At 57.1% G+C, this 56,802-nt stretch carries 56 protein-coding genes and 1 pseudogene; 27 read left to right on the forward strand and 30 right to left on the reverse strand.

Features of this window, described 5'->3' with window-relative positions; all coding sequences use genetic code 11:
• The first annotated feature begins 284 nt into the window (after positions 1-284).
• From pnuC to fapF, 8 genes are all read left to right on the forward strand, one after another.
• Positions 285-848 (forward strand): nicotinamide riboside transporter PnuC, encoded by a 564-nt coding sequence (gene pnuC, locus ACODTO_RS16850; RefSeq protein ID WP_139645457.1) that lies wholly within the window; start codon positions 285-287, stop codon positions 846-848.
• Positions 845-1,369: an AAA family ATPase gene (locus ACODTO_RS16855; RefSeq protein ID WP_489106749.1), complete on the forward strand. Its 525-nt coding sequence runs from the start codon at positions 845-847 to the stop codon at positions 1,367-1,369. Before pnuC ends, ACODTO_RS16855 begins: the two co-directional genes overlap by 4 nt.
• 348 nt (positions 1,370-1,717) lie before the next feature.
• Entirely contained in the window at positions 1,718-2,164 is a 447-nt protein-coding gene (gene fapA, locus ACODTO_RS16860) for a fibril amyloid chaperone protein FapA (RefSeq protein ID WP_489106750.1), read from the forward strand.
• A gap of 1 nt (position 2,165) precedes the next feature.
• Positions 2,166-2,744 carry a fibril amyloid subunit FapB gene (gene fapB, locus ACODTO_RS16865; protein ID WP_139645451.1) on the forward strand — a complete coding sequence of 193 codons (579 nt, stop codon included), beginning with the start codon at positions 2,166-2,168 and terminating at the stop codon, positions 2,742-2,744.
• A 65-nt stretch (positions 2,745-2,809) separates the two neighbouring features.
• Positions 2,810-3,793 carry a heme utilization protein gene (locus tag ACODTO_RS16870; protein ID WP_139645449.1) on the forward strand — a complete coding sequence of 328 codons (984 nt, stop codon included), beginning with the start codon at positions 2,810-2,812 and terminating at the stop codon, positions 3,791-3,793.
• A gap of 66 nt (positions 3,794-3,859) precedes the next feature.
• Entirely contained in the window at positions 3,860-4,540 is a 681-nt protein-coding gene (locus tag ACODTO_RS16875; RefSeq protein ID WP_139645447.1) for a C39 family peptidase, read from the forward strand.
• A gap of 58 nt (positions 4,541-4,598) precedes the next feature.
• The gene (gene fapE / locus ACODTO_RS16880; protein WP_139645446.1) at positions 4,599-5,345 is read left to right on the forward strand and encodes a fibril amyloid subunit FapE; all 747 of its coding nucleotides are present in this window, start codon (positions 4,599-4,601) and stop codon (positions 5,343-5,345) included.
• A gap of 45 nt (positions 5,346-5,390) precedes the next feature.
• Entirely contained in the window at positions 5,391-6,674 is a 1,284-nt protein-coding gene (fapF, locus tag ACODTO_RS16885; RefSeq protein ID WP_139645443.1) for a fibril amyloid transporter FapF, read from the forward strand.
• A gap of 130 nt (positions 6,675-6,804) precedes the next feature.
• Here fapF and ACODTO_RS16890 read toward each other — a convergent pair whose 3' ends face one another.
• Positions 6,805-8,130, reverse strand: a complete 1,326-nt coding sequence (locus ACODTO_RS16890; RefSeq protein ID WP_489106751.1) for a sigma-54 dependent transcriptional regulator — start codon at positions 8,128-8,130, stop codon at positions 6,805-6,807.
• A 342-nt stretch (positions 8,131-8,472) separates the two neighbouring features.
• On the opposite strand from ACODTO_RS16890, the gene ACODTO_RS16895 reads away from it, so the two are divergent.
• The 3 genes from ACODTO_RS16895 to nhaB all read left to right on the forward strand — a co-directional run bounded on the left by ACODTO_RS16895 (position 8,473) and on the right by nhaB (position 11,832).
• A complete protein-coding gene (locus tag ACODTO_RS16895; protein WP_139645439.1) occupies positions 8,473-8,739 on the forward strand; it encodes a hypothetical protein in 267 nt (88 codons plus the stop codon).
• Positions 8,740-8,937: 198 nt separating this feature from the next.
• Positions 8,938-10,227: a hypothetical protein gene (locus ACODTO_RS16900; protein ID WP_489106752.1), complete on the forward strand. Its 1,290-nt coding sequence runs from the start codon at positions 8,938-8,940 to the stop codon at positions 10,225-10,227.
• 102 nt (positions 10,228-10,329) lie between these two features.
• Complete coding sequence (gene nhaB, locus ACODTO_RS16905) at positions 10,330-11,832, forward strand: sodium/proton antiporter NhaB (protein WP_489106753.1); 1,503 nt, start codon at positions 10,330-10,332, stop codon at positions 11,830-11,832.
• Positions 11,833-11,966: 134 nt separating this feature from the next.
• Here nhaB and ACODTO_RS16910 read toward each other — a convergent pair whose 3' ends face one another.
• The 3 genes from ACODTO_RS16910 to gnd are packed head-to-tail and all read right to left on the reverse strand — an operon-like array spanning position 11,967 to position 15,306.
• Positions 11,967-12,788, reverse strand: a complete 822-nt coding sequence (locus ACODTO_RS16910; protein WP_175362613.1) for an HAD family hydrolase — start codon at positions 12,786-12,788, stop codon at positions 11,967-11,969.
• Positions 12,785-14,305 (reverse strand): glucose-6-phosphate dehydrogenase, encoded by a 1,521-nt coding sequence (gene zwf, locus ACODTO_RS16915; RefSeq protein ID WP_175362612.1) that lies wholly within the window; start codon positions 14,303-14,305, stop codon positions 12,785-12,787. The genes ACODTO_RS16910 and zwf overlap by 4 nt, the downstream gene beginning before the upstream one ends.
• On the reverse strand, positions 14,302-15,306 hold the full coding sequence (gnd, locus tag ACODTO_RS16920; RefSeq protein ID WP_349629924.1) for a phosphogluconate dehydrogenase (NAD(+)-dependent, decarboxylating): 1,005 nt from the start codon (positions 15,304-15,306) through the stop codon (positions 14,302-14,304). The genes zwf and gnd overlap by 4 nt, the downstream gene beginning before the upstream one ends.
• Before the next feature lie 264 nt (positions 15,307-15,570).
• On the opposite strand from gnd, the gene ACODTO_RS16925 reads away from it, so the two are divergent.
• Both ACODTO_RS16925 and ACODTO_RS16930 read left to right on the forward strand, forming a co-directional pair.
• The gene (locus tag ACODTO_RS16925; RefSeq protein WP_162843604.1) at positions 15,571-15,744 is read left to right on the forward strand and encodes a DUF6026 family protein; all 174 of its coding nucleotides are present in this window, start codon (positions 15,571-15,573) and stop codon (positions 15,742-15,744) included.
• Between the two features lie 310 nt (positions 15,745-16,054).
• The gene (locus tag ACODTO_RS16930; protein ID WP_139645426.1) at positions 16,055-17,794 is read left to right on the forward strand and encodes a phosphoethanolamine transferase CptA; all 1,740 of its coding nucleotides are present in this window, start codon (positions 16,055-16,057) and stop codon (positions 17,792-17,794) included.
• A gap of 135 nt (positions 17,795-17,929) precedes the next feature.
• Here ACODTO_RS16930 and ACODTO_RS16935 read toward each other — a convergent pair whose 3' ends face one another.
• The 4 genes from ACODTO_RS16935 to ACODTO_RS16950 all read right to left on the reverse strand — a co-directional run bounded on the left by ACODTO_RS16935 (position 17,930) and on the right by ACODTO_RS16950 (position 20,848).
• Positions 17,930-18,424: a GNAT family N-acetyltransferase gene (locus tag ACODTO_RS16935; protein ID WP_139645424.1), complete on the reverse strand. Its 495-nt coding sequence runs from the start codon at positions 18,422-18,424 to the stop codon at positions 17,930-17,932.
• A gap of 68 nt (positions 18,425-18,492) precedes the next feature.
• A complete protein-coding gene (zapE, locus tag ACODTO_RS16940; protein WP_139645422.1) occupies positions 18,493-19,614 on the reverse strand; it encodes a cell division protein ZapE in 1,122 nt (373 codons plus the stop codon).
• A 124-nt stretch (positions 19,615-19,738) separates the two neighbouring features.
• Positions 19,739-20,080: a nuclear transport factor 2 family protein gene (locus ACODTO_RS16945; RefSeq protein WP_139645420.1), complete on the reverse strand. Its 342-nt coding sequence runs from the start codon at positions 20,078-20,080 to the stop codon at positions 19,739-19,741.
• Between the two features lie 51 nt (positions 20,081-20,131).
• On the reverse strand, positions 20,132-20,848 hold the full coding sequence (locus ACODTO_RS16950; protein WP_139645419.1) for a helix-turn-helix transcriptional regulator: 717 nt from the start codon (positions 20,846-20,848) through the stop codon (positions 20,132-20,134).
• Positions 20,849-21,046: 198 nt separating this feature from the next.
• On the opposite strand from ACODTO_RS16950, the gene ACODTO_RS16955 reads away from it, so the two are divergent.
• Positions 21,047-21,517, forward strand: coding sequence for an LEA/WHy family protein (locus tag ACODTO_RS16955; protein ID WP_139645417.1), 471 nt, complete (start codon positions 21,047-21,049; stop codon positions 21,515-21,517).
• A 1-nt stretch (position 21,518) separates the two neighbouring features.
• Here ACODTO_RS16955 and ACODTO_RS16960 read toward each other — a convergent pair whose 3' ends face one another.
• On the reverse strand, positions 21,519-22,442 hold the full coding sequence (locus ACODTO_RS16960) for a carbon-nitrogen hydrolase family protein (protein ID WP_489106754.1): 924 nt from the start codon (positions 22,440-22,442) through the stop codon (positions 21,519-21,521).
• An 86-nt stretch (positions 22,443-22,528) separates the two neighbouring features.
• Here ACODTO_RS16960 and ACODTO_RS16965 point away from each other — a divergent pair, with 86 nt between their 5' ends.
• Positions 22,529-23,437, forward strand: a complete 909-nt coding sequence (locus ACODTO_RS16965; protein ID WP_464711812.1) for a LysR substrate-binding domain-containing protein — start codon at positions 22,529-22,531, stop codon at positions 23,435-23,437.
• A gap of 3 nt (positions 23,438-23,440) precedes the next feature.
• Here the strand turns inward: ACODTO_RS16965 and ACODTO_RS16970 are convergent, their stop codons facing one another.
• Entirely contained in the window at positions 23,441-23,695 is a 255-nt protein-coding gene (locus tag ACODTO_RS16970) for a hypothetical protein (protein WP_003181187.1), read from the reverse strand.
• Positions 23,696-23,855: 160 nt separating this feature from the next.
• Here ACODTO_RS16970 and ACODTO_RS16975 point away from each other — a divergent pair, with 160 nt between their 5' ends.
• Complete coding sequence (locus ACODTO_RS16975) at positions 23,856-24,173, forward strand: ElaB/YgaM/YqjD family protein (RefSeq protein WP_139645411.1); 318 nt, start codon at positions 23,856-23,858, stop codon at positions 24,171-24,173.
• A 150-nt stretch (positions 24,174-24,323) separates the two neighbouring features.
• Here the strand turns inward: ACODTO_RS16975 and ACODTO_RS16980 are convergent, their stop codons facing one another.
• Positions 24,324-25,355 (reverse strand): Ldh family oxidoreductase, encoded by a 1,032-nt coding sequence (locus tag ACODTO_RS16980; RefSeq protein WP_139645409.1) that lies wholly within the window; start codon positions 25,353-25,355, stop codon positions 24,324-24,326.
• 243 nt (positions 25,356-25,598) lie between these two features.
• On the opposite strand from ACODTO_RS16980, the gene ACODTO_RS16985 reads away from it, so the two are divergent.
• Positions 25,599-30,413 (forward strand): dermonecrotic toxin domain-containing protein, encoded by a 4,815-nt coding sequence (locus ACODTO_RS16985; protein ID WP_489106755.1) that lies wholly within the window; start codon positions 25,599-25,601, stop codon positions 30,411-30,413.
• A 169-nt stretch (positions 30,414-30,582) separates the two neighbouring features.
• A complete protein-coding gene (locus ACODTO_RS16990; RefSeq protein WP_175362603.1) occupies positions 30,583-30,963 on the forward strand; it encodes a fe2+ zn2+ uptake regulation protein in 381 nt (126 codons plus the stop codon).
• Positions 30,964-30,966: 3 nt separating this feature from the next.
• Here ACODTO_RS16990 and ACODTO_RS16995 read toward each other — a convergent pair whose 3' ends face one another.
• Entirely contained in the window at positions 30,967-31,155 is a 189-nt protein-coding gene (locus ACODTO_RS16995; protein WP_047698563.1) for a hypothetical protein, read from the reverse strand.
• A 538-nt stretch (positions 31,156-31,693) separates the two neighbouring features.
• On the opposite strand from ACODTO_RS16995, the gene ACODTO_RS17000 reads away from it, so the two are divergent.
• From ACODTO_RS17000 to ACODTO_RS17035, 8 genes and pseudogenes are all read left to right on the forward strand, one after another.
• Positions 31,694-32,929 carry an MFS transporter gene (locus tag ACODTO_RS17000; RefSeq protein WP_489106756.1) on the forward strand — a complete coding sequence of 412 codons (1,236 nt, stop codon included), beginning with the start codon at positions 31,694-31,696 and terminating at the stop codon, positions 32,927-32,929.
• Between the two features lie 29 nt (positions 32,930-32,958).
• On the forward strand, positions 32,959-34,086 hold the full coding sequence (locus tag ACODTO_RS17005; protein ID WP_489106757.1) for a LuxE/PaaK family acyltransferase: 1,128 nt from the start codon (positions 32,959-32,961) through the stop codon (positions 34,084-34,086).
• A gap of 1 nt (position 34,087) precedes the next feature.
• Positions 34,088-36,496 carry an acyl-CoA reductase gene (locus ACODTO_RS17010; RefSeq protein WP_489106758.1) on the forward strand — a complete coding sequence of 803 codons (2,409 nt, stop codon included), beginning with the start codon at positions 34,088-34,090 and terminating at the stop codon, positions 36,494-36,496.
• 54 nt (positions 36,497-36,550) lie between these two features.
• Entirely contained in the window at positions 36,551-37,825 is a 1,275-nt protein-coding gene (locus tag ACODTO_RS17015; protein WP_139645399.1) for a phenylacetate--CoA ligase family protein, read from the forward strand.
• Complete coding sequence (locus ACODTO_RS17020) at positions 37,822-38,766, forward strand: GNAT family N-acetyltransferase (RefSeq protein ID WP_489106759.1); 945 nt, start codon at positions 37,822-37,824, stop codon at positions 38,764-38,766. The genes ACODTO_RS17015 and ACODTO_RS17020 overlap by 4 nt, the downstream gene beginning before the upstream one ends.
• A gap of 120 nt (positions 38,767-38,886) precedes the next feature.
• The gene (locus ACODTO_RS17025; protein ID WP_139645395.1) at positions 38,887-40,881 is read left to right on the forward strand and encodes a methyl-accepting chemotaxis protein; all 1,995 of its coding nucleotides are present in this window, start codon (positions 38,887-38,889) and stop codon (positions 40,879-40,881) included.
• A gap of 408 nt (positions 40,882-41,289) precedes the next feature.
• Positions 41,290-41,736, forward strand: a complete 447-nt coding sequence (locus tag ACODTO_RS17030; protein ID WP_139645392.1) for a DUF411 domain-containing protein — start codon at positions 41,290-41,292, stop codon at positions 41,734-41,736.
• Between the two features lie 135 nt (positions 41,737-41,871).
• Positions 41,872-42,636, forward strand: a pseudogene (locus tag ACODTO_RS17035) (alpha/beta fold hydrolase); the annotation flags it as partial.
• 95 nt (positions 42,637-42,731) lie between these two features.
• Here ACODTO_RS17035 and ACODTO_RS17040 read toward each other — a convergent pair.
• The 4 genes from ACODTO_RS17040 to ACODTO_RS17055 form a co-directional block, all read right to left on the reverse strand.
• Positions 42,732-43,028: a hypothetical protein gene (locus ACODTO_RS17040; protein ID WP_489106760.1), complete on the reverse strand. Its 297-nt coding sequence runs from the start codon at positions 43,026-43,028 to the stop codon at positions 42,732-42,734.
• 393 nt (positions 43,029-43,421) lie between these two features.
• Entirely contained in the window at positions 43,422-43,802 is a 381-nt protein-coding gene (locus ACODTO_RS17045; protein WP_489106761.1) for a hypothetical protein, read from the reverse strand.
• 124 nt (positions 43,803-43,926) lie between these two features.
• Positions 43,927-44,883, reverse strand: a complete 957-nt coding sequence (locus ACODTO_RS17050) for a DUF2971 domain-containing protein (RefSeq protein ID WP_489106762.1) — start codon at positions 44,881-44,883, stop codon at positions 43,927-43,929.
• 348 nt (positions 44,884-45,231) lie between these two features.
• Entirely contained in the window at positions 45,232-45,933 is a 702-nt protein-coding gene (locus tag ACODTO_RS17055) for a recombinase family protein (RefSeq protein ID WP_489106763.1), read from the reverse strand.
• 1,460 nt (positions 45,934-47,393) lie between these two features.
• Between ACODTO_RS17055 and ACODTO_RS17060 the strand changes: the two genes are divergently transcribed.
• The gene (locus ACODTO_RS17060) at positions 47,394-48,344 is read left to right on the forward strand and encodes an FRG domain-containing protein (RefSeq protein WP_489106764.1); all 951 of its coding nucleotides are present in this window, start codon (positions 47,394-47,396) and stop codon (positions 48,342-48,344) included.
• A gap of 65 nt (positions 48,345-48,409) precedes the next feature.
• Here ACODTO_RS17060 and ACODTO_RS17065 read toward each other — a convergent pair whose 3' ends face one another.
• From ACODTO_RS17065 to ACODTO_RS17130, 14 genes are all read right to left on the reverse strand, one after another.
• Complete coding sequence (locus ACODTO_RS17065; RefSeq protein ID WP_489106765.1) at positions 48,410-49,150, reverse strand: Gp138 family membrane-puncturing spike protein; 741 nt, start codon at positions 49,148-49,150, stop codon at positions 48,410-48,412.
• A 13-nt stretch (positions 49,151-49,163) separates the two neighbouring features.
• A complete protein-coding gene (locus ACODTO_RS17070) occupies positions 49,164-49,475 on the reverse strand; it encodes a hypothetical protein (RefSeq protein WP_489106766.1) in 312 nt (103 codons plus the stop codon).
• A gap of 3 nt (positions 49,476-49,478) precedes the next feature.
• The gene (locus ACODTO_RS17075; protein WP_489106767.1) at positions 49,479-49,709 is read right to left on the reverse strand and encodes a hypothetical protein; all 231 of its coding nucleotides are present in this window, start codon (positions 49,707-49,709) and stop codon (positions 49,479-49,481) included.
• Between the two features lie 17 nt (positions 49,710-49,726).
• Complete coding sequence (locus tag ACODTO_RS17080; protein ID WP_489106768.1) at positions 49,727-50,083, reverse strand: hypothetical protein; 357 nt, start codon at positions 50,081-50,083, stop codon at positions 49,727-49,729.
• Positions 50,083-52,401 (reverse strand): hypothetical protein, encoded by a 2,319-nt coding sequence (locus tag ACODTO_RS17085; protein ID WP_489106769.1) that lies wholly within the window; start codon positions 52,399-52,401, stop codon positions 50,083-50,085. Before ACODTO_RS17085 ends, ACODTO_RS17080 begins: the two co-directional genes overlap by 1 nt.
• On the reverse strand, positions 52,401-52,817 hold the full coding sequence (locus ACODTO_RS17090) for a hypothetical protein (protein ID WP_489106770.1): 417 nt from the start codon (positions 52,815-52,817) through the stop codon (positions 52,401-52,403). The genes ACODTO_RS17085 and ACODTO_RS17090 overlap by 1 nt, the downstream gene beginning before the upstream one ends.
• A gap of 84 nt (positions 52,818-52,901) precedes the next feature.
• Entirely contained in the window at positions 52,902-53,240 is a 339-nt protein-coding gene (locus ACODTO_RS17095; protein ID WP_489106771.1) for a hypothetical protein, read from the reverse strand.
• Between the two features lie 23 nt (positions 53,241-53,263).
• Positions 53,264-53,638 carry a hypothetical protein gene (locus ACODTO_RS17100; protein WP_489106772.1) on the reverse strand — a complete coding sequence of 125 codons (375 nt, stop codon included), beginning with the start codon at positions 53,636-53,638 and terminating at the stop codon, positions 53,264-53,266.
• Between the two features lie 133 nt (positions 53,639-53,771).
• Positions 53,772-54,077: a hypothetical protein gene (locus ACODTO_RS17105; RefSeq protein ID WP_489106773.1), complete on the reverse strand. Its 306-nt coding sequence runs from the start codon at positions 54,075-54,077 to the stop codon at positions 53,772-53,774.
• Positions 54,077-54,457: a hypothetical protein gene (locus ACODTO_RS17110; RefSeq protein WP_489106774.1), complete on the reverse strand. Its 381-nt coding sequence runs from the start codon at positions 54,455-54,457 to the stop codon at positions 54,077-54,079. The genes ACODTO_RS17105 and ACODTO_RS17110 overlap by 1 nt, the downstream gene beginning before the upstream one ends.
• 25 nt (positions 54,458-54,482) lie before the next feature.
• A complete protein-coding gene (locus ACODTO_RS17115; protein ID WP_489106775.1) occupies positions 54,483-55,010 on the reverse strand; it encodes a hypothetical protein in 528 nt (175 codons plus the stop codon).
• Positions 55,011-55,037: 27 nt separating this feature from the next.
• Positions 55,038-55,307: a hypothetical protein gene (locus ACODTO_RS17120; RefSeq protein ID WP_489106776.1), complete on the reverse strand. Its 270-nt coding sequence runs from the start codon at positions 55,305-55,307 to the stop codon at positions 55,038-55,040.
• The gene (locus tag ACODTO_RS17125) at positions 55,307-55,513 is read right to left on the reverse strand and encodes a hypothetical protein (protein WP_489106777.1); all 207 of its coding nucleotides are present in this window, start codon (positions 55,511-55,513) and stop codon (positions 55,307-55,309) included. Before ACODTO_RS17125 ends, ACODTO_RS17120 begins: the two co-directional genes overlap by 1 nt.
• A 110-nt stretch (positions 55,514-55,623) precedes the next feature.
• The gene (locus ACODTO_RS17130) at positions 55,624-55,917 is read right to left on the reverse strand and encodes a hypothetical protein (protein ID WP_489106778.1); all 294 of its coding nucleotides are present in this window, start codon (positions 55,915-55,917) and stop codon (positions 55,624-55,626) included.
• Positions 55,918-56,802 lie beyond the last annotated feature (885 nt).

Here is a 56,802-nt window from a genome sequence, read left to right on the forward strand (position 1 = left end):
CTGGCGACCATAGATCTCGCGATCAACCCGGCCTCCTGTGGGAGCCGGGCTTGCCTGCGAAGACGGCAGCATATCCAACACCCCTGTGACAGGCACACCGCCTTCGCTAGCAAGCTCGCTCCCACAGATCTTTCTGGCGGCCACAGATCCTGCAATCAACCCGGCTCCCCCCTGTGGGAGCGAGCCTGCTCGCGATAGCGTCGGCACATCCAACATTGATGTTGGAGCTGCGCCCGCCATAACGTTTACAATCGCCCCCCTTCTCCATTCCCCAAGGAACCGCCATGTCCGGGCTTGAACTGTTTGCCGCAGCCCTCGGCGTGATCGCTGTCTGGTTGACCGTCAAGCAGAACCCCTGGTGCTGGCCGATCGGCCTGATCATGGTGTTGCTGTACAGCTGGATTTTCTACGACGTGAAGTTGTACTCGGACATGCTGTTGCAAGTGGTCTACGCCGCGCTGCAACTGTACGGCTGGTGGCAATGGACCCGCGCCGGCCAACAGCATGACGGACGCCAGGTCACCCGCCTGGGTGGCCCGTCGGTTCTGATTGGCCTGGCGGCTGGGGCGGCAGGCAGCCTGGTGCTGGGCGCTGCCATGGCGCACTGGACCGACGCCGCCCAGCCCTGGCTCGACGCGGCGCTCACCGGCTTCAGCCTCGTGGCCCAGTGGTGGATGGCCCAGAAGCGCGTGCAATGCTGGCCTTTGTGGATTGCCCTGGACGTGATCTTCGTTGGCCTGTTCATCTACAAGGGCCTGTACCTGACCGCGGCGCTCTACGCCCTGTTCACCTTGCTGGCCGTGCAGGGCTGGCGGGAATGGCGCGCCGACCCGGCCCTGCGCGCATGAAGGTGGTAGTGCTGACGGGGCCCGAGTCTGCCGGCAAGAGCTGGCTGGCGGAGCGATTGCAGGAACACTTCGGTGGCTTGCGGGTGGACGAATACGTCCGCCACTTCATGGAGCAGCACCCCCGCGACACTTGCCTGGATGACATCACCGATATCGCTCTCGGACAACTGGCCTGGGAAGACAAAGCCAGGGCCCGAAAACCGACGCTGCTGATCCTCGATACCCATCTGTTGAGCAATATCCTCTGGAGCCAGACCCTGTTCGGCGACTGCCCGGACTGGCTGGAGCCAGCCTTGCTGGAGCGCCACTACGACCTGCATCTGCTGTTGAGCCCCGAGCAAGTCGAATGGACGGGTGATGGCCTGCGTTGCCAACCAGAACTGGCGCAGCGCTTGCAGTTTTTCGCGGCCATCGAGGATTGGTTGATCCGACACCAGCAACCTTTTCAGATGATCGAAGGGGACTGGGCGCAGCGCCAAAGCCAAGTGTTCACAGCCGTGGCCCATCTGCTCCAGGCCTGAGCAGATCCCCACGGAATGAGGTGCCGGCATAGTGCCACTCCGTTCCACTCTTGAAACATCCCCCTCGCGTCAAACCCGGATCCAAAGCTGTTTCACCGGTTTGTCATCCCAACTGTCAACGCGCTGAAACACTCCCTCAAAAGCCTGGATCCAGAGCCACTGGACAGCTGATGGCCTATTGACCGTCATATGCCTTGTCTCAACTATGAAACAGGTCCCGTCCCAGCCGTGGTGCCATCACGACCAACCCATTGAATCCAAAGACTTTTAAGAACCCGGCACGACATCTGCTCTTCCCCCTTCGCAACGCTGGACCAGGGCCAGCCCACCGAAGAAGGAATCGATACCGTGGGGACTTTCGATAGAAGTTTGACCGTCCTGTTGTTGATCGGCTGCGCCGCCGGTGCGATGTTCAGCCTATCGGTACAGGCCGAGGGCAACGGCGTCATCGTCCTCAACCGTGACGTACAGCCCGTCCATATCGGTCGCAACGGTGGCAAGGATCCCTACCCGACCACCGTCAATGCCAACCCTTCCGCTCGAATCAGCCAAGCGACCACCAGCACCGAACTGAGCGACGGCGAATTTGCCAGCGTCGCCAGCGGTTCGTCGATCCGCAACACCCTCAATACAAACACGGGTGTGCAAGGCCTGAATGTCGTGACCAACCCCAACGGCATGCCTGGCATGGGCGCCGGTCATGGTGGCGGCAGCGGCGGTGCGATCTCCGGCACCATCAACCGCTCGCTGAGCTCCGGCCTGGCCCCGCTGGGTCGCCTGGCAGGGGGTCAATGACATGAGGCCGATCCTGTTCCTGCTCGCCCTCCTCGGCTCATCCACCGCATTGGCCGACCCTGGCGTGGCGGTGGTCAGCAGCGCCAACTTGCAGGACTCCGGCAGTCGTTATACCGGCAACTTCAACGTCAACCAGGCGGCAGGCGATCGGACCCAGCAAACCAACACCCGGGCCATTGCCATCGGCACCGAGGCACAGGCCACCACCTATGTCCGCCAACGGCTGGACACCCCCGCCGACTCTTCCATGAACGCGACCGCCCGCATTGGCGGCAGCTCTTTCAGCAATGGCAACGGTGTGCTGGGCGTCAACCAGTCCGCCGGAGCCAACAACCAGATGGCCAATGCCATGCGGGTGGGCATCAGCGCCCAGCCGCAGAGCATTGACGACAGCGCGCTTTCTCAACAGAACGTGGCGCTGTTACCGAACTCAGGAGCAACTGGCGCCCCAACCGGCAGTCGCCAGGTCGTTACCAGCGACCAGGCCTTCACCGGCAGCCGAGGGGTCATCCAGGTGAACCAGAGTGCCGGGGTGGGGAACCGAATGGCCAACACCCTGAGCATCCGGGTCGCTGACTGACCCGAGCAGTAAAACCATAAGAAAGTACCGACACACTTAACCAACGACACGCAAGGAGAAACACCATGAAACCAACAATGGCACTCAAACCATTGGTTTTCGCTCTCGCCGCTGTCATGGCAATGGCCGCACAGGCCGGTGGAAACGATAACAACCACGGCAACGGGCACGACCATGGCAACCATGGCCATCAAGGTCCGACGCTGGATCAACTGCTCTCCATCAGCGCCGGTGCTGGGGCTACGGTGCTGGATGAGCAGAACAGCGACGGCAACGTGGTGACCAACCAGGCCACCAAAAACACCGCTGAAGCCAAGGACTCGCTCAATGGCAGCAACGGTAACATGGGCGCCAACGTCGCGGCCGGTGACGGTAACCAGCAAGACAACGCCGCCGCCCTGGCCACTGCGGACGAAAGCTTTATCTTCGGTTCGGCGGTCTCCATGTCCAGTGCCACCCAAGTCAATAACAATAACTACGTCAAAAACAACTCGACTCAAAACAACGCCTCGCTCACCAACGCGGGCAACAACGGCTCCGGCAACATCGGCATCAACGTGACCGCCGGCAACTTCAACCAACAGAAAAACAACCTCGCCATCGCCGTATCGGGTGGCCGTGTTGCGCAAGCCTCGGCCGCCGCCGACCAGACCTCCACCGGCCTGGTGGTGGACAACAAAGGCGTGCGGACCTACAAGACCGACACCCTCACCAGCACCTATGAAGCCTCTGGCACGTTCAAAGCCAAAGGCACCGGTACCGCCGAAGACAACAATCATGGCGGCTGGGACAACAAAGGCGGCTATGGCGGCGGTCATGATGACGACAAGTTCAAGTTCTCCGCCGTGGGCACTTTCGAACTGGCCGGCAGCAATACCCAGCAAGTGTTGACCCGTGATGGCTGGAAAAACCCTGTGATCAACAACGCCACCATGAACAACTCCATGAATGGCTTCTCCGGTAACGGCGGCGCCAACGTGTCGGCGGGCGTGGGTAACCAGCAGAGCAACTCGCTGTCCATCGCGGCAGGCTGCAAAGCCTGCATGTAACCACGTGTGATATGAAGCCCCGGCAACGGGGCTTCTTTTCCAAGGTACCCACAAGGCGTATCGATCATGCGTGCGACTGCCCTTTCCCTGCTGCTTTGCATGGCGTGTGTCACCGAAGCCGCGCAAATGCCGGTCGCCGCCCTACCCGGCGGCATGCTGGTCTACAAACCGGTACAAAGCGTGCGCGAGCGCAAATTCAGCGACATCGTCGAGCAGAAAACCGATTTCAGCTGCGGTGCCGCCGCACTGGCCACGGTGCTGCGCCAGGCCTATTGGCTGGATGTCGATGAAGAGCATGTCATCAAGGGCATGTTGGTCAATGCCGACCAGCAGCTCGTGCGTACCCAGGGTTTTTCCATGCTGGACATGAAACGCTATGTGGAAAGCATCGGTATGCGCGCCCGGGGCTATCGGATACCGGCAGAGAAGCTCGAAGCCGTGACGATTCCGGTGGTGGTCCTGATGGAAATACGTGGCTACAAGCACTTCGTGGTGTTGCAGCGGGCCGACAAGCAATGGGTCTACATCGGCGACCCGGTGCTGGGGCACAAGCGCTACGCCCACGACGATTTCGTCAAAGGCTGGAACGGCATCGTCTTCGCCATCGTCGGTCCAGGCTACGACAAGACCAACGCACTACGCAGTCCTCCGCAGCCGTTGACGGCACGTAACAAGCTGGACGGGTTCAACCCGGTCAAGGATGCGGAATTGATGGATTTCGGTTTCATCCAGAGCGACTTTTTTTAATCGCCGACCAACTGCCAACGATGAATACAAAAGGAGCAGGATGCTCCGGGAGCTGTACATGAGAACTTCACACTGGCTGTCGCTGGCCTGCCTGGCCGCGACCGCGTCGGGCTATGCCCATGCCGGATTCAAACCTATCGAAATCAAGGATCAGGAGCTCGCCGAGCTGCGCGGGCGTTATGTCATGCCCGGACGGGTCATCAGCTTCGGCGTCGTCATGAGCAGTACCTGGCGCAACGCCAGCGGCGACCTGATCGGCGCCACCAGCTCCATGCAGATCCAGGCCTCCACCGTCAAACCCGAGTTCTACGTCTCCACCATCAAGCAGACCGGCAACGGCAGCGCTCCGGAACAGGGCAGCGGCAACATTACCGGTGGCGCAGGTCTTGGGACGAGCCAAGGTGTGACCCAGAGCGTACGCGCTGCCGGCGACGGCAATACCGCCTACAACAACGTCAGCATCAACGTGAAAGAAAGCAACCAACCCCCTGCCCTCGCACCCTCCCAAGGCCAGTTGCTGACCAGTGGCCAGACCATCAGCGGTAGTAACGCCGCCGGCAGTGTCTCGGTAACAGCCACCGGCAGCGGTGTACAGATGGCAATCCAGGCCAACCACAACCAGGGCAGCACCCTGCAGCAAGTGGCCCAGGGCGGTCTTTTGCAAAATACCCGCCTGCTGGGCAACAGCAACCTGGTCAATAACATGACCCAGCTCAATGTGGTGCTGAACAACAATGGCCCCAGTGCCGGGGCGCTGGACTGCAACCTGACGCAGCTGCGCGGCCTACGCAACCTTGGGTATTGAACTACGCTGCTTTTCGACCACTGGGCAAATAGGGACGGCATTCTCATGTATCGATCCGTATCGTTGCGCGCTGTAATGTGTCTGAGCACATTGTTCCCGGCGACCCTGCTGCAAGCGGCACCGGATGCGGACATCGAAGCATTGAAACAGGAGTTGCTCGAGCTCAAGCAACGATACGAGGTCCAGCAGAAAGCCCTGGCGGTCCTCGAACAGCGGGTGCGCCAGGTGGAAGACCAGCCCGCGGCCCCGCCGCCCAAGCGCCTGGTCAAATCCCCTGCCGACATGAAAGGCAACCAGAACGTCGCAGGCAGCGGCGCGACAACGGCTGGCGGCAGCGGCTACGGGCAATCCCTGGCCGACGACTCGCAACCGGCCCAGAGCGTCTCCAACCTCTATGACGAGGCCAGCGGCTTCTTTGGTGGCGGCAAATTCAGCTTCGAGACCGGTGTGACCTATTCGCGCTACGACACCCGACAGCTGATTCTCAATGGCTTCCTGGCCCTGGATTCGATTTTCCTGGGCAACATCAACCTGGACCGGATCAAGGCCGACACCTGGACGCTGGATCTCACCGGCCGCTACAACTTCGACAATCGCTGGCAGTTCGACCTCAATGTGCCGGTGGTCTACCGGGAGTCCACCTACCAGTCCGGCGGCGCCAATAACGGGGCGGCCGGTGTCACCAGCGAAGAAACCGTCACCCGCGATCCCACCATCGGCGATGTCAATTTCGGCATTGCCTACAAGTTCATGGACGAATCGATCAATACCCCCGACGCCGTGGTGACCTTGCGCGTCAAGGCCCCGACCGGCAAGGATCCATTCGGCATCAAGCTGCGCCAATCCCCGAGCAACACCAACCTGTTCGTACCGGAAGATCTACCCACCGGCAACGGCGTCTGGTCGATCACCCCCGGGCTTTCCCTGGTCAAGACGTTCGACCCGGCCGTGCTATTCGGCACCCTGGCCTACACCCACAACTTCGAGGAGTCGTTCGACGACATCAGCTCCACCGTCAACCAGAAAGTGCCGGGCAAGGTGCGGATCGGCGACAGCTTCCAGATCGGCGCAGGGCTGGCCTTTGCGTTGAACGAGAAAATGAGCATGTCGTTCTCGGTATCGGACCTGATCCAGAAGAAAAGCAAGCTCAAGCAGGACGGTGGGGATTGGGAGTCGGTGGTCTCCAGTGATGCCAATGCCGGCTACTTCAACATCGGCATGACCATCGCCGCCTCCGACAACCTGACCATCGTGCCCAACCTGTCCATCGGGCTGACCGACGATGCGCCGGATTTCAGCTTCAGCCTGAAGTTTCCGTATTACTTCTAGCCCAGGACGGGCACCTTGTGGGAGCGAGCCTGCTCGCGATAGCGGTGGATTTGTCACGAAAGAGGTGCCTGCGCTACCGCCATCGCGAGCAGACTCGCTCCCACAGGTTGCAACCTTGCTTCAGGATGATTCAGCGGATCTGATGCTTGTGCAGCAGGCGATAGAACGTTGGGCGGGACACGCCCAGCACCCGGGCCGCGACACTCAGGTTGTCACTGTGACGGTTGAGCACATCGCTCAGAGCCTGGCGCTCGGCACGGGTCTTGTAATCTTCAAGGGTGCCCATCGGTGCCACGATTCCATGGGGGCTGGACAGGCCAAGATCCCGGGCTTCGATCTGCCGCCCCTCGGCCAGTACCAGGCCGCGACGAACACGATTGGCCAGTTCCCGGACATTGCCCGGCCAGTCATGCATGCCCATCGCCACCAGCGCATCCTCGCTGAAGCTGCGTGGCCGGCGACCGGTTTCCTGGCTATAGAGATGGGAAAAGTGACTGGCAAGCATCGACAAATCGCCGTGGCGTTCACGCAGCGGCGCCATCACCACTTGCAACACGTTCAGGCGATAGTACAGGTCTTCGCGAAACAGCCGGTGCTCGATGGCCGCTTCCAGATCCACGTGGGTGGCCGCCAGTACCCGCACATCGACTGCGATCGGCTGGCTGCCACCGACCCGTTCGATATGTTTTTCCTGCAGGAATCGCAGCAGGTTGGCTTGCAGCTCCAGCGGCAGGTCCCCAATCTCATCCAGAAACAGCGTCCCGCCGTGGGCCGCCTCGATGCGGCCGATCTTGCGCTGATGAGCACCGGTGAATGCGCCTTTTTCGTGGCCAAACAATTCGGACTGGATCAGGTGTTCGGGGATGGCGCCACAGTTGATGGCAATGAACGGCTTGTTGCGACGCAGGGACTGCGAATGCAGGGTGCGCGCGACCAGTTCCTTGCCGGTACCGCTCTCGCCGCGAATCAATACCGGCGACTCGGTGGGCGCCAGTTTGTTCAACAACTTGCGTAATTCTCGAATCGGTCTGCTGTCGCCCAGCAGTTCATGCTCGGGAAGTTGGACGTGAACCGAACCTTGCCCGCGCAGACGCGCCATGCCAAACGCCCGACCCAGTGTCACCTGGACCCGTGATACATCGAAGGGCAATGTATGGAAATCAAAAAACCATTCGCAGACAAAATCGCCCACATTCTTGAGCCGCAGCACTTCCTGATTGAGCACGGCGATCCACTCGGTACCGCTGCGGCTGATCAACTCCTTGACCGCTTCCGGGCGCTCCAGATGGAAAGGCTGCAACCTCAAAAGGCCCACGTCGCAGGTTCGGACGCCGGCATGTTCGAGAGAGCAGCTCTCCACCTCCCAACCAATGCTGCGTAAACCCGGAAGCAGGCGATGACAATCATCGCAGGGATCAACCACGAGCAGACGACGTGACGTACTGGCTTCGACCATGACTGATCCTTGGCGCCAAAAATAAGAAATATGATTAGAAACAGTCGTTTGGCGAACCTGCATGTAACAGTAGCAAGAAGTTGACACACCCTTGTATCAATTGATTATTGAAAACGCCTGAAAGTGGTTATAAGCGAGCGCGTTTCGTTAGTTGCCGCATGGCAAATCTTTCAGGGCGCTTTCAAACAAAAGCCTATTTGCCGGGTCTGAAAGAAAATCGAAATTTATTCAGGGATTGTGTGACCTGACCCACGGTTCGGAACATCAGTACAAGTAACCCGCCGCACGGTCCGCCCAACCGACGGCACATCATCTGATTGGGCACTTTTATGAGAGATCGCCATGAACGCCCCGCTCCGTATCAACGAAGCTCTTTTGATTGCCGACCGCGCATTTAAACCTTTCCAGTGCGTGGCCTGGGCCCCACAGGATGGTAACGGCGAATTGAGCCTGACCGTCGTTGACCGCACCAATACCCATATTGGCCGCACCCAGATTCCAAGCAGCGCCTATACCGACCCAGCCCAACTGGCCAGCCTGTTGAAACAAGCCCGCGCCGAATTGAGCCAGGAAGGTTACAAGTTGCAATCCTGGTCCATGCCGGAATAAACACGCTCTTTTACGTATACAGTCCGAGCCTGTATTGATAGCAGGCTTGGTACTGAGTCGAAAAGTCATTGCTCTGGCACGAATCGCAGCTATTTGTGCAAGGTCTGACAGTTGTGCACTGTCACATTCAGGGATTGAATGTTGCCCTCATGCAGTCATCGCCCCTCCGGGCCGGTCGACGTGCGAGGAGAGGCATGCATGCTCAATCAATTCGCGCCTGAGCGTTCAATGGCGGCGGCCAACGCCGGTCAACTGGATGCGGGTTTTGCCCAAAACGGCAAGGCATGGGTCCATTTTTCCGGTAGCACCTCCAGCCTGACCACCGGATTGGCCCTCGACCACACCGGAAGAATTCTGGTGGCGGCCAAAATCGAGACACCCCACGGCAGCCGGTTCGGGCTCACACGGCTTAACCACGACGGTTCAACCGACCCAGGTTTTGGAACCGATGGCTGTGTCATTGGTTCTTTTGAGCCCGGCTTCGAAGCAACGGCAGGCAAAGTGACCGAATTGCCCGACGGAAAGATTCTGTTATCCGGCCTGCATTACGAAAGCGCTGACCGCACCCTCCCCGCCCTGGCACTGTTCGACCAACAAGGCCGCGCCGTTCGCGGTTTCGGCAACACCGGACAACGAGTGATCCGGATCGAAGGCAATCTCTCCCAAGGTCTGCGCGATCCCTGGCTACCGCCGGGCATACCGGGCCTCGAAGCCTGCGACATGCGCGTGCAGGCTGATGGCCGGATTCTGTTACTGGCCAACCATCATTATCAAGCCTCCGACCATGTCGGCGTCCTCATCCGGCTGCTGCCGGACGGCGCGCCGGACACCTCATTCAATAGAGGCGGGTTTGTCATGGTCCGGCGCCTGTTGAAAAACACCTGGTTGAGCTGCCTCTCGCTCCAGGCCGATGGCAACATCGTGGTAGGCGGCGCCATCGATCTGCCCCAGCAGGGCTTGATGGTCCGTTACGACCCCAGCGGCAAACTCGATGACAGCTTCGGCGAGAACGGCTTCCTGTCCATCGCCGCCAAGGAACGCAGCGTGATGATCAACCAGATCGTTCAACATCAGAACGGTGACCTGCAGGCGTTCGGCAGCAGTCGCGACCCCATGCATTGCCTGTCCCTGAAAGTGCACAAGGACGGCAGGCCGGATCATGACTGGAACCAGGGACAGTGCCAGCTCCTGGAGATCGGACGCAACGCCAGCCAGTGGACCGCCGCCCAGGTTCAACCCGATGGAAAACTGGTGACCGCCGGAGCCACCATCGGCGGTATCGACGCCGACTTCGTTCTGGCCCGGCATTTGCCGGACGCCAACCTTGACACGGAGTTCGGCCATGGCAAAGGCTGGGTTCGCACCCGGCTCGGCTACAGCCTGGACACCGCCACCTCGCTCGCGATACAGGACAACGGAAAAGTCCTGGTGGGAGGCCACTCCCTCCACGGTACCTACCGAGCCGTGGTGACCCGGTATTGGTCCTGACCCGGAGAACCTTGACCGTAAATGAAGCGGTATGAATTCCTACGCTTGATATTCCGCATTGCTTACGGCAAGTTGCGCGCTTCTAAATAAAAGGAGCAGCCGATGTCCGGTTCCATGACTCAGGCTTTCGCCCACAACTTCCTTGGGCACTCACCACGCTGGTACAAGGCGTGCATCGTCACCTTCCTGATCGTCAATGCCCTGGTGCTGTGGACCCTCGGTCCGGTCGTGGCAGGCTGGATGCTGGTCGTGGAGTTCATCTTCACCCTCGCCATGGCCCTCAAATGCTATCCACTGATGCCCGGTGGCCTGTTGCTGATCGAAGCCCTGGCATTGGGCATGACGACTCCCAAGGCGCTGTACGACGAGTTGCTGCACAACTTCCCGGTGATCCTGCTGCTGATGTTCATGGTGGCCGGGATCTACTTCATGAAGGACCTGCTGCTCTTCCTGTTCTCCCGTCTACTGCTGGGCGTGCGCTCCAAGACGCTGCTGGCCCTGATGTTCTGCTTTCTCTCGGCCTTCCTATCGGCGTTTCTCGATGCATTGACGGTCACGGCGGTGATCATCAGCGCCGCCGTGGGCTTTTATTCGGTCTATCACCGCGTCGCTTCGGGCAATGATCCACGCGAGGAAAGCAGCATCGATGAAGACCACGACCTGCCTGCCTTGCACCATGGGGACCTGGATCAGTTCCGGGCATTTTTGCGCAGCCTATTGATGCATGGCGTCGTCGGCACCGCGCTGGGCGGGGTATGCACCCTGGTGGGCGAGCCGCAGAACCTGCTGATCGGTCATGAAATGGACTGGCATTTCGTGGAGTTCTTCCTGGAAGTCGCGCCGGTATCGCTGCCGGTCCTGATGGCCGGGCTGGTGACTTGCATGGCACTGGAAAAACTGCGCTGGTGCGGTTACGGCACACTGCTGCCGGATAACGTTCGTGCCGTACTGGCCGACTACGCGGAGCAGGACAACCGCGAGCGCAACTCACGCCAACGCGCGGCCCTGGTTGTCCAGGGTATCGCCGCACTGATCCTGATCGTGGCCCTGGCCCTGCATGTCGCAGAAGTCGGCCTGATCGGCCTGGGGGTCATCGTGCTGATTACAGCGTTCACCGGCATCACCGATGAGCACCGGCTGGGCAATGCGTTCAAGGACGCGATGCCGTTCACCTCGCTGCTGGTGGTGTTTTTCGCAGTGGTGGCGGTGATTCACGATCAACAGTTGTTCACACCGCTGATCCAATGGGTCCTGGCCCTGCCCGCCGATCAGCAGCCAGGCATGCTCTTTATCGCCAATGGCCTGCTGTCGGCGATCAGCGACAACGTGTTCGTGGCAACCATCTATATCACCGAGGTGAAGCAGGCCTTCGTCTCCGGTCACATGAGCCGCGAACAGTTCGAAACCCTGGCGGTGGCCATCAATACCGGCACCAACCTGCCCAGCGTCGCCACGCCTAACGGCCAGGCCGCCTTCCTGTTCCTGCTGACCTCGGCCATTGCCCCGCTGATTCGCCTGTCCTATGGCCGGATGGTGTGGATGGCCTTGCCCTACACTGTGGTCATGGGTGGCTTGGGGTGGTTTGCGGTGACGTACTGGTTGTAGACATACATCTCACAGCCCAGTGCGAAACGCGTGTGGGAGCGAGCCTGCTCGCGAAGGCGGCACGTCAGTCGACTCTATGCTGACTGACCCACCGCTTTCGCGAGCAGGCTCGCTCCCACAGGGTTCCATGTGAGTTATCGAGGCAGGATGTAGCGCTCGATCGCCAGCGCCGCGCCATCCTCGGTAACGGATGCGGTAATCACATCGGCCTGGCGCCTGATCGACTCCTCTGCCTGCCCCATGGCAATCGACAGGCCCGCACGGTGGAACATCGCCGGATCATTGCCGCCGTCCCCCATCGCCGCCGTCTGCTCCAACGGCACGCCCAGGAATGCTGCCAGGGTCGACAACGCCTCCCCCTTGTTGGCCTGCATCGCCGTAACGTCCAGGTAGATCGGTTGCGAACGCGACACTTGGGCCTGCCCCTTGAGCAGCGGATGCAAGCGGGCCTCCAGCTCGACCAGCAGATCCGTATTGGCGCTGGTGGCGACGATCTTGTCGATGCGCTCCAGGTAGGGTTCGAAACTCTCCACCTCAACTGGCGGGTAGCCCAGGCCACGGGTTTCCACCGGCACCATCGGCCCGTTGGCATCACGCACCAGCCAGTGGCCATCGGCAAACACCCAGACCTCGATGCCGGGCTGATCGGCGTACAGCGCCAGGGTCGTCAACGCCGCCTCCGGTGGCAGGTAGTGCACGGCAAGAAAACTGCCGTCCGGATGAACCAGCGTACCGCCGTTGAACGCCGCCGTGGGCAAGTCGACACCCAGGGCTTCGATCTGCTGCAACATCGCCCGTGGTGGCCGTCCGGTGGCCAGGCTGAACAACACGCCGGCCTCGCGCAGGGCACGAACGGCTTCGATGGTGCGCTGGTTGAGACTGTGGTCGGGCAGGAGCAACGTGCCGTCCATGTCGCTGAGCAGTAATCGGATGGGATGTTTCACTGGCTCACTCATCCGAGGTCATGCCAGGCACGACCATCACGTGTCAGCAAATCATCAGCGGCGGCCGGGCCATCCTCTCCGGCCTTGTAGGGCTGGACGGTCGCGTCCTGCTGCCAGGCATCGAGAAACGGCTGGACGGCACGCCAGCCATTCTCGATGTTGTCGGCGCGCTGGAACAACGTCTGATCGCCGGTCAGGCAATCGTAGATCAGGGTTTCGTAACCCGTGGATGGCTGCATTTCGAAGAAATCCTTGTAGGCGAAGCCCAATTCTATATTCGCCATGTCGAGCGTCGGTCCCGGCCGCTTGGCCAGCAGATCGAACCACATGCCTTCATTGGGCTGGATCTGTATCTTCAGGTAAGTAGGTTGCAATTCCTCGACTTCCGTATCGCGAAACTGCGCGTACGGCGCCGGCTTGAAACAAATGATGATTTCCGTGTCCCGTACACTCATGCGCTTGCCGGTACGCAGATAAAACGGCACGCCCACCCACCGCCAGTTGTCGATCATGACCTTCAGGGCGACGTATGTTTCGGTGCCGCTGTCGGCCGCCACGTTGGCTTCCTGGCGATAGCCGTTCACCGGCGTGCCATCGATTGCACCGGCGATGTACTGGCCGCGTACCGAATTGGCGCGAGCCTGTTCCACCGACCAGGGTCGGATGGCGCCGACCACCTTGGCCTTCTCCCCTCGCACTGCATCGGCACCGAAGGCAGCCGGCGGTTCCATCGCCACCATCGCCAATAACTGGAACAGATGGTTGGGCACCATGTCCCGCAGCGCACCGGTGTGTTCGTAAAAACTGCCACGGGTTTCCACTCCGACCGTTTCGGCGGCGGTGATTTGCACGTGGTCGATGTAATGATTGTTCCAGAACGCTTCGAACAAACTGTTGGAGAAACGGCTGACCAGGATGTTCTGTACCGTTTCCTTGCCCAGATAATGGTCGATCCGATAGATCTGCTTCTCGCTCATGACCTTGAGCAAGCAGGCATTGAGCGCTTCGGCGGTGTGCAGATCCGAGCCGAACGGCTTTTCGATCACCACCCGCCGAAAGGCGTCAGCCTGTTCCTCAAGCAACCCGGCCGCACCGAGGCGGCGGACCACCTCACTGAAAAAGCGCGGCGCGGTCGCCAGGTAGAACACCGCATTGCCGGTACCGCTGGCAGCGATCTTCGCCGCCAGCGCTGCATAGGTGCCGTCGTCGAGGAAGTCGCCCTGCACGTAGCTGATGCCTTTGGCCAAGCGGGCCCACAGTACCGGATCGAGCGCACGGCCGGCATCGCCGCCCTTGCTCGCGGCTTCGTGACGGATGAAGTCCTCGAGTTTCCTGGCAAAGTCCAGGTCACTGATGGCGTTGTGATCAACGCCAATGATCTGCAGTCCATCCCCTAGCAACCCGTCACGGCTGAGGTGGTACAACGCCGGCATCAGCAGACGCTTGACCAGGTCACCATGGGCACCGAACAGGAACAACGTGGTCGGCGGCGCGGGTTCTGCCTTGGATTTCCTGCCGATCGAGGTCATTTTTTCGGCGTCTCCACATGGCCGCCGAAGCCGAAGCGCATGGCCGACAGCATTTTGTCGCCATAGGTGCTCTGCTGGCGGGAACGGAAACGGGCGAACAGCGAACTGGAGAGCACCGGCACCGGCACCGCTTGCTCGATGGCCGCCTCGATGGTCCAACGCCCTTCGCCGCTGTCGGCCACTTCACCGGAAAAGCCGTCCAGCTTCGGATCGCTGGCCAGGGCATCCGCCGTCAGGTCGAGCAACCAGGACGACACCACGCTTCCGCGCCGCCAGACTTCGGCGATATCGGCCAGATTGAGGTCGAAACGTTGCTCCGGCGGCAGGCTTTCGCTGGACTTGGTCTTGAGGATATCGAAGCCCTCGGCGAAGGCCTGCATCATGCCGTACTCGATGCCGTTATGGATCATTTTCACGAAATGCCCGGAACCCGCCGGGCCGGCATGAATATAGCCGCGCTCGGCGCGATCGTCGTCGGACTTGCGGTCACGGGTGCGGGGAATATCGCCCATTCCCGGTGCCAGGCTGGCGAACAGCGGATCCAGGCGCGTCACCACGTCGGCATCGCCGCCGATCATCATGCAATAACCGCGCTCCAGGCCCCAGACGCCGCCGGAAGTGCCCACATCCATGTAGTTCAAGCCCTTTTCCGACAGCGCCTGGGCGCGACGGATGTCGTCCTTGTAGTACGTATTACCGCCATCGATGATCACATCACCTGGCTCCAGCAGCGCGCTGAGCGCGTTGATGGTGTCTTCAGTGGGCGCGCCGGCCGGCAGCATGACCCAGACCGCTCGCGGTTTTTCCAGCCCGGCTACCAGTGCCGGCAGGTCCGCCACGCCCGTGGCGCCTTCCTGGACCAGATTTTCGACGAACGCGGTGTTGCGGTCATAGACCACCGTGGTGTGCCCATCGAGCATCAGGCGCCGCGCAATATTGCCGCCCATGCGGCCCAGTCCAATAATCCCGAGTTGCATGTGCTGATGCTCCCTACTACAAATAAAGGTAAGTCAAAGGTTTAGCTTCAATATGATTTGGCTGCGACAAATGGAGGTTAGTCCAGAGCCTTGCTGCATAGTTTCCGGTTAATTCGTGCGATCACAAGGGGGTAACGCTTCAAACCCGGTCGAAGGCACGACGACCATGAAAAATAAAAAAGTTCCATTCACGAGCAAAAGAAATCAGAATCGGCGCCGATAGTAGAGTGTCGACCAAAAAAGCTGGCGACATCTCTATAGTTGATGTAGCCATTTGCGAGGTGAGCAATGGACCCAGTCGTTACCGCACGTCCTCCCCAAACCCTTTACGTGACCATTCGTCGCGACGAATTGCGCCTTCTCAAGGAAGAACGCGATCTGCTGCTCGATGAAGTGACCCAGTTGCGCATGCAGTTGCAGCATGCCCAATTGTCCCATCAAGGCCAGGCCCTGGCTCGATAATCACCCTGTAGGAGCTGGCGAAGCCTGCGATCTTTCGATCTTGATCTCGCTGAGATTCAAGTATTGATGGAAAGATCGCAGCCTCGCTCCGCTCGGCAGCTCCTACGACAATATCCTTGTACCAGCGGGATTAAGTCCCCCCGCCACACGTGCATTCGCACCCAAGCTACCGTTCTATAACCGAAAACTCACAAAGTTTTCACAACGTTCCCAGGATACTCCCAGCCTTTAGGGTGCTCGGCGCATGCCTGCTGTTACCATCCGGTGCCAACAGCTTCGCCGGTGTAGATAAAAAAGGCTGGAGCGCTTGATGAGTCTGTTCAAACGCAGCAAAACGACTGCGAAAGGTTTCGATTGGGCCGGGTTCGGCTGGCTGTTCCTGTTCTTCTGGTATTTCTCCGGTATTACTCAACTGCTTATCCTGTTGAGCGATACCTCCGGCTTCTCCGGGTTCCGCCAGGCATTCACCATGAGTGCGCTGTGGCTGGCGCCCATGCTGCTTTTCCCCGCTCGGACCCGCCTGCTCGCCGCGCTGATCGGTGTAGTGCTGTGGGCCTGCTCCATGGCCAGCCTGGGTTACTTCTTCATCTATCAGCAGGAATTCTCCCAAAGCGTCATCTTCATCATGTTCGAGTCGAACGTGGCTGAAGCCGGCGAGTACATGACGCAGTATTTTGCCTGGTGGATGGTGCCGGCGTTCCTCGCGCATACCGCAGTGGCTTATTTCCTCTGGACGCGTCTGCGTCCGGTGTACCTGCCCCGCGGACAGGCCCTGGTCGCGGCGGTTGTGATTCTGGGCGCCGTGGTCGGTTACCCGCTGGTCAAGCAAACCCAGCGCGCTGGCAGCCTGGCCGGCGGCCTGGAAAAATTCGAAGACCGTATCGAGCCGGCCGTCCCTTGGCAAATGCTGGTGGCATACCGTCGTTACGGCGAGCAGTTGGCAAGCATGCAGGGCATGTTGCACAGCGCCAGCAAGATCGAGCCACTGCGCAACCTCAAGGACACCATGGCCAACCAACCGGCGACCCTGGTGTTGGTCATTGGCGAGTCCACCAATCGCCAACGCATGAGCCTGTATGGCTACCCGAGGGAAACCACGCCGGAGCTGGACAAACTCAAGGACCAATTGGCGGTCTTTGACAATGTGATCACGCCACGTCCGTACACCATCGAAGCACTGCAACAGGTACTGACATTCGCCGACGAGCAGAGTCCGGATCTGTACCTGACAACCCCTTCGCTGGTCAGCATGATGAAACAGGCAGGCTACAAGACCTTCTGGATCACCAACCAGCAGACCATGACCAAGCGCAACACCATGCTCACGACGTTCTCCCAACAGGCCGACGAGCAGGTGTATCTGAACAACAACCGTAACCAGAACGCCGCGCAGTACGATGGCGACGTGATTGCACCGTTCAACAAAGCGCTGGCCGATACCGCGCCGCGCAAGCTGATCGTGGTGCACCTGCTCGGTACCCACATGAGCTACCAGTACCGGTATCCGCCGACCTTCAACAAGTTCACCGACCGCCAGGGCGTACCGGCGGGCCTGCGTGACGATCAGGTGCCTACCTATAACAGTTACGACAACGCGGTGCTGTACAACGACTTCGTGGTTTCCAGCCTGATCAAGGACTACGCCAAGAGCGACCCCAACGGCTTTCTGTTGTACCTCTCGGATCATGGTGAGGACGTATTCGACTCAGTGGGTCATGGCACCCTTGGCCGCAATGAAGGCAAGCCAACTGCGCCGATGTACACCATTCCGTTCATGGCCTGGGCTTCGCCCAAGTGGCGCGAAACCCATGACTGGAGCTTTGCTGGCGACCTGTCACGGCCTTACAGCAGTTCTCAGCTGATCCATACCTGGGCAGACCTGGCGGGCTTGAGCTTCGATGAACTGGACCGCAGCAAGAGCCTGGTCAGCACCGACTTCCAGGCTCGACCGCTGCTGATTGGCAACCCCTATCAACGCCAGCACAAGGCGCTGATCGACTTCAGCCTGATGCAGCCCAAGACGCCGGTGGCCAAGGTGGTTCAGCAGTAACCGCAAGGCACCGCGCAACTTGTGTGGGAGCGGGCTTGCTCGCGAAGGGGCCGTGTCAGTCAACCTAATCATTGGCTGACCTACCGCCTTCGCGAGCAAGCCCGCTCCCGCAGGGGGGCGATACAGTCAGTATTTTTACAGGGGCTTGGTCCAGAACAGCATGCGGCCGTGAGCCGGGTCGAACATGCCGGCGGCAAAGCCGAACTTCGAATAGCTGGCCTGGGCCACGGCATTGCCTTCAAGCACTTCCAGGGTGATCTTGCAGCAACCGCGCTGACGAGCGATGTCCTCGACTTTCTGCAGCATCTTCTGGCTCAGGCCCATTCCGCGAAACGCCTTCATGACGGCGACATCATGGATATTCACCAGCGGCCGGCAGGCAAAGGTCGAAAAACCTTCGAAACAATTGACCAGCCCCGCCGGCTCGCCGTTGACGAAGGCCAGCACGCTGAACGCATGGGGGCGCTTGGCCAGTTCCGCCGGCAGATGCAGCAGGACTTCGGCCGACAGTGACTGGCCGCCGCCCATGGGGTCTTCCGCATAGCCATTGAGCACGTGACAGATCGCTTCGGCGTGTACAGGATTGGTATAGCTGGCTTGCAGTACGAGAACGCCCTTGGCTTCTTCCATGACCTTACATCTCTCTTCGCTGGTACGGCGGGTAGTACCGACGGATCGGAACCGTCGGCGGATACAGGTCAGGCGGGCTGACCGAAACGTTGCATCTGCATTTCCTGGAGGCGACTGAGAGTACGGCGAAACGGGAATTGCAGATAGCCCTCGGTATACAACTGATCCATGGGCACCTGGGCCGACAGGTAGAGCGGCACCTTGCGATCGTAGCATTCGTCGATCAGGGCGATGAAGCGTCGCACACCGTCATCGTGGACCGACAATTGCGGCAGCTCGCGATCCCCCGCCTCGACCCGCTCGACGCCGTCTTCCGTACCACGGGCAATACGCCCTTCCCGCTGCTCCGCACTCAGGCAAGGCACGTCGCTGAGCAGGATGGCCTTGTAGCGATCGCACAGGCCCATGAAATCCAGGGCTGAGAACGGTTGCTCGCACAGATCCCGGTAGCGGCTCCAGAGCACCGTGTCGCTGGCCTTGATCGGCTCCAGCAGACGATGGCCGACTGGCACCGGATCAGCACTGGACTGTTGCCCCACACTCAAGCGCTCGAAGACCTCGCCCAACGGCTCGGGTCGCCCGGCTTCCCATAACCAATAACGCTGCTGCAGCGCACCCGGGTGCTGGCGATGATCCTGCCAGCCGTTCACCGGCACGACTTGCATATGCTGCTTGATCGCAGCGATGGTCGGCAGGAACCGCTCCCGGTTGTGGCCGTTGGCATAGAGTTCTTCGGGCGGCAGGTTCGAAGTGCTCACCATCACCATGCCCAGCTCGAACATGACCTGGAACAGGCGTCCGAGGATGATGGCATCGCCAATGTCGGTGACGAACAGTTCATCGAAACACAGTACCCGCACTTCCCGGCTCAGTTCCCTGGCCAGGGCCTGCAATGGGTCCGGTGTGCCCGTGAGCTGGAACGAACGCTGGTGCACCCAGGCCATGAAGTGATGGAAATGCTGGCGACGGGCGGGAACCTGAAGACTTTCATGGAAGCGATCCATCAGCCAGGTCTTGCCACGTCCCACCGGGCCCCAGAGATACACCCCCTTGATCGACTTGCGTCCCTCGTGCAATGCCTTGTGGCATTGCTCCAAGGTCATGATTGCCAACTCCTGGGCCTCATCCTGGACAAAACCGTGATGTTCGATGGCGTGCTGCCAGGCACTCAAGGGGGAGTCGAAAGTCATGCGGCCAGGGTCCGGAAGAGGAAGGGGCTGAGTATGCCATGCCGAACGATCAACGATCACACGAACCGAGCATGAGCCCTTGTGGCGAGGGGATTTATCCCCTCGCCACAGGTGCTCGCGCCTTTTAAATCGAGATATCCAGTCGGCTGATCTTCCCCTGCTCATCGAGCCGGAAGGTATACCGCAACTCCAGTGGGCTGCCGGGGAAGGTTCCCGAGATCAGGTTGTGAACCAGCACCTTGCCCGTGCGTTGCTGCACGTTGAGCACTTCGACCCGTGGCTGGAAGCGGCGGGAAGTGTCTTCCATCCATTGGACGATAGCCTGGGTGCCGGCCCGGTGCTGGCCCTCATCGAACACGTTGGCATCCTCAGCAAAAAAACGCGCCACCGCCGAGCTGTCACGGGCATTGGCGGCCGCGATGTAGCCGGCGATGGCCGGGGCCAGGGAAGAGACGGGATTGGACATGGTAAGGCTCCTTGTTTTATCGATCTGGCATCATGCTAAAACAGCCTCATGTCAGTTCTTGTCAGGAGTGAAGCGCCCGGTGTCGTCCAGTTTCATCGACTTCATCCAGGCCCGCAGCAAGTCGCTGCGCCTGCCGGGATAGCGTTCACCCCGCTCGCTGGCCGACGCAATCCGGTCAGTGCGAAAGGTCCGGTAGGCGCCACGTAACTCGCACCAGGCCACCACCACCCGCGCCTCGTTGAAAAAACCCAGGGCCAGGGGCCAGATCAGCCGCTGGCTCGGCGTATTGTTCACGTCGGCGTAATCGATGTGCAGCTTCGCCTGGGTGCGGATGGCCTGGCGATACACGTTCAGTTCCACCGTATTCTGCGGATACCCATAACCTGGCGGACCAGGCAACACCGTGGGGTTGCGCAAGGCGTCCCGGACATCGGGAGCCAGCACCGCGGCGACCTTCGCCAAGGCGTCGGCGGCCGCCTTGCCCAGCACCTCGTCACCGCGCTGATCCACGTAGCGCAGGCCCAGCACAATGGCCTCGATCTCATCGGCGGTGAACATCAGTGGCGGCAGGAACAGGCCACTGCGCAAAACATAGCCGATGCCCGCCTCGCCCTGGATCGGCGCCCCAAGGGCGGTCAGCTCGGCAATGTCGCGGTACAGCGTGCGTTCGGACACCTTCAACTCGGCCGCCAATGTCGCGGCGGTGGCCGGGCAGCGCTTGCCCCGCAAGACTTGCAACAAGGTGAGCAGCCGAGAAGTACGGGACACGATGGACGATCCGGAGTAAAAAGTTGCTGCAGATTAGCAGAGGCTGTTGTCAGAAACTGTCAGGAGCCCAGCGCCCATCAGGATGGAGAACTGGATGGACTTTGTGGCGAGGGGATAAATCCCCTCGCCACAAGGTTCTTCGCTTGTCCTCGGGGTTGTGGGTTATCGTGACCAGAAGTTCACCGTGAGAGTACGCCCATGCGCAGAGTCCCCGGCCTGTTCCTTTTACTGACACTGCTCAGTCTCAGCGCCTGCGCCCTCTTCCCGCACCGCGACCCGCTGAACATCAACGTGGTTGGCATCGACCCCTTGCCCAGCCAGGACCTGGAGATGCGTTTTGCTGTGAAGCTGCGTCTGCAGAACCCCAACGAAACCGCCATCGACTACAACGGCGTGGCGCTGGATCTGGAAGTCAACGACCGCACGCTGGCAACCGGGGTCAGCGACCAGAGCGGTTCCATTCCACGGTATTCCGAAGCGATATTGAGCGTTCCCGTGAGCATTTCGGCCTTTTCGGTGCTGCGCCAGACCCTGGGCCTGAGCCAGGCTCAGGGTCTGGATAACCTGCCCTATGTGCTCAAGGGCAAACTCTCCGGGGGAGTGTTCGGCACCATGCGTTTTGTCGACCGCGGAACCCTCGACTTGCCGAGGTCCGCGACGACCTGGTAATTCACGCCGTGAACCGAACCCCGGGGCGGGCCCGCTCATCCACCACCAGTTCGAACACGTCCGGCCTGGCGTAATGACCGACCACGTCATAGTCATAACGCGCCCGCACCAGGTCATCGGTGTCGATTTCGGCGGTCAATAATCCCGCCGTGTCTTTCAGCGGCCCGGCCAATACATCCCCCATAGGCCCGATGATCACACTGCCGCCGGCGATCAATGGACGTTCCGCCGGCCAGTACTCGACATCGATGCCCAGCGCCTGAGGCGAGGCCTGGACCTGGCAGGCACTGACCACGAAGCATCGTCCCTCATGGGCAATGTGACGCATGGTCACCTGCCACATCTCCCGTTCATCCACCGTCGGCGCACACCAGACCTCCACCCCCTTGGCATACATCGCGGTGCGCAGCAGCGGCATCATGTTTTCCCAGCACACCGCCGCGCCAACCCGCCCGACCTGGCTGTCGATCACCGGCAACGTCGAACCATCGCCCTTGCCCCAGATCAGCCGCTCGGTGCCGGTGGGCATCAGCTTGCGATGCTTGGCCACCAGCCCCGCATCGGGCTCGAAGTACAGCGCCGTGCAATACAGGGTGCTGCCGGCGCGCTCGATGACGCCCAGCACCAGGCTGGCGCCCGTGCGCGCCGAAAGCCCGGCCAACGCCTCGGTTTCGACACCCGGTACGTCGATGGCATTGGCAAAGTAGCGGGCGAATGCCTCACGCCCCTCCGGCAGCCGGTAGCCCAACCGGGTGCCAAAGCCTTCGCCCTTGGGATAGCCACCCAACAGGGCTTCGGGCATGACCACCAGGTTCGCACCAGCCTGGCGTATGGCGTCTTCGTAGGAAAGGACCTGCGCCAGTGTCTCGTCCTTGCCACTCGGCAAGGAACCAATCTGCAGGGCAGCCACGATGGATTTGGGCATGGGTGTTCAACTCCTTGGTCATCAGGTGTTGCTGATTCTCAGCCGCCGGCCGATCATGAATAAAGCCCCATACATTGCTAAACGATATGAACGCTATGAATATCGAGAACCTCGATCTCAACCTGCTCAAGACCTTCGAAGCCCTGCACGACGAATCCAGTGCCAGCCGCGCCGCCCTGCGCCTGGGCGTGACCCAGTCGGCCATCAGTGCAGCGCTGCGCAGATTGCGAAATGTGTATGACGATCAACTGTTCGTGCGCACCGGTCGTGGCCTGGCGCCGACGCTGCGGGCCAATCAACTGAAGCCCGTGATCAGCGAGGCCCTGGACAAGTGCCGCCAGAGCCTGGCGATGATCGATCCGGATATCAGTCATTACGACGGCCGCTCGGTCATCGTCGGTCTGTCCGACGACTTCGAGCTGGCCTATGGGCGTCGCCTGATCGAGGAAGTGGCGCGGCGGGCGCCGGGGTTACGCTTGATTTTTCGCCAGACCCATAGCCAGATCGTCGGTCGTAACCTGATGGAGCGAAATTTCGACTTGGCGATCACGGCGGGTGGCTTCACGGAACGGCTACTCAGCCGCCTGGTATTGGGCGAAGGCGACTATGCCTGTCTGGTCGATCCGGCCAGCCTGGAGGAGCACCAGCAAACCTTCAGCCTGGAGGCGTTCGTGGGCCGCGAACATTTGCTGGTGTCATCGGGTGGATTCATCGGCATCACCGACGAAGGACTGGCCGGGCTCGGCATGAGCCGGAAGGTGTGTGCCTCGACCACGCATTTCGCCGCGTTGCCGTTTCTGCTCAAGGGCAGCCGGGCCGTGGCGACCATTCCCGGGCACGCGGCGCGGGCCATCGCAGCGTTCGGTGGCCTGGCGTTATTGCCCTGCCCCCTCGCCTTGCCACGTTATCCCATCGAACTGGGATGGCGAACCCATACTCAGATGGATCCGGCAGTGGCCAAGGTTCGCGAGGCCATCGTCACGACCTTTGCGTGAGGTTTACTTGTTGGCGGCCATCAAGCGATTGACCTCGCTGCGCACCATGTTGGCGTATTCCGGGGGCGACATGCCGTCCAGCTCGGCACGGACCCACTCGGCCCATTTGCCTTTGCGCTTGGAGCGCTCGCCAAACAACCGGGCGGCGTCGCCCTTGGCCTTGCCCAGGTTGTTCTGCCACAGTTCGAACAGTCGGGATTTTTCATCTTCCAGCGCTGCGCGCTCGGCCAGCGGCTTGTCAGCCAGATTGAAACTCATGGATATTACCTGTTGCGTAAATAGGCGACATCTTACACCTTGCAGGGAAACGCCTTAACCATCATTTGGATTTGATCGTGCTGACGCCGCCAGTCACTGCAACTTTTGCACAAGCGCAGCACTCCACTGTTCACGGTAATCATCAACAAGGAGTAACTCGATGGCTCGTAGACCCACCGCGCAAGCGAACGGAGAGCAAATCAAGGATCAAGTGTTCAGTGAACTGAAGGCCTTGATCGAAGAGTCGGAGAAGCTGCTCAAGAGCAGCGAGTCGCTGGTCGGTGAAGATGCCGAAAACCTGCGGGGCCAGATCTCCCAGAAACTGCAGCAGGCCTTGGACTCGGTCGCCAGCGCACGGGAACGTACCCGCCCCATGGTCGACGCCACCGAACTCTACATCGGCGGCCATCCGTGGCAAACCGTGGCAATTTCCGCCGGTTTCGGGCTGGTGGTGGGCTTGCTGCTCGGAAGGCGTTAAGCAACAAACCCGAGGGAGCAAAGCTTGCTCGCGATAGCGGCATACCAGCCAATACAGTTCGACTGACTGGCACCATCGCGAGCAAGCGCTGCCCCCCAAGGCTTGTGGCTTAAAACCGACTGTTCAGGCAACAATTCCTTCGCCTTCGGATTACATCCCCGCCAATTCGCGCAGCTGTTGCAATGTCTGCTCATCCAGCGCAATCCCATGCTGGTCGGAATGACTGCGTTCCCGATGCCGGCGATCTCCTGGTAACCGCCGCAACCCCACACCCTGCATCTGCCGGACCAGCTCCTGGCTGCGCTCGGCAAAGCTCTGTCCGGCGGCCTTGCTTGGGTCGATCACGATCAGCAACTGCCCGGTCCACGGTGTCTTGGCCCCCGGATGGTCGTTCCAGTCGAATTCGAACGAGAAGTTGCCGCCGGTCAGGGCTGCCGCCAACAGCTCGACCATCATCGACAATGCCGACCCCTTGTGTCCGCCAAACGGCAGGAGCGCGCCGCCTTGAAGAATCGCCTTTGGGTCGCAGGTCGGTTGGCCGAGGCTGTCCACTCCCATGCCTGGCGGTAACGACTCGCCCTTGCGCGCGGCAATCTGTACGTCACCATGGGCGATGGCGCTGGTGGCCAAGTCAAATACAATCGGCTCGCCGCCAGCTCGTGGCGCGGCGAAGGCAATGGGATTGGTCCCGAACAATGGGCGATCCGCGCCATGGGGCACCACGCACGTCATGCTGTTGACCACGCTCAACGCCACCAACCCTTCATAGGCAAACGGCTCGACATCCGGCCAGAGGGCGGCGAAGTGATGGGAATTGCGGATAGCCAACACCGCGATACCGGCGCTGCGCGCCTTCTCCACCAATAACGGTCGTGCAGCGGCGAGGGCCGGCTGGGCGAAACCGTTTCCGGCGTCCACCCGGACGAAGCCCGATGCGACGTCCTCGACCACCGGCACAGCCTGGCCGTTGACCCAACCGCTGTTCAGCGTCGAGACATAGCCAGGGATACGGAACACACCGTGACTGTGGGCACCGTCGCGCTCCGCACGGGCGCAGTTTTCGGCCAGGGTGCGAGCGACCTCGGCCGAGGTGCCATGTCGCAGGAATATCTTCTCCAGCAACCCCACCAGGGCGTCAAGGGACAGGGGGGCGGAACCGGCGTGATCGGATAGCGCGGACATCTGAAGCTCCAGAATGATTGTTGGAGGTAGCCACAGTGAGGGAGGAACAAATTCGGATTAACACTGCTTCAGGCGCGTACTGTCAATCTTTTCGCCGCAGGCATGCCGCGCACGCCACAGCCTGACAGGTTTGAAGCCTCGCGTGCGGTAACTATGTACCACCTTTCCCCGTTCATCGTTCTCTAGCCTTGCCGCTTCATCCACGCATGGGCTGCCTCATGGCGCCTTGATCGAGAAGCAACGATGCCCCGTGAGACCACGCCACTGCTATTCCCCGACGTCCTGGACACCAACCGCCTGGACGAATTGAGCGCAACCCATGGGGTGACGCAAACCGACCTTGACTGGCTTCGGCACGCAGCCCTGCCCAGCCACGCGCTGCGTGCCGCGCAGACGCCATCGATGTCCGCCGACACCATACTGCTCCAGACCGAGGGGCAGGCTCCGATTCCGCTTGCCGGCTGCTTTACGCTGACAACCCCGCCTGAGATCGGCACCTCGTCCCCCAAGCCTGCATTCCTCTACACGCCGAGGGGGGGAATCGAGAAATTCGACAACCCGGAGGCACTTGAAACACGGATCGACCAAATGCTCGCCGCCCCTGTGGAGCGTGACGATCTGTTCCAACTCCTGTCCATTTCCCAACGCGCCGAACTGAACGCCAGCACCGTTATCGAACAGGCCCGGCAGACCATGGATGGAGATGTTTTCAAAGCCCAGGTCGACGCCATCGAGCACGCTCAAAACCTCAATGCGCTGACCATGGTGGATGAGCTGATCAAACTGCCTTCGCTGACCGCGATGCTCGACCAGGTATTGAATGAAGTACTGGCGAACCTTGATCATCAACAGACCCGTGTCGCAATCACCGCCGATGCGGGGCTGGGTGATCCGACCATGGGCAAGGTGACCAACAACGTGTCACTGTCCGAAGCGGTCCTGGTGTACTTCCACCATCAGGGCCGGCCAGCCCGGCATGACGTCGATTTCATCCATCCGGAAATCGCGGTATCGCCCCATAATGCGCAGCAGTGGGAAAGCCTGCTACGGGTCACGGCTAAAAACCTGATTCCCAAGCTCACCGATTGCATCAATGCCTATTGGGACGCCACCGGCCCATTCCATATCTCGCGCCGGGAGCTGCTGTCGCGGGTCCTCAGCGACGCCCTGCGCGCCACCGTCCTGAGCAAACGGGAGCAACGGCAACTGAGCGACGCACAAAGCCAGGAGCTGCTCCGATTGTTCGGGCCATCACGCCAGGACGAGACGCCGCTGTTCATCGAAACGATTCGCCTCTGGGAATATGAGCCGCTCTATGTGGAGCTTGCCGGCTCGCTGATGATCAGTGGCAAGGATCATTACCTCTACAGGCCCAGTCATGACCTGCAGAAAGTCGACAATTACCTGGGGTTCAAGGACGCGCTGCTGGCTACACCGACAAGCCTTGCCCGCAAGGAGGCACTCTATAGCCTGTTGAGCCTGGAAGAGCGCAACCGCTTTCTACGCCTTGACGAACCACAGATCTCAGGACGCTCAGTGGCGTTGCCGGTATTCGAATCCCTGGCGGAGGCCATCATCGGCAAGCAGATCAGCAACCTTCACTACGCACTGGAGATGTCCCGCCAGGGCACCGTGAACATCCACGCCCTGGTCGACAAGGCACTGGATATTCGTTCCTTGATCAACAAGAACCTGCTGGAGCATGGGACCGACGGACATTGGGGCACTCTGCCGGCTTTTTATGGCGACTCGCGGCCGTCCAATTTCATGGCCGACCAACTGACGAGAAAGATCAAGAGCTATACCACCGTCGAGGAAGCGTTCAACACGTTGTTCGCCCAACTGCCGCTTGCCAATGAAATCTCACTGCACAGTCAACTGAAGGGCCTGCTGCCTGAACTCAGCAATGTTTTTTCCCTCGGCATACGTGCCGAAGCCGAGCTTAGAAAGCTCGACGGGACATTGCCGCCTGCCGCTGATGACCTCATTAACTGTGTTTTTGCCTACGACGCCGATTATCCCAATCGCGAGCAGCGCTTAGGGCTCAAAGGCTTTCGGCCCGATGCCTATTCACTGAGGCTTGCGTACACCGCGCAGGGCAACACCGCCTCATTGCCCCTGGCCAATTGTTTTTTCCTGACCGAGCGCGGAGGGCTGGACACGCCCTATTCAGGCTTGGCAATCCTCTGGACGCCGACCGACGGCTTGCAGGTTTTCCCCTCCGTCGACGTCGCCACGACACAATTGAACCGACACCTGCTCGACTCCCGCAAGCGCTTTGGCTTGCTCGCCAACCTGCCCCCCGCCCAACGCAAGCCTCACGGGCGTTATCAGCTCGAGGCCTTTGAGTTGATCGAAGACAACGTATTGCTGAATCGGATGAATTCGTTCATCAGGTTGTTCGAGATCGAACACGGCTATCTGAAGACCTTGAAAACCCGAAACTGGCAATTGACCGGAACGGGCTTGGCTAAAAGCCTTGAAGCGTTACTGAACAAGGGAGCCCCCACCAATCTGACCCGTGCCAAACGCATCGCCCAGGCGGACAGGTGGCAACAGAAACTGCCTGCCTGGCTCGGCATGGCTTCTCTTGAAGATCAGCGCCTGCATATCAATCTGCTTGAGCAATATCGAAACAGCGTGATCGACGGCAAGGACTACCTGGACGGTATTGAACCCTTGCAGGCCTACATGCATAAAAAACTGAAAGCGCTGTTGGATGCGCGCTTCACCGAAAAAGACCTGGACCCTGCGATCATCCAGATCACACCAAACCTCGCACTGGCGGGGCCGCCCAGTTCCCTGACCGAATTCGCCCTGAATCATATCGATGTCACTCAAAAAACTGGATTCAAAGTGTCTTCGACGTCCAGACGCAAGCTGCCTGACAGCTTGAACGAGACGGCGGTCAAGCAACTGCTGCTGTCACTGGATGTCGCCACCTCGTATAAACAACATGTGCTGGACAAGCTGTCCGGCACGACGGAGGACGTTCAACAGAGAAAGCAGCGCTTCCGCCAACAACTACCCTGGCAGCTGCTGCAATACGCTCACGCACGGTGCCTGCAACAGTACCTCTCCCCTTCGGCCTTCGATTTGATTCACCAAGTGCTGGACATGCCGGACGCCCTTGCTCGCCAAGCGGTGAGAGGTGTCAGCGCGCTGATTCGTCCATTGGAACTGATCAAAACCGAAGGCGCCGCCGCGATCAAGGCACTGGGGCTTTACCTGATCGGGTCGGGTACCGATGCGAAAGCGCCCCACGTCCTGTACGCCCCCTACCATACGGGCCCGGGCTTCACCGAGTTCAAGGACGAAGCGAGTGTCGTGGCCGCCTTCAACCGGCCAGGACCACTACAGGACCTGTTGATCAGTCGCCTGCCCGCCAACCAGCAAAGCATATTCAAAAACCTATTTACCGCCACCATCGGGCAGCTATCGGAAATTACCCTGGCCTCGAATCCAGTCCAGACGAACCTCATTGATACATTGTTCAACGACAATACCCGTCTGTTATCGGACTTTCTGACCACCCAAACGGATAGGAAACGTCAGTTCGACTGGGAAACCGTGCGGCATCTGCTCAGCGTCGGCGCCAGGTTCGTAGGCAGACAGCTACCGGGCAAACTGACTTTTTTCGAGACATTGTGGGAAAGCTATCAGGACTTCAAGTCTTCCTCCGAAGCGTTGCAGCAGCATGACTGGAAAAACGGCCTGCATGATTTCATTGCCGGTGCCGCGGAAATGGTGTCACTCGGCTTCATGAATCGGGAGGATACGTTCGGGCTGCTCGCCCCCCTCGGCCCGGCCTCGCAAAACGCCCCTGCGACCCCGGTCAGTTGGAAGGATATCGCGTCCACCGCCCCGATCCGTACCAACCTGCAGGCCTTCGAGACCACGGGCATAAGCCTCCAGGATCTGCAAAAGAACCCCGCGGATGGGACCTACAAGGACACAGGCTCCGGCAAGCTCTATGTCAGCGTTGTTGGCAAAGTCTTTCAGGTGGCGAAGGCCAATCAGGTCTGGCGCGTTGTCCATGACAAGGGAGAGGGGCCGATACTCAAAAGATTGCCTGAAAGCCAGGAGTGGGCCATTGACCCGCAACGACAGACCATTCGCTACGGCAAGGTGATGTCGACCCTCGCGAATGCGTACAGCGACTACAAGGCTTCAGACACACTGAATATCGAAGCCCGAGGCATGGCTGAGATACGCAGGAAATACCCTCACCATGCAAACGTCATTGTGCAGGCGCTGGAGACAGCCAGGTATTACTCCCTCAATGCGCTTCATAATCTCGATCAAGCCCGGCAGCAGCTTTCAAAGGGCTCCCGGCGGGAGACTTACCTCAAGACCTTTTTTGGCGTAGACCAGGTCGATGCCCGTTTGATCGCAAAGATACATGCCGCTGTTGCACCGATATGTCAGGTATTGGTCGATCCATCCTGGGAAGCGCAAAACCAGAAACGCATCGTGATCGGCAATCTCAAGAACGCCAACGACACGGCGACGGCATTCGTGCTCGAACCCAATGCAGGCGGGAAAATCTACCTCACCCAATTTTTCTTCGACGTAGGGCTGGACCCGTACAAGATCATCGTCCCCGAGTCCTTCAATGTCGACGCTCATGCCCAGGGAGCCACCCTCATCCACGAACTGAGCCATCAGTTGATCGATACACATGACATTGTTTATCTGGACGCTCTGTTGCCATTCCTCGACCTGATTTCGCAAGTCACGCATGACGGACGAGCCCGGTATGACAGCCAGAACGACCTGCAACGCAACGGGCTCTCGCTGACCACGCCACGTTCAAGGTTGTTCATGGGGTGGGATAGCGCAGCCAGTACGCTCAAGAGCCTGGAGTTGCTTCCCGAGTTCAAGGCCACCGCCAAGGAAGTCCTCAAAGTCACCGGCGCCAGGACCATGAACGAGGCGCGAGATATCTTTCTGAACCCTGGCTCGGCGGACAAGCGCGTCGACGTCATCCTTCGAAACGCCGACTCGCTGACCCTGCTCATCTGTGAGTTGGGGCGCCAGCTCGACCCGCCCTCATGAACGGGTTCGCCCCCCGACCGGATGCAAAAAAACATCGCCTGTACTCGACCAATCACAAGGGTTTAACGACATCCCGGCGAATTTTTCACATCACGGCCCGCATGATTGGCCGTTCCTCTTGAGGGAGCACGTGTGACTATTTCTGATCAGGCTGGTAAGGACCTTTTGCATGCAAAACGCGCAACTGCCTACGGGGAATAAGCCGGGGTCGAACGGCGTCCCGATGACGACCACGAATAACGTGCTCGCCAAAACGACGGAACGAGGCAGTAACGAGCACATCAGGCGTCTGCTCAAGAGCTTCGGGCTCAGGACCAGCCTCATTCGCCTCAAGATCATCGACGTATTGCTCACCGCTACGGTGGAGAACCGCTGCCTGGGCGTGCGGGGCGTGCACACCCAGTTGTTGGGGCTGGACATTCCCTTGTCCTTCCTCAGCGTTCGCGAGGTGTTGAAGCGCCTGTGCAGCGAAGGCGTGGTGACGCTCAACCCCGATAAGAGCTACAGCCTGCACGCCAGGGCCATGGCCGTGCTCGCGGCCACGGAATGACGCTCAGGGCTTGACCTTGCGCCGCATCACCCCGTTGATCACCACCACGATCACCGCCACGGCAATGGCGATGTATTGAAACAGCTGCTCGCTGATCATGCCTTTGTTCTGCATCCACGACAGTCCCAGCATGATCGCCAGGACCACGAGGATAATCAGAATCGAGTATTTCAAACGTTGCGAATGAGTCATTGCCAGTTCCTGAATGTATCCGTTCTGTATCCGCTCGCCTGCCAAGTGCTTACCCGATTTCAGGGACAAGCGGCAGCCGACGGGGTCACATGGTACCGCCGAAGGAGCGCTGACGCGCAAGCACGGTGTTCAATCATGAGGATATTATTTATGTTTCGTCGCATGTCACTGCTGCTGCCGCTGTTATCGATCCTGACGCTGAGCGGCTGCCTCTTTTTCCCCCCAGGCCACGGCCATGGGCAAGGACCGGGACATCCGGGTGGTCCGGGTTTCGACCAGCACCGCTAGGACCTTTCCGGCGTGTCCTTGGTGAAGCGTCTGTAGCGAGCCTCCCCATGCTACGACCCCTCCTACCAATCAAGCTGTAACTTACTGACTTAATTAGGAAATAAATGTCCGCTCCTGCGGACATTTTCTTACGTCCGCAAAGCGCATTTCCTTCGTTAACACCGGGGAACTCTGTCTTTCAAGCCTTATCGCCCCCCACGTATTCTCGAATAAGAGGCGCACACCTCTTTACTCAAAATAAACGCTGGGAATGCAAAACTTGCTGACAACTTTCTCGCCTAAACGATTGACAGGTTTCTGCCTGGCTATCGCACTCTTTGAATTATTAACGTACATGGCCAGCGACCTGATCATGCCCGCCATGCTCGCCGTCACCGAAGAACTCGGAGCGGCTTCGGATCAGATTCCCTACGCGTTCAACCTCTACCTGCTGGGTGGCGTCCTGCTGCCTTGGTTGATCGGGCCGTTGTCGGATCACCATGGACGTCGGCCGTTCATGCTGGCCGGTTGCGCCGGGTTCGTGCTGGCTTGTGCGGCGACCACCCAGGTCACCCAGATGCAGGGGTTCAATGGCCTTCGCCTGATCCAGGGCATGGGCCTGGGCTTCGTGATCGCCGTCAGCTACCCCGCCATACAGGACATGTTCAACGAGTCGGATGCCGTGAAAATCATGGCGCTGCTGGGCAACCTGGCCCTCCTGTCGCCCTTGCTGGGCCCCTTGCTGGGTGGGTTGCTGCTGCAATGGTTGTCCTGGCGCGAACTGTTTCTGCTGCTGGCCGGCCTCGGCGCAGTGAGTTGGCTGGCGCTCTGGGGCTTCATGCCGCACCACGCCAGGCCGGCTCCTCCAGGCAGCCAACAGCCGCCACCTGTTCCTTTCGAACTGGCTGCACTGATCAAACGCTATGGCGCCTTGCTGAGACATCCCCGATTCATGGCGGCCAGCGTTGCGCTGGGGCTGATGAGCCTGCCCCTGATCGCCTGGATCGGCCTGTCGCCCCTGCTGCTGATAGAGGGACAGGGGGTTTCACCACTGGTGTATGGGCTGTGGCAGATCCCCGTGTTCGCCGCCGTGATTCTCGGCAATCTCCTGCTCAACGCGTGGGTGGAACAGGCCGGCGTAGACGGCGTGCTTCGTCGCAGCCTCTGGCCCCTGTGCGCCGGCCTGGTTGCCTTGGTTATTGCCAGTCGGTTCGCCCTTTCCCTGCCTGTGCTGGTCAGCGGACTTTCGTTGTACGCCCTCGGCCTCGGCATGGGCAATGCGGCGCTGTATCGACTGGCGTTGTTTGCCAGCGACGACAGCAAAGGGTTGGTCTCGGCCATGGTCGGGATGATCTCCATCGCCGTGATGAGCGTTGCCGGTTCATTGCTGGCGTTATTGGGCGCCGGCAACAGCCTGGAATCCTTTGCCTTGATGGCCGGTATCGCCGGGCTCAGTTGTCCTGTTGCGTTGTGCCTGTTCAAGTCGCGACCGGTCGCACACGTTTGAATTGCTCCGCCTCTTAGGAAAGTTATCCGATGATTCATTTCCCCCACGCCGATGCACTGTGTGCATTGTCCCAACCCTACAGCCCCGACTCGATGCCCGCCGGGCTGTTCGATCGGGCCATGGCCGAGATCAGCCTGTTTCATAGCCACCATACCCCAGGCTACGAAGACTGGCTCAACGCCAACGGGCTCGCCGTCGAGGACCTGGAACATCTGACGGACTGGTCGCGCCTGCCGCCCATCTACGCCAACTACTTCAAGCAACGCTTGCTGGTCAGCCCTACGGGCGAGGAGGCCCTGGAGCTCACCTCCTCCGGCACCGGCGGCCAGAAAAGCCGCATGCGCTATGACGAACGCAGCATGGCGGCCGCCCAGGGGATGGTGGCACGCATCTTCGATCATTACGGTTGGTCGACACCGGACGCGCCCTGCAACTACCTGTTGCTCAGCCATGAACCCGAACCGGACAATCGCCTCGGTACAGCCTATACCGACCAGTTCCTGTGTCGCTTCGCCCCGGCAAATAGCGTTGCCTATGCCTTGCGACGTACCGGCAACGGCCATGGGTTCGACGTTTTCGGCGTCATCCGTGCCCTGCAGGCATTCGCCGAGCAAGGCCTGCCGGTGAGAATCTTCGGCTTTCCGGCGCTGCTTTGGCACGTACTCGAACGCATGCGCGAGAGCGGCGTCCCAAACCTGACGCTCGCGCCTGATTCCCTGGTGTTCCTCCGCGGCGGCTGGAAGAAACAGGCTGCCCGGGAAATGCCCCGCCATCAGGTCTATGAACGCATCACCCGGCAACTGGGCATCAAGGCCCATCGCTGCCGCGACGGCTATGGTGCCGTCGAACACGCCGTGCCCTACATCGAATGTGCCCAGCATCGGTTTCATGTGCCGGTCTATTCGAAAGTCTTTGTCCGTCACCCCTCGAACTTCGACGTGCAGCCGTTCGGCGAGGCCGGATTGCTGTCGTTCGTTTCGCCCTATATCTCCTCCAGTCCCGCCCATGCCGTGGTGATGAGCGATCTGGCGACCCTGCACCCCGCCAACTGTGAATGCGGTTCGAGCACCCAGTGGTTCGAACTGCATGGACGTGCCGGCACCAGCGCCAGCCGAAGCTGCGCCATGGCTGCCGCTGAACTGATCAAGGAGCATTGATATGTACCTCATCAACGGTCAACTGAATGGGAGCCTGACACTCGACCAGGCCCTCGACCGCCTGCAAGCGCAACTGCCCGCCCTACTGGCCTGGGCGCCCACGAGCGCCAGCGTGCTCGACTGCGCCGAGGCGTTCGCTCAGGGACTGCGCGTTGGACGGGAAGCCTTCCTCGACGAGGACCAACGCCAGGCACTGATCGCATTCTGCGGCCGCGAGCACCTGAGCTTGAAACTTGCGCGAGAGCTGGGACCGGATCCTCGCTCACTGCGGCGTATCGACTATAGCGACGGGCCCTTTGAAAGCTGGCAGCCCTTGGGCCTGGTGGTGCATGTCACGCCGAGCAATGCACCATTGCTGGCGTTCTGCGCGGCCCTGGAAAGTCTGCTGACGGGCAATATCAACTGGATACGCCCGAGCACACGGGATGGGGAATTGACGGCGCGCCTGTTGGCGGCTTTTCTAGCGTACGACAGCAGTGGCCGGCTCTGCGATTACCTGGCGGTATTGCCGGTTCCCCACCACGACAGCCAGCGTCTTTTCGCCCTGGCACAAGGTGTCAGCGCCTGGGGCGGCGAGACGGCACTCAAGGCATTGCGCGAGCAGGTCCCAAGCGGCTGTCGCTGGATCGACTGGGGGCATCGCATCAGCTTCGCCTATCTCACGCCTCACGCCGCCAGCACCCAGGCATTGGATAGCCTGGTAGATGAAATCTGCCGCCTAGACCAGCAAGCCTGCTCCAGCCCACAATGGCTGCTGGTCGACACTGACGACCCCGTCGTCATGGAGCAAGTGGGTAACGCCCTGGCCGCCGCATTCGAGCGAAGGGCCGGACGCTGGCCGGCCCTGGCGCTCACCACGGCCGAAGCCTGTGAGATCACCACCCGGACGGCACTCGCCCGACTGGACCAAAGCTTCGCCGGCCATGCAGGCCAGGTCTGGGCCGGTGAGGGTTGGCGCGTTCTCTGGGAACATCATCGCGACCTGTCGCCGTCGCCGCTGTTTCGCACGCTGCTGCTGCGGCCCGTCCCCCAAGTGCGGGTGACCGAGACGCTGCTACCTTGGCGGAACGTCTTGCAGAGCTGCGCCCTCATTTGCGAGCCGGAACAGGCGCCGGGGCTGGCACGTCGCCTGATAGCCGCTGGCGTATCGCGCATCTCGACAACCCGTGAGATTCAGCAGGGCTATGATGGCGAACCCCATGACGGCGTCTACGCACTGCAACGCTTGAGCAGGCGGGTATCGGTCGGCCTTGAACCCCACGTCGCGAGTCATCGTGTCACGCTGGACACCTCTCCAGCTCCGATATCAATGAATCCTTCAGCGCCGATCATGGACAAGGCTGGCTTCATGGCCCTCCCCATTGACCCCAAGGCGCAATTGTTCTTCCGTTCCGGCGGCAGCAGCGGCGAGCCCGTGCTGTCGTGCTACAGCTATCGCGACTTCGATCGCCACATGCGTGCCGCCGCCGACGGCCTGCGTGCGGCCGGCCTGGACCCCGCACACGACCGCGTGATGAACCTGTTCTACGGAGGCAACCTCTACGGCGGCTTTTTCAGTTTCTCGAAAATACTCGAACAGATGAGTGTCGTGCATTACCCCATGGGCGCGCCGACAGACAAGGCGTTCGACGAAATCGCCCGGATGATCGTCGCCCATGGCATCAACACGCTGATCGGCATGCCGAGCACACTGCACCGTCTGTTCTCCAGCCAAAGGCGAATCCTCCAAGGCTACGGCGCTGTGCGCAAGGTCCTGTTGGGCGGCGAGCACCTGGGGCCAGCCAGCCGGCAATTGTTCCTGGACAGCGGCGTCAGCAGCATTCGCTCGGCCCTGTACGGCAGCGTGGATGCGGGTCCTCTCGGCCACGCCTGCGCCGCCAGCGATGATGGCGTGTTCCACCTGATGGACGAGATTCAGCACCTGGAAATCATCGACCTGGAGCGGGATGCTCCGGTCACGCCGGGGGAAACCGGGCGCTTGCTGTTCACTTCCAGGCAGCGCCAGGTGCAACCTCTCCAGCGCTACGACGTCGGCGATTGCGGACGCTGGTTGCCAGGCCCCTGCCCTTGTGGCCTGGCCTCCCCCAGGTTCGAGTTACGCCAGCGCCACGGCCTCGTGCTGCGTGTCGCCACGGAATCCATCAATACCCGGGCGCTTGCCGAACTGGCCCAGGTGGCCATTCAGGTCGTCCTCGATCACGACAGCAGCGGCTGTGAGCGCATGCTGATCCGCGCCGACGGCGAAGCCGAAACGGTACGACGCAAGGTCCTGGCACTGCCGCCACTGTGCGCATCCGTCGATGCCGCATTGCTGGTACTGGAAGTCCAACGCTGTACGCCCGAATGTTTCGAACAGAACAGACACAGCGGCAAAGTCCCGCTAGTGATTGATAACAGAAGCCCCGGCTGATAGCCCTTCGCCCGCGCCTTATCCAGCGAACTTCATAGCCCGAGAGCCCCCCTGATGAGCCCTTCCTTTCCATTTGAACAATGGCTTGGCCATATTCGCCTGCATTCAAAGTATTACCAGAAACACTGGACGCATTTACCTGCGCAAGGCTGCGCTTTTGAGGACCTGCCGATTGTCGACGCCAGCGATTACTGGCGCGGCAGTCATGACCTGGACACCTGGGAGGTATTGACCGGGCCCGTCACGGACGCACTGATCTATAAAACCGGTGGCACCACCAGCCAGGGGAAGCTGTCGGTGTACACCCATGGGGAATGGCAGCGAATGCTCGAGGGTTTCGCAGGCAGCCTTGCCGCCCAGCTTGGAACAGGTGATCGAATCGCCAATCTGTTCTTTTCGGGGGACCTGTATGCGAGTTTCCTGTTCATTCACGGTGCTCTCTGCCAGGTTGACCTCCCGATCAGCGAGTTCCCCTTCACCGGGTCGATCGATCCCGACGTGTTGGCCGATGCCGTCGCCGCACACCGCATCAATGTGCTGGCGGGCGTACCGGCCCACCTGCTGGCCATTGCCAGTCATCTGAGCCGGCAGGGGCGAACGCTGTCCGGTATCACTACCGTGCTGTTCGGCGGCGAGCACCTGTTCGAGCGCCAACTTGTGATGTTGAGACAAGCCTTTCCCCAGGCACGCTTCGCCTCCATCGGTTATGCCAGCGTGGACGCCGGATTGGTCGGCGCCAGTGCTCCTGATTGCGGGCTCGGCGAACACCGCGTCTTCGACGAGCAGACTCGGGTGGAAATCATCGATGAAGTGAGCGGCGAGGTCATCGAGGCCTGTGGCCGCCCCGGCAACCTGGTGGTGACCAACTTCACCCGGTCCCTGATGCCGATGGTGCGCTATCCAGTGGGTGATCGGGCCTGCTGGCGCGAGCCTGTCGGCACCCCACGGCGCAAGTTCGAACTGGCGGGGCGTAGCGCGCAGAGCCAGCGGGTGCGGGTCGGCGTGGCGTCGCTGTTCCCGCAACACATTGGCGAAATCATCCAGAGCATTGGCGGCGAACTTCAATGGCAACTGATCATCGAGTCCGTCGAAAACAATGATGGTGTGGTGCTCAAATGGGTGGCCGACAACCCATCTAACCGCTGCGAGTCACTGTCCCAGGCGCTGAAACTCGCTTTGATCGAACAACATCCGGGCGTTGATCAACTCAACCTGCAGGTTCATGCCTGCCAGGCACAGGACCTGGAACGCCACCCGCGCTCCGGTAAACACCTGCCGGTCATCGACCGTCGGCTCTATGGCCCGATGGCAGCGAGGCACGCCAGATGAGTACCTTGGTCATCAGGACATTCAGGCCCACGGATGCCATCGGAACCAGCGAACTGTTCCGCCGGGTATACGGCGATCACTACGTTTCGCCAGACGTCTACGTGCCCCACATGATCTGCCAGCACAATCAGCATCGACATTGGTTTTCCATGGTTGCCGTGATGGAGGACCGGGTGGTGGGCCACGCGGCGTTGTGCCGACCGGTCGCGAACCGGGAGGATGCGGAACTGGCACTGGTGGCAGTGGACCCGGCGCGGCAAGGCAGCCAGATCGCTACCCGCCTGGGCCGGCTACTCCTGGAGCGCTGTAACGACCTCGGTCTCGTCAGGCTGTCCATCAAACAGGTCACCAGCCACCTCTACAGCCAACGATTGGCGCAACGACTCGGTTTCCATGATGTCGGGCTGATGCCCGACTACGTGCCCTCGCCGTTCGCCGCGGCCCAGGCCGAGACGATTGTGATCGGCTGCCAGATGATGGGCGAGCATCAGCGGCCTTTGCCGCAGGTGCACTGGCCTGCCTCGTGCCAATGGTTGATGACTCCCTTGGCAGCGCAATTTGGCACCACCGTCGACGATGCACCGGCCTCGATGCAGCCACTGCAGATCAGCTCACTACCCGGGCGTATCGACGTGGTCGCTGGTCACATGAGCCGGCATCTGGCCAGGCAACTGCAACGCTTGCCGGCCCACTGGTCGATCTCGGTACGACTCGGACTGCGTCGACAGTTCCCCGAGGATTATCGACGGTTGATGGCTGCCGGCTTCATTTTTACCGGCATGGTGCCCGTCGAAGGCGAGCTGCACTGGCAGGCGCTGTTTCACCGTGGCGCGCTGGCTCGCCAGCTCGACCTGCATGCCGGGCCGATGCAACGACTGCACGATGAGCTGCAGGCCCATACACAGACCTGGAGAGGCACGCGGTCCAGCTCGGCGGCGTGACGGGAGGCGGGCGACGAACGGTACCCCGCGCCAAGCGTCCGACATTCAAGCGCTATGGCGAGGGGCCGATACAGATAAGTCTACCGCCCCGAAAGACGCCTTCGAGCAAGGAACTGTCCAATGCCCTCATTCCGCACTATTCAGGCTCGCTACACGCTGTTCCTGGTCCTATTCATCCTGGTGTTGTCCATCCTGACGGTCGTGGGCATCAGTTATCTGGTGGCGCCCAAGCTGCGCCAGACCGAGGAGCAAGTGGCGCTCAACCGCATCGGCGAAGTCGCGGAGCAGATCCAGGGCGAGCTGAACAAAGTACAGGCCCAGCAACGCAGCATCACCCAGACCATTCCGTTGCTCGACAGCGATGCCATCGACAAGGTACTTCCAGGTCTGGTGGACCAATACGGCGAACCGAAAGTCTTCGGTGGCGGGATCTGGCCGCTGCCCAACCAGCGCGCCGAAGGACGCAACAAGTTCAGCACGTTCTGGCACCGCGATAGCTCTGGCAAGCTGGTGGTCAATACGTTCTGGAACAGCGACGCCGCACCAAACTATTACGAGCAGCCCTGGCACAAGGGCGGCATGGCCACCCCGCCCGGCAAATGCGCCTGGGCCGCCGCCTATAAAGATGACGCCAGCGCCGAACCGCGCACCAACTGCGCCATGGCCATCCAGAAAAACGGCGTTCCTTATGGCGTCTCCACCATTGACGTGACCCTGGGGTTCTTCAATGACCTGGTGGCGCGCAAGGAAGCCGACCTGAACGCCGAGATGCTGATTGTCGAAGGCGACGGCAAGATCATCAGCAACAGCTCGCGCATCAGCGGTCCGATCGTGCTCAAGAATGTCAGCGAACTGGCCGCCGCCTCGCCCTTTGCCGCTCAGGTCAAGGCAGGCCTGGCTCACCGTGATCAACCGTTGCAGCGGGTCGAGTTCGACAACAAGGGCGAAGCCAGCACGTTCTTCATGCGCCCCATCGAAGGCACGCCCTGGTTCCTCGCCACCGCCTTGCCAACCCGCCTGATCACCGCCCAGCGCGATGACGTACTGAATACCCTCAGTCTGCTGCAGATCCCGATGGTCATCCTGTTGGTGCTGATGCAGTTGTACGCCATCCGCCAACTGACCGGCCGCATGAAGATACTCAAGGGCAACATCGACGCGCTGTCCACCGGCGATGCCGACCTGACCCGACGCATCACCATCCGTGCCGAGGACGAGCTGGGAGCAATTGGTCATTCGGTCAACCGCTTCATCGTTTATCTGCAAGATATGATCGGCGAAGTCACCCAAGCCACTGGCGCCATGGCATCGAGCCTGGACAACCTGCAACGGACTTCCGCCCATACCAGCGAAATCCTGATGCGCCACGCCTCTGAAACCGATCAGACCGTGACCGCCATTAATCAAATGAGCTCCACGGCCGAAAGCGTCGCCCAGAACGCCGCCGAAACGGCTGCATTCACCCAGCGCGCCAACGAACATGCCGATCGCTCTCGCGTCGTGGTGGGCGAGGCCTCCAACAGCGTGGTGGCATTGATCGATGAAGTCGCCAGCGCCACCCGCAAGGTCGAGAGCATGCAGCAGGATGCGCAGCGTATCACCGAGATTCTCGGCGTGATTGGTGCCATCGCCGGACAGACCAACCTGCTGGCACTCAACGCCGCCATCGAAGCTGCCCGGGCCGGCGAACAGGGCCGTGGTTTTGCAGTGGTGGCCGACGAGGTACGAGCCCTCGCCGCCCGCACCCAGGCCAGCACCTCGGAAATCAACGAAATGCTCACCCGCCTGACCCAAGGCGTGAGTTCGTCGGTTTCGGCAATGGAAAATACCCAGGCCAGTTGCCAGTCGGCTGCCGACGCGACCTCCCGGGTCAACACCGGCCTGGATGAAATGGCCGGTTCCGTCGGTCAGATCAACAGCCTGAGTACCCAGATCGCCACTGCCGCCGAACAACAGAGCGCCGTGACCGAAGAGATCAACCGCAGCATGGTGCAAATCCGCCATATGGTGGAGGAACTGGTGGCAGGCGGATTGGCCAGCGAAAACAACACCCGGCAACTGCTGGAAGCCAACAGTCGAGTGAATGCCATCATGGGGCGCTTTAAACTTCGCTGAGAACTGTGGCCACGCTGCTCGCGGGCGAACCCCGGCCAGCGTGGTCTCCTTGTGGGAGCAAGCCTGCTCGCGATAGCGGAGTGTCTGTCACACAGCTGTGGACTGTACCGCCGCCTTCGCGGGCAAGCCGGGCTCCCACAGGGGTGGGCGGCGTATGCAGGTGCTGCGTACACCCCGAACCCAATGTGGGAGCGAGCCTGCTCGCGATAGCGGCGAAACAGCTTGCATCAATTTTGACTGTCCCTGCCCATCGCGAGCAAACCCAGTGCCCATAAGGTCCCGCGGCCTTTTCATTCAGCTTGATGCCCCCCACCTGACAATTCTGTCATCTGTCCCTCAGCGGCCTGTCAGCTCGTAGCCGCTACTCTGGTATCCTCCCGCCAACCCGCTCCACACGAGACCGCTTTCATGGCCAATCCCCTGCACCTGCTCGCCCTGAGCGCCCTGTTCGTGACCACCCTGGCCCAGGCCGCCGCGCCTGCCACCATCGATGTGCACCGCGACGCCAACTGCGGCTGCTGCAAGAAATGGATCGCTCATCTGCAAGAGAACGGCTTCAAGGTCAACGACCATGTCGAAACCGACATGAGTTCAGTGAAGCAACGCCTGGGCGTGGCACCGAACCTGCGCTCCTGCCATACCGCCGAGATCGATGGCAAATTCGTCGAGGGCCACGTGCCTGCCGATCAGGTACGGGCGCTGAGCCAGCGGGACGACTTGCTCGGCGTAGCCGCGCCCGGCATGCCCATGGGCTCACCCGGCATGGAAATGGACGGCATGAGCGATGCCTACCAGGTGATCGGCCTGAAAAAAGACGGGACGCAAACCGTGGTGGCGGACTATCCGGCTCACTGACGGGGATCGCTGGGCGGCGTCATGGCGCATTTCCCCCCGGCCAGGTTGAACATTCCGGCCTGTCGATTGCCTGTGGTTAATGTCGCCATAACCGGGCCGCCCCAGGATCGTCCGGCTGCCACAAGGAGATCGACCATGCCGCGCGCCACTCTTCGCTGGTTACCCAGCCTGTTCCTGACCGCCGCCCTGCCGCTGCTCGCCCATGCCGAAAGCGACCAGCAAGGGCCGGCCTATGGGCCGGAACTCCAAGGTTTCGAATACCCCTATACCCTCAAGCATTTCGCCTTCCAGTCCCAGGGCAAATCCCTGCAGATGGGCTACATGGACGTACCGGCCCAGGGCAAGGTCAATGGCCGCAGCATCGTGCTGATGCACGGCAAGAACTTCTGCGCCGCCACCTGGGGCGACTCGATCAAGACCCTCAGCGAGGCCGGTTACCGGGTGATCGCAGCGGACCAGATCGGTTTCTGCACGTCCAGCAAACCGGATCACTACCAGTACAGCTTCCAACAACTGGCCACCAATACCCAGGCCCTGCTCAAGGCTCTCGGCATACAGAAAGCCATCATCCTGGGGCACTCCACCGGCGGCATGCTCGCCACCCGTTATGCCTTGCAGTTTCCCGATCAGGTGGAGCGCCTGGCCATGGTCAACCCCATCGGCCTGGAAGATTGGAAGGCTCTTGGCGTGCCCTACCGCACCGTCGATCAATGGTACGCACGGGAGCTGAAGCTCAACGCCGACAGTATTCGCAATTACGAGCGCACGACTTACTACGGCGGCCGCTGGAAACCGGAGTTCGAACGCTGGGTAGACATGCTCGCCGGCTTGAACAAGGGACCGGGACACACCCAGGTCGCCTGGAACTCGGCGCTGATCTACGACATGATCTTCACGCAACAAACGGCAATGTGGGGATGAATGACGGAGCTTATCCGTATGGGGCGGGACGTGCAACCTGTAGCGGGGTGTTGCGGGGATATGGGCGGTTAGCCCTACTCGTATTTCTTACCAGTGATGACCAAGGCTGATGGCCCCCACTGCTTCAAGAAGGTTTCAGACTCAGCACTGGTTACGCACCGGGTCTTAACTTCTATCTTCGGGTCTTTCACGTTGCTCTGCTGTGCCTCCTGCAAGATTTGCTCTGTGGTTTTCCTTTCAATCGAACTGGCGCCTGTGTAACAGCTAACCAACCCAAGATACTGTGTGTCTATCAACTTCTCTTTCTGACAATGGTCTTCATAGCCTGTTGCTGAAACACAAAAACTGAACACAACATAAAAGAATCCCATCTACACCACTCCTTGGTCATCTAACAGAATGTACAGCCCTCACATCGTTGCACATAGTGTGTCAATGGTTGGTTGCCTTCCACACTCACTATGAAAGCCACAAGCCCAAACCTAGACGCACAATTCCTCAATGTTGCGGCTGTATCCAATGCTTTGAAGCTGTACATCTCGTAAACATTTGAATCGTATCCCTTCTGAACGTACACATTGTGTGTCTGCTGGAGTGTATCCATGGCAGCTCCCTTTTCGTCAGGCTTCACAGGGTGCGAAACCTTGTGACATAGCAAACCTATCACAACCGCACACCAAGTCAACAGAAAGCCTGACACATGAGAATCAGACAGACACAAAAAAGGCCACTTATGTGGCCCTTGGGTTTGTGACACTCTGCAATCAATCAAACTTGGTTAGCTTGTCACGTGCTCTGATAAGGTCATTCGTCACACGTTCAAGCTCAGCTTGTAGCTGCTGCTCTTGCTCTTCAAGGTTGGTGATGAGGGTTTCAATACTTCTTTTGTATGCAGCTTCTACATCGTCCAACGTGGCAGCAGTGAGAATTGGGGCTGCTGTATGGGTTGGCGTGTGTTTCATTGTGTTATCAAAACTCTTTGAGGACTTTGGCTTCAACCAATTATTCAGCCCGCCATAGGTGACTTCTAACTCAGTGCCTTTAACACGCTCATGAAAGCTCTTACGTGACTCGCCTTTGGCTTCGGCTTCATGCCATGCTGCAATGATCTTTGCCTTTACCTCTGGAGATTTTGCCTGTGCCATCGTGAAAGCTCCTATGAATGTCACACATGAATCGGTGTGAGAGAACTGTACCATACAAAATTGCACACGCACAAATCGAAACGCATCACAAAACTACTCACATCAGTCTGCCGGTCACTGACTGTCACAGCCTAAATGGTATTGTGGAAGGTACGATCTTCTCAGCTAAGGCCGGCTTCCCCTTTTGTTGTAGAAGTCTCTTAACAGAGTTTGCGGCTATGACCGTAGAGGTGGTTGGGCCAAGGATGATCCTGTCAATGATGCCCTCTAGAGACAGGTGCTCGCCAAACAAACCCTCAAGAGGCTTCACCTTGAATTTTAGCTTTGGCTCAACACCACGTGGAGTGATTGCATAACCTAGCATGTCTTTGAGCTTGCCTTCCTTGTCTCGCTCATTCATGTAAACAATCCGCCACTCTTGTTCTTCATGAAATCCAGCGTGTTTAGTGAACAGTGAGAATACCTTCAGCCGCTCAATCCAATAGTAGGCAATGTAGAACAAGTCTTCGTCACTCGGCGTAGTTCCCACCACCAGCTCAGCCAATCCCTTTATCTTCGTCTCAATCCACTCAAAACGCTTGGCCCTTGTTGCATACCTGACAGCGCCGATGATGAAAGGAGACGAGTCGTTAACGTTGATTTTGGCTGTGTCAAAAACGATAGCTACACCGCTCCCTCCTGCACCGTAACCCCGCCACATTGACAAAAGCCCGTCGTTGTCTTCTGGTTTGTGATTTGCCAAACACATAACATAAGTGTCAAACACATGCTTTGTGTCGAACTCAACGAATAGGTTGTTGAAGTGCACCATCAAACTTTCGTATAGCTGATCATCCGTAAAGGCAGCCTTCAACTCAGCACTATTTCTGAAAGCGTTAGCACCTTCAATCATGCCAAACCGAAGCTCTTCTAAATCATTCATGTAGAGCGGATGAGAGAACCAAATCTCATCATTAGCCATCATCCCGTCTAACACAGCAACAGATGTGTAGTGAGCAAGTAGCGGACGATGGGCAGGGAAATCACTCTCTTCTTCAAAGTCATCCCATACGACTGAGCGGATTTTCTCTTCTAAACTCATGTGCAATCGTCCTTATTGAGTGACAGCTACCGCATCTAGGGTAAGCGGAAGCCCCGCCCGCCGCCAGACGGGAATCACTTTTCAAAGGGAGTTTTGACACGCCAGACAGGAAATAAGCAGGGGCGTTTTCTAGGCGGAAACCCATTTCCCGCCAAATTTTTCAGCCTCATGTCGTACGGGGTTGGATTTGCACACGGAAATATGAGCTGGAGGGGTTGTGATGGGAGCTGTGGTGTTGGAAAAGCCGGTTTCAAGCGAGAGGTGTTAAGCAACAAACGACGACACAAATGGGAATCGTTCTTAATTCTAAAATAAACCTGAGCACCCCTGAGAGCCTGCCCACGCTGTTTACTTCTTGAAGCTGACGTTGAGGCTCAACATAAGGCGACGAACTGTTGTAGGAGTCCACAGGCCACCACGTGAGGTGTGTTTACCCTTACTGTTCAGACAGTCAGCAAGAGACTGAAGTGTGTTGCAGCCTTGGTAGAGACACGCCATTACATGAGGGGCTATGCCTTCACGGTGAGCGTCAATCTTTTCAGCCTTGATGGCATTCATGTTGTCAGCGTTGCCCTTTGCACGGCCTTTAGAGAGAGCCTGTGAGCGGCGTTCCACTTTGGCTAAGCTCTCTTCACAACCACTGTCTGCACGCTCCTGTAGAGCCTTGAGGGCGTCTTTTGTACGCTGGCTGATGAATGCACGTTCCTGTTCTGCCAGTGCTGCAAACAAGTGGAGTTGAAACTTGTCAGCTTGCGGCATGGTTGCAACCTTGAAGTCAACACGCTTCATCAGGCTGGCTATGTGCTCAACGTCCCGTGACAAACGATCAAGCTTAGCCACCACCAAGGGCAAGCCCTGTGCAATCGCCTTGGAGCATTCAGGACGTTCTAGGGGCGGTGTTGTACCAGAGATCGTTTCAGAGAACTCTGCTACCACTGTCCAGCCATTTTGCTTGGCTGCTGTTTCAATGTACGAACGTTGAGCCTCAAGACCAAGCCCGCTTTCGCCTTGACCTTTGGTAGAAACCCTGATGTAAGCAACAACGTTCATTGTCTGTATTCCTGTTCACTCTGTGTGTGATTGTCATTCTACACGTCACAAACACATATGACAAATGTCTGAACGACCATTACCAGAAATGACAAACGATGATTACACAGTGTGTCAGCTCACACCTACGGTGTTATGTCAACAGGATTAATTGTTTGCGTTCTATTTGTGGTGTGTTTGTTGGGAATCCTCTTGACTGGACACACCTTTGTGTGAGCGACCTTTTGAGTGTGTGAGCTTTGATGCTCTCGCATCAGGAGGATTACCACTTGAAGGGTTGTCCAATATAAACACCTAACATATCCATCACCAACCAATCAGCGTATCCGCTGGAGCCGGTCTAGGCTCAATGGCTTCTGTGTTCATTGGAAATGAAGGGTTGTCCCGCTTATGCCTCGGGGCATGGGGCTGTGACGCTCTGAACGTCCGTTCAGGGGTGTGTATCACTACAAATGGACGCACCCGCTCTAGGCTGAAACCCTTACAGGACGTGGCTTGTAGAGGGAAATACTACTCTAAAAAGGTTACAACACTAGAGCAGCCAGAGGCTGTTTCTTGCACGAATGTTGTTGACGCTCTGCACCATCTGTGAGGTTTGGATTGTGTATTCGCACTTGAGTGTGTGCTACGTCCGTCAGCGTTGTATCCCTCCTGTCAAGTGTTTTCCTTTCGGTCGAGTGTTATTCATCACATTACACAGATGAGAATCACTACCATCTCCAAATTGAAGCCCTTCGGCAAATCGTTTGAAATTCATTGATGGGAATCACTCTCATTAACTGAAAAGTGTAAAGATTGCACAGATGTGTGCTGAAGTGGTTGACACATGTTCTAGGTTGTGAATCTGTGGTGATTTCTTCAATTATTTTCCACTTTTGTGCAAAAATTTCTTGCATGTGCAAAATGGATTTGCTTAGCAACACACACAAACTGAAACTACCCTCAAGTGTCACCACCACTGGTAACACGACATCAAACTAACAAACCGTTCAAACACACTTCCATCAAAGTATTCACAATCACAAAGTGGTATCAGCAGAAAGGAATACTCCTACAGATAATAGATAGCAAGCTAACAGTATTGTTACACCCTGCCTGATGGATGATTTAACAGTGGTACTACTCTCTGAACGGACGTTCAGAAGCTTAGACACATTGTGTCGTGAGACACAGTGATGAACCAGTCAAACAAGAAACATAACAACCAACTATCAAATGAGCTAACCGCTCTTATATTGGTGCAGAAGCCTTGTCAGAATGACAAAGGGTAAACCCGTGTCGGTACGACACAGAGTTACTATCTCTTTAGGTTTCTTGTTTCTATTGTTGGTTGTATGTGGGAACCACATCAGGCGAGAACACTTGAAGTGGTATATCACTCTGAACTGACGTTCAGGGGCTGCACAGCAGGCGCTCTCTTGCGGCTCTGGATTAGCGGCTAGTACACTGGGACACATCTAATGGAACTGGAACTAGGGGAAGGAACAATGATAACCAGAGCAAGCCCAACGGTCATTAGCTTTGACACTGCACGTGATCTGATAGACCACCTATCCCCTTTAAACCCTATCTGGCATCGGACTCACTATATATTCCGAGGCCAACCGGATGACGATTACAAACTAACCCCTTCAGTGTGTAGAACTGGCAGAGGATCATTTGCGTATGGCTCGCCAAGAAGGGTGTTTGATGAAACAACATCTGGGCAAGTGGAGTTTGAGTTTGAGGTGATTAAGAGGTTTCTAGCCGGATGTGATAGAGCCGGACTGACTGTGCCGGGATACTCAGAACAGGTAAAACGGGAGATAGAAAAACAGACACACCTTTTACCTGATTCCTATATCCCATGGCCGCCAGAACGATTTTACGAAATCATGGCTGTTGCACAACACTACGATGTGCCGACACGTCTACTTGATTGGACAGAGCGTAGCTTCGTTGCCTGCTACTTCGCAGCCTCTTCGGCTAAGTTTGAGCTAGACACAACCACTATGCCAAGGATTGCCATCTGGGCACTAGACACAACGTTTGCAGATGAGTGGACGACAGTAAAAATCATAAGAACACCCGGTGGAACGAGTAAGAACCAAGCTGCTCAGTCTGGCTTATTCACCACACACAACATTACAACGTATGGGGTTAGTGATAAGTACCAGTCAGAAGCGTTAGAAGATATCCCTGAAATCTACCATGCGACTAGCAGTGATAAGCCACTCATAAAGATGACTTTGCCAGTCAGCGAAGCTCCTGAGCTGCTACAGCTATGTTCTAAGCTGGGGGTTGATGGGTCAACACTCTTCCCCGGCTACAATGGCGTTGCCAAGATGGTTAGAGATTGGGCTAACGTCGAGGTGGGAATAACACTCTCTCAGGATGCACTAGATCAGGAACGTGCTGATTACTACGACTGAAGCGTAGGCAGATCATATAAAAAGGCCCGCTCATAACACAAAGGTCATGGCGGGCTGCTCTGTTGTTAGGCTGTTGGCAATCCAGATACACCATTGCCCGGTGTAACACCGGCGTGTTTATGTGTATCAAATGGAATCCCGTTAAATGTCCATGTTCCGCTGATAGTGGTGTTGCCTGTCCATGTGGTGTTAGGCACATTCACTTTCAGAGAAGAGGCATTGATAGAGACACTGTTGCTTGCGTTCAGCTCAATGTCTTTAGCAATGACTTTCACTGTGAATTGTGAGTTGATTTCAACGTTGCCGTCTGCCTTCAGAGTGAAGTTTACTTCTGCACCAGTTCCTGTGTTGTGGATGATGGTTAGGTCATTGGCATCTCTTGGGAGTCTCAAGCTCTGGATTTGTTGAGCCATCACACCCGGTGGAGTTAGCCCCGGATAGAAAACAGCGTCCATCTCATCCTTCATTCTGTTATTAGCCACTTTGGTAGGATTGGAGTTGGAAGCAATCTTGAAGTTATCTAGGCTGTTGTCAGCGACAATGCACATTCCTGTATCACCCACTTTAACTGGGAAAAGGATAAGGCTGCTGCTAGTGCGAGTGTAGGCAATGGGGATATTGAGAATGTGCAAGTCATCCATGTTTTCCCCATCATCCGTATAACGTTGATTGAGAACCTTCACCGTCACGGATGGAACAGCACCGCCGTTCACACCGGTAACTACGGCAGGGAATGCTGTACGTGTATTGTCATTGTTGTTATGGATTTCCGTCTTGATAACGTCTAGCCATGTAATGTCTGCCATAAGGGCATACTCCTTAATCTGCGATCATTCTTAACGCTTTGTCCTGAATGAAATGTTTGGATTCAAAGCCAATTACTGGCTCATCTGGTTTGTGCTTTGGGCTGTAAACTTCTCTGGCATTATCTCTGAGCTTCTGTGAGTCGATTACAGAGGCGCTAACATCAACTTGGATAGCCAGTGATGGATAACACTCAACGCTGCTGTAAAGAGCTTCCAAAGCCTTGGCTAATGCAATGCGTTGAGTGCCTGTTGTTCGATTCCCGTTATAGGCAGCGTATGTGTTGAGAGTTGCTAACAGTTGCTGGAATAACTCAGGATGGTTCATGTGTTAAGCAGCCTTGCTTGGACGTACCGGGAGTGGAATTTCAGGAAGAGGAAGAGCATTCCCTTTGTCATCCTGAAGAACAAAATAGGTTTTGCCGTTATCCGTCTTTGCACGAATGATCTTGAAGAGTGCACGGCCTTTGCCTTCAAAGAATTCGTATGCTGCTGCCATAGCTTTGGATTGAGACTTAAAGTGTTGCGGGTAACGGATACCCTCAATTGTTACTGGGAACATGTTTGATTCTCCTGTGTTTATTTTGATTTGATTGTTGTGTTTGGGCTTGTTGTGATTGCTGGGTTTGCAGTTTGATTGATGTTGATAGGCGAAACACTGTAGATAGCGTCTCGGGCCTTCAAGGGAACTTGAATGTCAATGTACTGCTTGAGTTGTTCGTTGCCGTTGTTAATCTGCATCCTGAAAGAATCAGATTGAGCAAGAGACGTTCTAACAATCTCTTGCCTCATCATGGCAATGTCTTGGCTTCTTGTGGCTTGGTACTCGTTGAGCGTGATGTGTGCGTTAACCGTTAAAATGCAACACCCAATCAGGACAGTGAAACAAGCTGCAAGAAGCCAACCCCAAACTTTATTATCTAGGGCTGGTGACATTAGTTGCCTCTTGCTTGAGACTGTGTAGCGGCTGCAACATCTGGACTGTTCTTCTTGACCTCACGTGCAACAAGTGCAGCGGTTTCGTTTCTGTGGCTCTCAAGGTGTCCTGCCAGTTCATCAGCACTTGCACCACTGTTGATTGTCATTGGTGCTTGTTGGATTGTGATGTTGTTGACAACGTTGGTGTTTACAGCAGAAGCGGCAGCCTGTCCGTTTACAGCAGGTTGAATCAATGGCGTCTTTGGAGTTGCACCCACCATGTTAGGGAAGGCTTTGGGGCCAGCGTCAGGAGCAACTACAGTATCGAGTTTTGGAATGTCGCTACCATCAGTCAGACGCCAAGGCGCTGTTGGGTCAACATTGCCAGCAGGGTTAGGCATAGGGCCACCGCCATTACGGTCTAGCTCTCGTCTTGCAACAATATCTGCACGTTGCTTGTCGTCAACTTCACGCTGTTTAACAATCTGGCCATACTTGTCATCATCAATCTGGCCCATAAAGTGCAAACCATCTTGAACCTTGCGTAGTAGGAATGTAATTGCATCAGCAAATGCAGCGATTGCATCAACGACAGCCGTAATCACTCCAATAAGAGTTTCACCTACAGTCTTGAACAACCCTACATCATCAGCAATACCAAAAGCTTGCTTGATAGTTTGATAGTAAGTAGTGAAGCTTGTTCCTAGCTCATCCATTGCAGAGCTAAGGTCTTGCATAAACTTAGGATCAAGGTAGCTCTTACCGTTGTTGAACCAATTGGCTAGATTGGTTAGACCTTTAACCAAACTCGTCACACCGTTAAGCACTGTGCTAGAAGAACGGCCCAAGGCTTCAAACTGTGGCTCAATCGCTTTCAGAAACTCTACAAGGCTGCTGTATAGAGCAGGCATTGTGGATTGCAAGCCAGTGTTGTCAAAAGCAGAAGCCATGTTTGCTTGGTATTGGTTGCCGATACGGTTATCCCAAGAATCTTGGGTGTTGCGGGCTTTATCCAACAATCCACCGTCATTAGCATGTTGATCCAGTGTCTTACCGAGTTCCATCATGAATCTTGTAAGTGCGTCACCACTAATCTTTCTATCTTGACGATCCTTACCGAAAGCCTTCAAGGCTTCATCGCCAGTTAATTTGCCACCAGATGCTTTCTGCCAAGCTTCAGCACCAAACTCGTTGGCGTGTGCCCCAAGGTGTTCAGCAATTTGGCCAGTCCATTCTTCAGAGTACAACTGACCTTTACCAAGGGCTTGACGCATACCAAGACTAATCTTAGACATGTTTTCGTTAGACAAGTGTTGAGCCTTACCATATCTGAGAATACCTTCAGCAGCGTCAGCAGCTTTATCAACTCCAACTTTAGAAGACAATGAACCAACGATTTTAGCGTAATCTGCTCCAGTCTCTTTTGTGGATAGACCTTCTGTTTGTGCGAAGTTCTCATAACGGTTGTTCATACGCTGGGCATTTTCTGGAGTTTTATCACCCACAGCTTGGAACTGCCCAAGGCGTTGGTTTCGAGTGTTAGCAGCTCGTTCAGCCGCTCGGGCAAAACCTGTGGAAGCGGCAACGATTGCAGCGAATGCAGCCACTACCAGAGCAGCGGCACCAGCTACAGCACCCAATCCCATTGCTGCACGGCCTAGACCGCCTGCAAGCCCTTCCAAGCCACCTAGAGCGCCTTCAGCACCACCAGTGACGCCACCAGCGAAACGACCTACACCGCCAAAGCGGTGAATGGCGTGACTACCTACACCAAGCAAGCCACCGCCGTGAGCGGATCGTGGGCCACCGTGCCCAGGAGTGTTAGCCTGTCCTGCTGCACGTCTGTTTGCGGCATGTTGTTGTGCTGCTGCACGGGCTGCACGGATTTGGTGTTGCTGCTGGAGGTTGGCTAGACGGGACTGTTGAATCTGGTGTCCCAAGGCTTGGGCGTGTTGCTGTAGTTGGGCTTTGGCGGCTGCTGCCTGTGTGCGTTGTGTTGCTGCTGCCAACTGAGCTTGTTTGATTTGCAGGGCAACTTGTTGTTGCTGTGTCTTCAAGCCACTTGCTTGAGAACTGTTGTTGATCTTGGCAAGCTTTGCATTCTGTAGCTGTGCTTGGAATTGAGCTTTGGTTTGTGCTTGTTGTGCAACAGCCAAGTTCTTAGCTGTCTGTCCCGCACCGCCTGTACTCTTCAAAGCTTTATCAATGGCTTTGCCAGTGTTACGGGCTTGAGTTTCGAGAGCTTTCATCACCGCTTTGGCTTGTTGGATTCCCTTTAGATCAACCTTGAAACCAATCTTGGCGAATAGCTCGCCTAGTTCTTGATCACTAACCATTACATACGCTCTTGAATCAATTGAAGTGCACGGTTCTGCACAGCATCATCAGCTTCAGCAATGCCATTCATAGCTGTCTCAGTATCGAGAACACCAGATGTTAGGAACTGAGCCATAAACTCAAAGCCCTTTAGTTTATCTACTGTTGTTGGTGCCACCTTGGCGATTGCCTGCTCAATAGCGTACATAGCACGCAACATACGCGGATCAGATAGTTGTTTGTCTGCCCACTTCAGGTCGGAGTAAGTAGCGTGATTTAAAGCCTCTTCACCAAGCTCCTTGCCTGTCTCGCGATAGTCAATCAGGGATAGAACATACTCAACATCTGTATGTTGGTTTGCTGCTTCAAGGGCTTGGCGGAAAAGGTCTTCTGCAAACTTTTCAAAGTAGGCTTGATGTGTACGTGTCATTGTCATTATTTTGTGTCCTTTATAAAGAAAGAGCCGACACGGAATGTCAGCTCTTGAAATTGGGTAAGAAAGGAAAGCTCAAAGCTGTAATCAAACAGCCTTCAGCTTTGCATTCTCTTCTAGTAGTTGTTCCATGCGGATACGGAAGCCTTCAGCTTGCATGTTGGTGTAGAACAACTCACGCTCCAGCTTGTCAGCTTGGCGAGAAAGAGTTTCCAGTTGGTCAACAATCAACTTACGATCATAAGCAACCTTGCGTGCTGCCTCACTACATACAGCGTTCTTTGCTTCCTCTTGTTCAAGTGTGCTCACCAACATCTGCACAGCGTAGAGTTGATCAGTTAGAACAAGATGATTGATGATGTGGTGATAACTGGATGGTGTTGTGGCTTGGTACTTTAGAATCAGTGCGTGTTGTCCGTCTGTCATCGTCTTAATCTCCTGTGCGTCTCTTATTTGCTGAAGTTGAATACCAAACCTTCTTGGGGTTTAACGTTGCCCGCTGCATCAACACCTTTCTTCTCTTGCACCTTCAGTGGAATGAAGACAGGGCAATAGCTCTTGAAGATGTCGTGACACTCTTGTTCAACAGTCTTGGAGCCTTTACGTGGGCGTCCGGGAGACTTCTTCTTAACTGGCAATGTGATGTGTTCAAAGCTTGCAATCATCTTGGCTTCTTCAATCATGTGTTGAAGGCGTTGAATGTGCTCTTCTGGAAAGCCACAAGAGATAGCACGTGTTAGGGCTTTCTCAAGTGGTTCAATTGTTTGTTTGTAGATGCGAGCAGCAAACATTAGCTTCTGCTCTGCTGTCATAGCGTTGGACATTATTCTGTTTCCTCTTGTTCGTAACGACGTTTACCGTCCCTACGTTGAGAGCGGTGCTTGTCTTTGTGTTTTGGTTTGGACTTAGAAGGGGCAGCGCCCCATTCATCGTTGTCGTATTGGGCAGTGTCTCTCATTACTTCTTGTATCTCTCTTGCAGCATCTGCATTGTTAGCTCAGCAGATGTTAGCAGCGGTGCTACTTGTGTGAGCGTTACCGTATGTACAGTTGTCTTAGCTACAGACTTAGCGACTTCCTTGGCCTTAGAAGCTTTGGCCTTCTGCACTGTCTCTTTTAGATAGTCTTGCTCTTCAACAAGAACTTTGTAGAACTGAAAGAATCCAGCGTAATCTAGGTTGATGGCTGAAGTGGCGAGCACTTCAGTAACATCAGCGTCAAACAGCTTAGCAATAAGCATCTTGCGGTATTGTTGTTCAGTCATTACTTAATCTCTGCCTCTTTGGCAGAATCAACTTCGGCAGTGATTTGCTCTACAATCTTTTTGATATCTTGACGTTGAACAGCTTCAGGTTTTTCCACGTAGATAATACAACGCTGCCCAACAACCTCAGAAGCAAGCAAAGGGTTGTTGTAGAGTTTGTAGCCACGATCAATATATGCTTGCAAAGAGTGCATAGCACTAAGAAAAGAACTTTCTACGATTCGTTCAATTGCACCTAGCTGTGTCTTGCTCGGATACAAGCTAGTGCATAGTACACATGGATAGTCGATGTGATAACCGTTGAGGCGACGTTTATAGGCTGCCACCTCATATTCAGTCAGATGTTGAAGATCACTTTGTTGGTTATGTATAAGAGTCATTTAGGTTTCCTTTTAAGTGTTTTGATTACTTCGACTTGCTGCCACGCATACGGTCACGTACACGCTTATCAAAATCAGCCTGTACACGTGCTGCGTCTTCTTCTTTGAGTTGAGCAGCAATAGCAGCTTCTTCAGCTTTCAATGCTTCAGCTTCTTGTGCAAACACACGTTCGTTATGTGCGTCAATGTCTGCTGTGTATTTGGCTGTGACCTCAGATGTGATGGCCTTAATGTCTTCAGCCTGAAGAACTTCAGGCTTAACAACATAGATTTTTACGAGTTTGTTACCGATAGATGGTTGGTAGATACTACCTGTGTAGAGCTTGTATCCTTGATCAACTTTGTTTTGCACTTCGTTCATTGCCGCCTGAGGGAAAGAAGCTTCTACAACTTCCAAGGCACCACGGAGGTTGAACTCACCAGTTCGCAGACGGCCATGTCCATCAAGAAAGCTGTCACGGCCTTGTACAGTTACAGCGTAGGCTTGCGTTTCGTAGTCAATGAGCGTTTGCAGTTCTTGTTTATCGTGCTTCTTGATTGTTAGGGTAGTCATTGTTTGTTTTTCCTTGTATTCGATTGGTTATTGAGCAGCGTCAATGGCTGCGTAGATTGCTTTGAGTTCTGCTGTTTGCAGCTTGGCTGGCTTTTCCATATGTACCACTTGCACAACAGACCAGTTCATGTTGCTGGCAGTGATGAAAGGATCAGGAGCACGCTTGTAGCCTTTGCTAACAAGGTCGTCGTACTGACGGAACATATCTACATGAAAGTTGGTGTAGATGATTTCGTACTTGCCTTGGGCTTCATACTTGGCTAAGGCTTCAGCCTTCAGTGTTTGTGTGTCGGTCATCAGAATTCGAATCCTTGTTCTGTGCACCACTGGGAATACTCTTCAAGCGTTTCGTCTTCAGAGTCGCCAGCGTAGCGATTTGATTTGATAAACATGAAAGACTCATGTGTTAGGTCGCCTTCATCAAGAGTGGCAAGAAACTCTGTACGCCACATCTCGTTAGAAAGCTGTGTTTGTGTTCCGATTGCAAACTGTGTATCAGACATTGGCGGATTCCTCAGAGTTGTCTTTGATGTATCTGGCTAGACAATAAGCAGTGACGCTTGCAGCGTAGATAGCAAACGAGATAGCGATAACGATAGTGGTTGTCATGTTCTTAATCCTTGTTAAGCATGGTGTAGAGTAGAGATTGTTTTCTGTTCTTGCTGTCTTCTGGAGTTTCTAGAATCAATGCAGCCACCGCACCTAGGATTTCAGAATCAGAGAGTTTGGAGATTTGTTGTTTGTAGAATTCGAAGATTGAAGTCTTGGCTTGCTTCACTTCTGGCATTTCTTTGTGCTTGGCACGGTGTGCACGAATACGGCAATGGTCTTTACAGAATCTGTGGTTAGAGCGATTCGATAGAAACGACTGCCCGCACTCTGCACACTCTTTTGTAGTGAGTGTCATTGTGTTTTCCTTGTGGGCGATTGGTTGGCGTTACTGGTATGAGTGGTTACGTGAGATTGTTCAAGCACAAAGAAAAGCAGCACTTTGGCTGCTTCGCTCTGTACAAGGAATTAGTTAGGGTTTCGCACCAGCTACCCTGAAGCTGTGAAAAAGTTGCTGCTCACTGTTTATTAAGTTTGCCGTGTGCTGTCTTGCTGACTCATTGCGAATCAACAGGAATCTGAATTAGAGGTAGTGGGCCACACCGTACCACCAAACGGCTCTTTCACCACAGCCTGACCAAGAAGGCATTGTGATGTGTGTTCAAGTGTTCCGCGAGCTACTTGATAAAGCTTTGAGGTCGGCTGATGGAGAACAGCCTATCGGACAGGGTTTTATCGCTAGCCACCTGTTAAGGCTATTTGGAGGGAATCGAAGCCCTTGCGAATCTTTGAATAGTGTTTCGAAGGAGTGCCGGTATTGAGCAACCACCGGCGAGGTGCTAACAAAGCGTGGGAGGACACGCTTGCTCAGACATACCAACCAGTTAGAAAGGAGGAGTAAACTAACGATCGGTATTAGAAGGGAATTTGGCAGCAGGAAAGAAAGCTCTATAACTTTCCCTCTCTACACCTATATTATATCACAGCTTTGACAGTTGTCTACTACTTTGTGTCACTTTATGCAACTTTTTTGACAACTATTTTCACACTCGTTAATAAAGCCGTCATTTCTGTTTGTGTATTTGAAACAGGGGATACCACGCTTGTTTGGTTGTCACGATTTCTGTTGTGTTGTTGTCTCGCCACTCTAAGTAGTGCTCCACGCTGTGAGGCTTTCTACTGCCCTCTACAGGGCGAGAGATGTTCACTCTAGGCTTTGGACTGCTCACAGCTTAGAACAGCT

Source organism: Pseudomonas sp. FG13 (genome assembly GCF_057809755.1).

Coding starts and splice junctions, on each gene's coding strand:
- ACODTO_RS17100 (WP_489106772.1), bottom strand. CDS start 53,638: ATGTCCAACGCTATGACAGCAGAGCAGAAGCTAATGTTTGCTGCTCGC.
- ACODTO_RS16895 (WP_139645439.1), top strand. CDS start 8,473: ATGAACGCCCCGCTCCGTATCAACGAAGCTCTTTTGATTGCCGACCGC.
- ACODTO_RS16900 (WP_489106752.1), top strand. CDS start 8,938: ATGCTCAATCAATTCGCGCCTGAGCGTTCAATGGCGGCGGCCAACGCC.
- pnuC (WP_139645457.1), top strand. CDS start 285: ATGTCCGGGCTTGAACTGTTTGCCGCAGCCCTCGGCGTGATCGCTGTC.
- ACODTO_RS17105 (WP_489106773.1), bottom strand. CDS start 54,077: ATGACTGAACAACAATACCGCAAGATGCTTATTGCTAAGCTGTTTGAC.
- ACODTO_RS16875 (WP_139645447.1), top strand. CDS start 3,860: ATGCGTGCGACTGCCCTTTCCCTGCTGCTTTGCATGGCGTGTGTCACC.
- fapF (WP_139645443.1), top strand. CDS start 5,391: ATGTATCGATCCGTATCGTTGCGCGCTGTAATGTGTCTGAGCACATTG.
- ACODTO_RS17095 (WP_489106771.1), bottom strand. CDS start 53,240: ATGACAGACGGACAACACGCACTGATTCTAAAGTACCAAGCCACAACA.
- ACODTO_RS17050 (WP_489106762.1), bottom strand. CDS start 44,883: ATGAGTTTAGAAGAGAAAATCCGCTCAGTCGTATGGGATGACTTTGAA.
- ACODTO_RS16970 (WP_003181187.1), bottom strand. CDS start 23,695: ATGAGTTTCAATCTGGCTGACAAGCCGCTGGCCGAGCGCGCAGCGCTG.
- ACODTO_RS17060 (WP_489106764.1), top strand. CDS start 47,394: ATGGAACTGGAACTAGGGGAAGGAACAATGATAACCAGAGCAAGCCCA.
- ACODTO_RS16955 (WP_139645417.1), top strand. CDS start 21,047: ATGCGCAGAGTCCCCGGCCTGTTCCTTTTACTGACACTGCTCAGTCTC.
- ACODTO_RS16965 (WP_464711812.1), top strand. CDS start 22,529: ATGAACGCTATGAATATCGAGAACCTCGATCTCAACCTGCTCAAGACC.
- ACODTO_RS17030 (WP_139645392.1), top strand. CDS start 41,290: ATGGCCAATCCCCTGCACCTGCTCGCCCTGAGCGCCCTGTTCGTGACC.
- ACODTO_RS16990 (WP_175362603.1), top strand. CDS start 30,583: ATGCAAAACGCGCAACTGCCTACGGGGAATAAGCCGGGGTCGAACGGC.
- ACODTO_RS17080 (WP_489106768.1), bottom strand. CDS start 50,083: ATGTCACCAGCCCTAGATAATAAAGTTTGGGGTTGGCTTCTTGCAGCT.
- ACODTO_RS17075 (WP_489106767.1), bottom strand. CDS start 49,709: ATGTTCCCAGTAACAATTGAGGGTATCCGTTACCCGCAACACTTTAAG.
- ACODTO_RS17115 (WP_489106775.1), bottom strand. CDS start 55,010: ATGACTACCCTAACAATCAAGAAGCACGATAAACAAGAACTGCAAACG.
- ACODTO_RS17025 (WP_139645395.1), top strand. CDS start 38,887: ATGCCCTCATTCCGCACTATTCAGGCTCGCTACACGCTGTTCCTGGTC.
- zwf (WP_175362612.1), bottom strand. CDS start 14,305: ATGACCTCGATCGGCAGGAAATCCAAGGCAGAACCCGCGCCGCCGACC.
- ACODTO_RS17130 (WP_489106778.1), bottom strand. CDS start 55,917: ATGACACTCACTACAAAAGAGTGTGCAGAGTGCGGGCAGTCGTTTCTA.
- ACODTO_RS17040 (WP_489106760.1), bottom strand. CDS start 43,028: ATGGGATTCTTTTATGTTGTGTTCAGTTTTTGTGTTTCAGCAACAGGC.
- ACODTO_RS17010 (WP_489106758.1), top strand. CDS start 34,088: ATGTACCTCATCAACGGTCAACTGAATGGGAGCCTGACACTCGACCAG.
- ACODTO_RS17005 (WP_489106757.1), top strand. CDS start 32,959: ATGATTCATTTCCCCCACGCCGATGCACTGTGTGCATTGTCCCAACCC.
- ACODTO_RS16890 (WP_489106751.1), bottom strand. CDS start 8,130: ATGGTCGAAGCCAGTACGTCACGTCGTCTGCTCGTGGTTGATCCCTGC.
- ACODTO_RS16985 (WP_489106755.1), top strand. CDS start 25,599: ATGCCCCGTGAGACCACGCCACTGCTATTCCCCGACGTCCTGGACACC.
- ACODTO_RS16870 (WP_139645449.1), top strand. CDS start 2,810: ATGAAACCAACAATGGCACTCAAACCATTGGTTTTCGCTCTCGCCGCT.
- ACODTO_RS17090 (WP_489106770.1), bottom strand. CDS start 52,817: ATGACAATGACACGTACACATCAAGCCTACTTTGAAAAGTTTGCAGAA.
- fapE (WP_139645446.1), top strand. CDS start 4,599: ATGAGAACTTCACACTGGCTGTCGCTGGCCTGCCTGGCCGCGACCGCG.
- ACODTO_RS17065 (WP_489106765.1), bottom strand. CDS start 49,150: ATGGCAGACATTACATGGCTAGACGTTATCAAGACGGAAATCCATAAC.
- ACODTO_RS17120 (WP_489106776.1), bottom strand. CDS start 55,307: ATGACCGACACACAAACACTGAAGGCTGAAGCCTTAGCCAAGTATGAA.
- ACODTO_RS17000 (WP_489106756.1), top strand. CDS start 31,694: ATGCAAAACTTGCTGACAACTTTCTCGCCTAAACGATTGACAGGTTTC.
- ACODTO_RS17045 (WP_489106761.1), bottom strand. CDS start 43,802: ATGGCACAGGCAAAATCTCCAGAGGTAAAGGCAAAGATCATTGCAGCA.
- nhaB (WP_489106753.1), top strand. CDS start 10,330: ATGTCCGGTTCCATGACTCAGGCTTTCGCCCACAACTTCCTTGGGCAC.
- ACODTO_RS16925 (WP_162843604.1), top strand. CDS start 15,571: ATGGACCCAGTCGTTACCGCACGTCCTCCCCAAACCCTTTACGTGACC.
- ACODTO_RS17070 (WP_489106766.1), bottom strand. CDS start 49,475: ATGAACCATCCTGAGTTATTCCAGCAACTGTTAGCAACTCTCAACACA.
- ACODTO_RS16945 (WP_139645420.1), bottom strand. CDS start 20,080: ATGTCCAATCCCGTCTCTTCCCTGGCCCCGGCCATCGCCGGCTACATC.
- ACODTO_RS16980 (WP_139645409.1), bottom strand. CDS start 25,355: ATGTCCGCGCTATCCGATCACGCCGGTTCCGCCCCCCTGTCCCTTGAC.
- ACODTO_RS16960 (WP_489106754.1), bottom strand. CDS start 22,442: ATGCCCAAATCCATCGTGGCTGCCCTGCAGATTGGTTCCTTGCCGAGT.
- ACODTO_RS16995 (WP_047698563.1), bottom strand. CDS start 31,155: ATGACTCATTCGCAACGTTTGAAATACTCGATTCTGATTATCCTCGTG.
- ACODTO_RS17015 (WP_139645399.1), top strand. CDS start 36,551: ATGAGCCCTTCCTTTCCATTTGAACAATGGCTTGGCCATATTCGCCTG.
- ACODTO_RS17055 (WP_489106763.1), bottom strand. CDS start 45,933: ATGAACGTTGTTGCTTACATCAGGGTTTCTACCAAAGGTCAAGGCGAA.
- ACODTO_RS16935 (WP_139645424.1), bottom strand. CDS start 18,424: ATGGAAGAAGCCAAGGGCGTTCTCGTACTGCAAGCCAGCTATACCAAT.
- ACODTO_RS17020 (WP_489106759.1), top strand. CDS start 37,822: ATGAGTACCTTGGTCATCAGGACATTCAGGCCCACGGATGCCATCGGA.
- fapB (WP_139645451.1), top strand. CDS start 2,166: ATGAGGCCGATCCTGTTCCTGCTCGCCCTCCTCGGCTCATCCACCGCA.
- ACODTO_RS16930 (WP_139645426.1), top strand. CDS start 16,055: ATGAGTCTGTTCAAACGCAGCAAAACGACTGCGAAAGGTTTCGATTGG.
- ACODTO_RS16855 (WP_489106749.1), top strand. CDS start 845: ATGAAGGTGGTAGTGCTGACGGGGCCCGAGTCTGCCGGCAAGAGCTGG.
- ACODTO_RS16975 (WP_139645411.1), top strand. CDS start 23,856: ATGGCTCGTAGACCCACCGCGCAAGCGAACGGAGAGCAAATCAAGGAT.
- ACODTO_RS16910 (WP_175362613.1), bottom strand. CDS start 12,788: ATGAGTGAGCCAGTGAAACATCCCATCCGATTACTGCTCAGCGACATG.
- ACODTO_RS17110 (WP_489106774.1), bottom strand. CDS start 54,457: ATGACTCTTATACATAACCAACAAAGTGATCTTCAACATCTGACTGAA.
- zapE (WP_139645422.1), bottom strand. CDS start 19,614: ATGACTTTCGACTCCCCCTTGAGTGCCTGGCAGCACGCCATCGAACAT.
- ACODTO_RS17085 (WP_489106769.1), bottom strand. CDS start 52,401: ATGGTTAGTGATCAAGAACTAGGCGAGCTATTCGCCAAGATTGGTTTC.
- ACODTO_RS17125 (WP_489106777.1), bottom strand. CDS start 55,513: ATGTCTGATACACAGTTTGCAATCGGAACACAAACACAGCTTTCTAAC.